Origin of the sequence: Massilia sp. H6, assembly GCF_024802625.1 — a bacterium.
GTDB lineage: Bacteria > Pseudomonadota > Gammaproteobacteria > Burkholderiales > Burkholderiaceae_D > Telluria.
The window spans coordinates 286,985-342,395 of sequence record NZ_CP103371.1; the positions used below are offsets into that span (position 1 = coordinate 286,985).

Below are 55,411 nucleotides of genomic sequence, written 5' to 3' on the forward strand. Positions count from 1 at the left end.
CGCCCTCGAAGGGCTGTCCGACCTGGTCAACACGATCAAGAAGGTGCACGCCAACTTGAATACCGACTTGCGCATCATCGGCCTGCTGCGGGTCATGTTCGATCCGCGCATGACGCTGTCGCAGCAGGTATCGGGCCAGCTCGAGCAGCATTTTGGCGACAAGGTGTTCAAGACCATCATTCCGCGCAACGTGCGGCTGGCCGAAGCGCCGTCCTACGGTATTCCGGGGGTCGTGTTCGATCCCTCGTCCAAAGGCGCGCAAGCGTACATTGCCTTCGGCGCCGAAATGGTCGAACGCATCAAGACCATGTAATTTATCAAGAGAGCTGACATAGAGATGGCAACCAAAAAACTCAAAGGCCTCGGCCGTGGACTCGACGCCTTGCTGGGCGGCGACAGCGAACCGGCCCCGGCCCAGGCGCCTTCGACGCTGCGCATCAACCAGGTCCAGGCCGGTAAATACCAGCCGCGCACCCGCATGGACGAAACCTCGCTGAGCGAACTGGCGGCGTCGATCAAGAACCAGGGCATCATGCAGCCGGTCCTGGTGCGTCCGCTGGGAGAGGGCTCGCCCGTACCGTACGAGATCATCGCCGGCGAACGGCGCTTCCGCGCGGCGCAGATGGCCGGTCTCGAGGAAATCCCGGTGCTGGTGCGCGACGTCGACGACCAGTCCGCCGCGGCCATGGCCCTGATCGAGAACATCCAACGCGAAGACCTGAACCCGCTCGAAGAAGCGCAGGGCATCCAGCGCCTGATCAGCGATTTTCATTTCACCCACGAGCAGGCGGCGAACGCGGTCGGCCGCTCGCGCAGCGCGGTGTCGAACCTGCTGCGCCTGATTAACCTGGCTTCGCCAGTCCAGACCATGCTCATGGCGGGCGACATCGACATGGGACATGCGCGCGCCTTGCTGGCGGTCGACGCCGCCCACCAGATCACGTTGGCCAACCAGGTCATCGCCAAGCGGCTGTCGGTGCGCGAGACAGAAAAACTGGTGGCGCGCGCGATCGAGGAGCAAGCTAGCCCGGCCGCAGCAGCGCGCGCCAAGGACAAGCCGGGCGACATCGTGCGCCTCGAAGAAGAACTATCCGACAAACTGGCCACCCCGGTCATGTTCAAGATGGGGACCAAGGGCAAGGGGCAATTGATCATCGATTTCGCCGATCTCGACATTCTCGATGGCGTGCTGGCCCGCCTGCGCGCCTGACCACCCCGGTTCGATCACGGCAACTAGCAGGGGTGGCAGGCAGTCGCCCACCCCTGCGTCGAACGCTCGTTGGGTCGGTTGGCGTGGGCGTTAAGTATTTGAAAAGATGGCGTTTTCAGCACATTTTAATTGCTTCCAGCGCATCTTTACCTGCCAGTTATAAGTCCGGAAACGTTTGACTCACGTCCGTATAACCACTTATAATCCCGCTGATTCGTGTAATTACCACATCGTAACTCGTCCCAATGCGCTAGCGCGGAACAAGAAAAATATGCTGCGCCTCGTGTCCCTGCAATTGTTGGCAACGGTAGTGGTTGGCCTCGTCGCCGCACTGCTGGGGGGGCTGGCAGCGATGATATCGGCAATTTTGGGCGGCTTGTGTTGTGTCGTGCCCAACGCGATCATGGCGGTACGCCTGTTTGCCGGCACCCAAAGGCCGGGTGGGGCGAATCCTGCGACCTTCTTCATCTGGGAATTTGTAAAGATTGCGTTGACGCTTGCGCTTCTATTCGCGAGCGCCAAGTTGTACCACGAGCTCAACTGGCTGGCATTGCTGGCCGGGTTCATCGTGGCGCTAAAAAGTTACATCATCTTACTATTTAGGCATCGATAATGGCGAATCCAACAGTAGAAGGCGCAGCAGCACACGCGCCCACCGCTTCAGAGTACATCAAGCACCACCTGGGCCACCTGTCGAACCGTTACCAGGACGGTCCGGTCGATTTTTCCGTGATCCACTATGACACGCTGTTCTGGTCGATCGCGATGGGCGTGCTTGGCTGCATGATCATGTGGATGGCCGCGCGCCGCGCCACGTCGGGCGTGCCGGGCCGTTTCCAGGCTGCCGTCGAAATGCTGGTCGAAATGGTGGAAGACCAGTCCAAGTCGATCGTCCATGGCGACCGCAGCTTCATCGCGCCGGCCGCCCTGACCGTGTTCGTCTGGGTCGCCCTGATGAACTCGCTGGACTTCTTGCCAGTCGACATGTTCTCGTATTTGTTCAGCCTGGCCGGTGTGGAAAACATCTTCCCGTACCACCGCGTCGTGCCGACCGCCGACCTGAACGGCACCATCGGTATCTCGCTCGGCGTGCTGATCCTGATGCTGTACTACGGCATCAAGGTCAAGGGCCTGGGTGGCTTCATCCATGAGTTGTTCGCAGCACCGTTTGGTATCTGGATGGCGCCGTTCAACCTGCTCCTGAACATCATCGAATACGCAGCAAAAATGGTGTCGCTCGGTATGCGACTGTTCGGCAACATGTTTGCCGGCGAACTGCTGTTCCTCTTGATCGCTTTGCTTGGTTCGACCGCTACCATCTTTGGTTTTGTCGGCCAGGTCATCGCAGGCTCTATCTGGGCGATCTTCCACATCCTGATCGTGTTCCTGCAGGCATTCATCTTCATGATGCTGACGCTGGTGTACCTCGGTCAGGCCCACGAAGGCCACTGATCGGCGCCGCAAGCATCGAATAGATAGTGGTTGTAAAGAAGTTGTAGTTTTTAATCTAGTTTTTAAATTAACTTTTGGAGTAACTCATGACTGACCTTTCTTTTGTTGCACTGGCTTGCGGTTTGATCATCGGCCTGGGTGCTATCGGTGCTTGCATCGGCATCGCCATCATGGGCGGTAAATACCTCGAAGCTTCTGCACGTCAGCCAGAACTGATGAACACCCTGCAGACCAAGATGTTCCTGCTGGCTGGTCTCATCGACGCGGCATTCCTGATCGGCGTTGGTATCGCCATGCTGTTCGCTTTCGCAAATCCATTTGTTGCTTAAGACCTGGTCTTAACGTCTTGAAGGGCCGAACCAGTCATGGTTCGGCATCCGCGTTTTTGTAATAAGGAAAATACCGTGAACCTTAACGCAACGTTGTTTGCACAGCTCGTGGTCTTCCTCATCCTGGCTGGCTTCACGATGAAATTCGTGTGGCCTCCACTGATGAAAGCGCTCGACGAGCGCGCCGAGAGGATTGCGAATGGCCTGGCCGCTGCTGACCGTGGCAAGGCTGACCTGGCCGCTGCTGAAAAGCGCGTGCAGGCTGAAATGGCGGGCGCCCGCGACGAAGTACAAAAGCGCATCGTCGACGCCGAGAAGCGTGCTGCCCAGATCATGGACGCCGCCAAGCAGTCGGCCCATGACGAAGGCGTTCGTATCATCGCCGCCGCCCAGGCTGACGCCGAGCAGCAAGTCACGCGTGCGCGCGAAGAGCTGCGTGCCCAGGTCGCAGCGCTGGCAGTCCAGGGCGCCGAGCAGATCCTCAAGCGCGAAGTGAACGCAGCGGCCCACGCCGACCTGCTGTCGAAACTGTCGACCGAGCTCTGATCATGGCTGAACTCGCAACCGTCGCCCGTCCCTACGCCGAAGCGCTGTTCCGCGTCGCCCAGACCGGCTCGATGTCCAGCTGGTCGGCCGTCGCGTCGGAACTGGGCCAGATTGGCGCCCATCCCGACGTACTCGCTTTTGCCGGCAACCCGAACGTCACGCATAGCCAGGTGGCAGAAACGATTGCGTATCTGGTCAAGTCGCCGCTGAGCGATGAAGCGAAGAACTTTATCGTGATGCTGGCTGAAAATGGCCGCATCAGCCTGTTGCCCGAGATCGCTGCCCAGTTCGTGGCTCTGAAGAACGCCAGCGAAGGCGCCGCCGACGCGGCCATCTACAGCGCCTTCGAGCTGTCCGATGAGCAGCTGGCGCAACTCGTCGCAACGCTGGAACAGAAATTTGGCCGCAAGCTCAACCCAACGGTGACAGTGGATTCGTCGCTGATCGGTGGTGTGCGCGTGGTCGTCGGCGACGAAGTGCTCGATACCTCGGTACGCGCCAAGCTGCAACAGATGCATGTTGCACTGGCGTCTTGAGAAGACATCTAGCAGCACGCGCCGGCTTCGCGCCCTTGCCCTACGCATCAAACACATTTGGAGTTAGCACTCATGCAACTTAATTCTTCTGAAATCAGCGAACTGATCAAGAGCCGCATCCAGGGCCTTGAAACTTCGGCTGACGTTCGCAATCAGGGCACGGTGATTTCCGTCGCCGACGGTATCTGCCGCATCCACGGTCTGTCGGACGTGATGCAGGGCGAGATGCTCGAATTCCCTGGCAACACCTTCGGCCTGGCGATGAACCTCGAGCGCGACTCGGTCGGTTCGGTCATCCTGGGTGCCTACGAGCACATCTCGGAAGGCGACATCGTCAAGACCACCGGCCGCATCCTGGAAGTGCCAATCGGTCCTGAACTGCGTGGCCGCGTTGTCAATGCACTGGGCCAGCCGATCGACGGCAAGGGTCCTGTCAATGCACAGCTGACCGCGCCGATCGAAAAGATCGCCCCGGGCGTGATCGCCCGTGAGTCCGTGTCGCAGCCTATGCAGACCGGCATCAAGTCGATTGACGCGATGGTGCCGATCGGCCGTGGCCAGCGCGAGCTGATCATTGGCGACCGCCAGACCGGCAAGTCGGCCGTGGCAGTCGATGCGATCATCAACCAGAAGGGCCAGGGCGTCACCTGCGTGTACGTCGCAATCGGCCAGAAGGCATCGACCATCAAGAACATCGTGCGCTCGCTCGAGACGCACGGCGCGATGGAATACACCATCGTCGTCGCCGCTTCCGCATCGGAATCGGCCGCCATGCAATACATCTCGGCCTACTCGGGCTGCGCGATGGGCGAATACTTCCGCGACCGCGGCGAAGACGCCTTGATCGTGTACGACGATCTGTCCAAGCAAGCCGTGGCTTACCGCCAGATCTCGCTGCTGCTGCGTCGCCCACCGGGTCGCGAAGCCTACCCAGGCGACGTGTTCTACCTGCACAGCCGCCTGCTCGAGCGCGCAGCACGCGTGAACGCCGACTACGTCACCAAGTTCACCAACGGCGCCGTCACCGGCAAGACCGGTTCGCTGACCGCACTGCCGATCATCGAAACCCAGGCGGGCGACGTCTCGGCCTTCGTGCCGACCAACGTGATTTCGATTACCGACGGCCAGATCTTCCTGGAGACCTCGCTGTTCAACGCCGGTATCCGTCCTGCGATCAACGCCGGTATCTCGGTGTCGCGCGTCGGTGGTGCAGCGCAGACCAAGGTCATCAAGAACCTGTCGGGCGGTATCCGTACCGACTTGGCCCAGTACCGTGAGCTCGCTGCGTTCGCGCAGTTCGCATCGGACCTGGACGAATCGACCCGCAAGCAGCTCGACCGCGGCGCGCGCGTGACCGAACTGCTCAAGCAGCCGCAGTTCTCGCCGCTGTCGACTTCGCTGATGGCTGCCTCGCTGTTCGCCGTCAACAAGGGCTACCTGGACGACATCGAAGTCAAGAAAGTGCTGCCATTCGAGCACGGTCTGCACAGCTTCCTGAAGTCGGGCCACGCTGCCCTGCTGTCGAAGATCGACGAAACCAAGCAACTGGACAAGGACGGCGAAGCTGCGCTGGCCGCCGCCATTGCTGATTTCAAGAAAACCGGCGCATATTAATCGTCGGGCCGGCGTCGCCCGAGGGCGGCGCCGGTGCGCAGAAGGAGGTAGGACTCATGGCAGCAGGCAAAGAGATTCGTGGCAAGATCAAGAGCGTAGAGAATACGAAGAAGATCACCAAGGCGATGGAAATGGTCGCCGCATCGAAAATGCGCAAGGCGCAGGACCGGATGCGCGCCGCCCGTCCCTATAGTGAGAAGGTTCGCAATATCACCGCCAATCTGGCCGGCGCAAACCCGGAGTACACGCACGCGTTCATGGCGCAAGCCAAGCACGTGCAGGCCAAGGCTGTTGGCTTCATCGTCGTCACGACCGACAAGGGTCTGTGCGGCGGCATGAACACCAACATCCTGCGTCAGGTAACCCAGAAAGCGCGCGAGCAAGAACAAGCAGGCAACAGCGTCGAGGCCGTCGCCATTGGCAACAAGGGCCTCGGTTTCCTGAACCGCCTGGGCATGAAACTGGTGTCGCAAGCCACCCAGCTCGGCGATACGCCGCATCTGGAAAAGCTGATCGGCCCGGTCAAAGTGATGCTGGACGCGTACCAGGAAGGCAAGCTCGATGCGGTCTACCTGTGCTACACCAAGTTCATCAACACGATGAAGCAGGAACCGATGGTCGAACAGCTGCTGCCGCTGCCGGCCGCGCACCTGCAGACCGAAGTCGGTGCGCACAGCTGGGATTACCTCTACGAACCGGAACCGCAGGTCGTCATCGACGAGCTGCTGGTGCGTTACGTGGAAGCACTGGTGTACCAGGCGGTGGCAGAAAACCTGGCGTCCGAGCAATCGGCGCGCATGGTCGCGATGAAGGCCGCGAGCGATAACGCCGGCAGTGTCATCAGTGACCTCAAGCTGATCTATAACAAGACCCGCCAGGCTGCGATTACCAAAGAACTCTCCGAGATCGTGTCGGGAGCTGCGGCAGTTTAAAACCACTTGGGGAAAGAGTTTAGCGAGCGTAAGCGAGCGTACTCGGTCCCCAACTGGCTATAACTGACTAGGCTTCTCACGATTCAAGTAAAAGAATCTAATTATATTTCTGAAGGAACGAACATGGCTGATGGCAAAATCGTTCAGTGTATCGGCGCAGTGGTTGACGTGGAATTTCCACGTAATGCCATGCCGAAAGTGTACGACGCACTGAAAATGGAAGGCTCGGATCTGACCCTGGAAGTCCAGCAACAGCTGGGCGACGGCGTGGTCCGTACCATTGCTCTGGGCAGCTCGGACGGCATGCGCCGCGGGATGATCATCCAGAACACCGGCGCGCCAATCATGGTCCCGGTCGGCACCCCGACCCTGGGTCGCATCATGGACGTGCTGGGCAACCCGATCGACGAATGCGGTCCGGTCAGCCACGAACGCATGGCGTCGATCCACCGCGATGCACCGGCTTACGACGAACTGTCGCCATCGACCGACCTGCTGGAAACCGGCATCAAGGTCATCGACCTGGTCTGCCCGTTCGCCAAAGGCGGTAAAGTCGGCCTGTTCGGCGGCGCCGGCGTCGGCAAGACCGTCAACATGATGGAACTGATCAACAACATCGCCAAGGCACACTCGGGTCTGTCCGTGTTCGCCGGCGTGGGTGAGCGTACCCGTGAAGGTAACGACTTCTACCACGAGATGGCCGATGCCAAGGTCGTTGACCTGGAAAACCCTGCCAACTCGAAAGTGGCAATGGTCTACGGTCAGATGAACGAACCACCAGGCAACCGTCTGCGCGTTGCGCTGACTGGCCTGACCATGGCCGAAGCCTTCCGTGACGAAGGCAAGGACGTGCTGTTCTTCGTCGACAACATCTACCGCTACACCCTGGCCGGTACCGAAGTCTCGGCACTGCTGGGCCGTATGCCGTCGGCGGTGGGCTACCAGCCTACCCTGGCCGAAGAGATGGGCCGCCTGCAAGAGCGCATCACTTCGACCAAGACCGGTTCGATCACCTCGATCCAGGCCGTCTACGTCCCTGCGGATGACTTGACCGACCCGTCGCCTGCTACCACCTTCGCTCACCTCGACTCGACCGTCGTGCTCTCGCGTGACATCGCTTCGCTGGGTATCTACCCTGCGGTCGATCCACTCGACTCGACCTCGCGCCAGCTGGACCCGCTGGTCGTCGGCGAAGAGCACTACGCTACCGCGCGCGCCGTGCAGAACACCCTGCAGCGCTACAAGGAACTGCGTGACATTATCGCGATTCTGGGCATGGACGAACTGGCACCAGAAGACAAGCTGGTGGTCGCTCGCGCCCGCAAGATGCAGCGTTTCCTGTCGCAGCCGTTCCACGTCGCCGAAGTCTTCACCGGCGCGCCTGGCAAGTACGTGTCGCTGAAAGATACGATCAAGGGCTTCAAGATGATCGCATCGGGCGAACTGGATCACCTGCCGGAGCAGGCCTTCTACATGGTCGGCACCATTGAAGAAGCCATCGAGAAAGCCAAGAAACTGGCAGCTGGGTAAGCTGGTTTCTTAACCTAGAGGATAGACATGGCAAACACTATGCAAGTGGACGTGGTCTCGGCGGAAGCGCAGATCTTCTCCGGCCTGGCCGAGTTCGTCGCGCTGCCGGGTGAAGCAGGTGAGCTGGGTATCTACCCGAAGCACACCCCCTTGATCACCCGCATCCGTCCGGGCGCCGTGCGCATCCAGAAGGCTGGCGGCGGCGAGGAGTTCGTCTTCGTTGCCGGCGGCATCCTCGAAGTGCAGCCGAACGGCGTGACCGTGCTGGCCGACACCGCGATCCGCGGTGGCGACCTGGACGAAGCGAAAGCACTGGAAGCCAAGAAGCAGGCCGAAGAGCTGATGCTGAACCAGGAATCGAAGATCGACTACGCGAAAGCCCAGGCCGAAATGGCCGCGGCGATCGCGCAGTTGGCGGCGATCCAGAAGCTGCGTTCGCGCGGCCGCTGATTGCAGCATCCGCTACGGCGGAGTACGAAAGTCAGCCTTAGGGCATATGCCAGTCAGCCAAGCTGACTGGCATTTTTTTTAAGTCGATATTTGCAATTGCGCCACTTGAGTGGCGCGCGCGACCTGTTCGATCCCCATGCGCGGGGCGCATCCAGCGCATGCGCCTGTCCATCCCCGGCAATCGACCGTCCATGCTGTTGTAACGACAGCTGCTCGGCTGGCGATTGCCTCCGGCGCAGCCTGGGTACAAAGTGCTTACAGTTTCCATAACAACTGAAAGGACGTCGACCATGCTGCTCCGTACCGCTATCTGCGCCGCCGTATTACTGCTGTGTCAGCCACACGCCGTGCTCGCCCAGGACACCGCGCGGCACCCTGCCAGGAGTGCGCCGGGCGCCGAAGAGCTGGCCAGCCGCATCGACCGCGCAGTCGCACCCTATTTCCAGGCCGATGCGCCGGGCGCCACCGTCATCGTGGTCAAGGAAGGCAAGACCGTGTTGCGCAAGGCCTACGGCAAGGCGGACGTCCAGAACGGCGTCGCAATGAGCCCGGACATGGTGCTGCGCCTGGGATCGATCACCAAGCAGTTCACGGCGGTGGGCATCCTGATGCTGATGGAAGAGGGCAAGCTTGCGCTGGGCGACAGCATCACCCAGCACTTGCCGGACTACCCGGCCCAGGGCAAGAACATCACGATCGAACACCTGCTGACGCACACCTCGGGCATCCCGAGCTATACCGGCAAGCCGGGCTTCATGAGCCGGATGACGCAGGACCTGAGCGTGACCCAGATGGTGGATTCGTTCAAGAACGACCCGCTCGAGTTCGAGCCGGGCAGCCGCTACCGCTATAACAATTCAGGCTATTTTCTGCTGGGCGCTATCATCGAGAAGATCTCGGGCCAGCCCTATGCCAGATTCATGGAACAGCGCCTGTTCGTGCCGCTCGGGATGCAGCACACGGCCTACGAAGGTGTCGAGCGTAGCAAGGGCGCCCGCGCCGCTGGCCACACCCGCAGCGACAAGGGCTTCGGTCCGTCGCAGCTGCTGAGCATGAGCCAGCCCTATGCCGCCGGAGCGCTGGTGTCGACCGTGGACGACCTGGCGCGCTGGGATGCCGCGCTCGAGGGCGGCAAGCTGCTCAAGCCGGCTACCTTGCAGCGCGCATTCACTTCCTATCGCCTGCTCGATGGCAAGGACACCAACTATGGCTACGGCTGGGAGCTCGGCAAGGTGCAGGGCGTGCCGATGGTCGGGCATGGCGGCGGCATCAATGGCTTCTCGACCTATGCGCTGCGCCTGCCCGAGCACAAGCTCTACGTAGTGGTGCTGGCCAACAGCGACAGCGGGCCCGCCAGCCCTGCGGTGGTGGCGCGCAAGGCGGCCGGCGTGGCCATCGGCAAGCCCTATCGGGAATTCACCGAGGTGGCCTTGCAGCCGGCCGCGCTCGATGGCCTGGCCGGCACCTACGAGGTCGAGCAAGGCGTGCAGCGCGTGTTCCGGCGCGAGGGCAAGGACCTGGTCATGCAGCGCACCGGCCGGGGGCAGGTGGCAGTCAAGCCGATGTCGGCGACCGAATTCTTCATCCCCGGTTCGCTCGAATATTTCGAATTCAAGCGCGACGCCAGGGGCGTCATCACCCATGTGGTGCAGCACACCGACGGCAAGGCGCTGATCCAGCCACGCAGCGGCGACGCCCCGGCGGCGCGCCAGGCGGTGAAGATCGCCAACGCCGCATTCGACACCCGCGCCGGGCGCTACGAGCTGCGTCCAGGCTTCGTGATGGAGCTCACCCGCGACGGCGACCGCTACTTTGCCCAGGCCACCGGCCAGGGCAAGCTCGAGATTTTCCCCGCGAGCGATACGCAATTCTTCGCGCGCGAGGTCGATGCCGAGATCAGCTTCGAGCCGGTCGCGGGACAAGCTGGGCAGACCCTGGTGTTGAAGCAGGGCGGCCGCACGCTGCCGGGCCGCAGGCTGTGATGTCGTAGAACGCCGATCTCACGACGGCCAGCCAAGCTGCGCGCCGCCTGCCTGTGGATGCAGCTCGATATCGAGCACCGCAGCCTCGGGAATTGACCCGCAGTCGCAGCGCGGCGCGCGCGGCGACTGCGCTACAATCGCGGTTTCCCCATCCCGGAATGCCCGCCATGTCCAAGAATACCGTTCTGCTCCTCGCCGCTTTCGCCGCCATCAGCGTCGCGCAACCAGCCGCCGCGCAAGCGCCGGCAGCGCCAGCCGCGACGCGTCCGCTGGTGAGCTGTCCCGCCATCCTCAAGCACAATTTCAAGCGCCTGCAGGACGAAGCGCCCCAGGACCTGTGCCAGTATGCGGGCAAGGTGGTGCTGGTGGTGAACACCGCCAGCTACTGCGGATTTACCAAGCAGTATGAAGGGCTGGAGAAGCTGTACGCGAAATACGGCGGCCGTGGCCTGGTGGTACTGGGCTTCCCGTCGAACGACTTCGGCAAGCAGGAACCGGGCAACGCCAAGGAGATCGCCGACCTCTGCTTCAACACCTATGGCGTGAAGTTCCCGATGTTCGCCAAGAGCGCCGTGACCGGCCTTGAAGCCAACCCGCTGCATGCCACCCTCACCAAGGCGACCGGCCAGGCGCCCAAGTGGAATTTCACCAAGTACCTGATCGGCCGCGACGGCAAGGTGCTGCATCACTTCCCGAGCAAGGTCACGCCAGAAGATCCGGCACTGGTTGGCAAGGTCGAGCAAGCGCTCGCGATGTAATCAAGCGCCCGGCGCGCTGTCCACGATGACGGCGCGCAGCGGCCCGCGCAGCGCATTGCACACCACCAGGTCGTCGGCTTGTTCCAGCATGGCGCGTGTGATCACGCGCTCGCTCGCATGCCATGCGGGCGCAGCCAGCAGCACCGCGCGCATCACTCCCGGCAGCAGCCCGCATGCCAGCGGCGGCGTGTACCACGCGGCGCCGATGCGCACGAATACATTGCTGCGTCCTCCTTCGGTCAGTTCCCCACGCTCGTTGAAGAACAGGGTGTCGAAGGCGCCCTGCGCCTCGGCTGCGCGCCAGGCCGCGTCGTAGCGGCTGCGCCTACTGGTCTTGTGGCGCAAGAAGACGTCGCCGGAGCAGGTGGGTTTGGCGGCCAGCAGCACCGCCACCGGCTCGTTCAGGGGCTGCAGCGGGGCCGCCTGCAGCGCGAGCGCGCCGGAGGGCGCTACCGACAGCCGCAGGCGGTGTAGCTGGCCTGAAGGCAGGCCCAGGCAGGCGTGCGACAGCGCCGCGCGCGCCGCATCCGGGTCGAACGGATGGCCAAAAGCGTGGCACGAAGCGGCCAGCCGCGCCAGGTGCTGCTCCAGGTGGCGGCAGCCGTCGTCGCGGCTCGCGCGGATGGTCTCGAAGATTTCGACCTGGTTTTCCAAGCCGGTCAAAAAGCGCGCCTTGAGCTGGCATTCGGCGTATTCGGCTTGGGCGTCGCTGTCGTGGACGATGCCGGCGCCCACCCCCAGCTCGCCGTGCCGGGTGCCGCCGGCGCCACCCTCGGGCGCGCCCAGCGCCAGCGTGCGGATCGGCACCGACAGGCAGAAGTCGCCCATCGCCGCGCCCGCCTGCGGCGGATCGAACCAGCCGATCGCGCCGGTATAGATGCCGCGCGCGGCCGGCTCCAGCTCGTGGATGATTTCCATGGTGCGGCGCTTGGGCGCGCCCGTGATCGAGCCGCACGGATAGAGCGCCGCGAAGATCTGTTCCAGCGTGACGTCCTGGCGCAGGCGGGCCTGCACGGTGGAAGTCATCTGCAGCACGCTGCCGAAGCGTTGCACCTCGAACAGCGCCGGCACCTGCACGCTGCCGGTGAGCGCGACCCGTCCCAGGTCGTTGCGCAGCAGGTCGACGATCATCAGGTTTTCGGCGCGGTTCTTGCTGTCCAGCGCCAGCGCGCGCCCGCGTTCCTGGTCGAGCGCATCGTCGCCGCTGGCCGGCGCCGTGCCCTTCATGGGGCGCGCCAGCAGCATGCCGGCGTCGTGACGCACGAACAGTTCGGGCGAGAACGACAGCAGCGCGCCGCCGTCGGGCAGGGCGACCAGGGCGCCGTAGGGCACGCGCTGGCGCGCGCGCAGGCGCGCATACAGCGCCACCAGGGGCCCGAAAGCCTGGAAGCGCAGGCGATAGGTGTAATTGACCTGGTAGGTGTCGCCGGCGGCGATGTAGTCGCGGATGCGCCCGATCGCATCGGTGAACGCGGCCTGGTCGACATTTGGGGTGATGCCGGCCACGCCGGCAGCTTCCGGCGTGGCCGTGCGGGTAGCGATCCAGGCCTCGACCTGGGCAGCCTCGAGCAGTTCGCACTGTTCGAACAGCAGCACCTGGGCCAGCGATCCGCCGGGCCGATGCGCCGGTAGCTGCTGCAGCTGGGCGCCGAGTTCGTAGGTGAGCAGGGGCACCGCGTACAGGCCGCGCGCCAACGCGTCTTGCATGGCCTGCAGCAGCCCCGGCCAGCTAGAAGCGTCGGTACACGACAGCGTACCGGCGTGGCGGCTGTACAAACGCGAGCGCGCCACGCCCAGTGCGCCGGCATCGTCCAGCAGTGCGAAGACTTCCGGCGCCTGCATCATGTCATGCGCTGGCGCGCTCACGCTGCCAGCAGCAGCGACAGCTGCAGGGCCGTGCCCTCGGTCGGATCTTGCCGGAAGCCGGTCTTGGCGAACCGGTGCCAGCGTCCGGTCACATAGCTCACCAGCATGCTGGCACGCGCCGCGACGTCGGCCTCGAGGCCGTGCTCCTGGGTGACGGCGATGCGCAGCGCGCCTTTCAGGGCCAGTTCGATCTTGTCGTAGAAAAGGTTCATGCGCGCCTGCAGGCGCTCGTCCTCGCCGACCAGGGCCTCGCCGATCAGCACCCGCGTCATGCCCGGGTTGTTCGCCGCGAACGCCAGCAACATCTGCACGATGGCGTGGGCCTGGGCCACGCCGTCTTCTTCGCGTTCGGCGATCTGGTTGATCAGGCCAAAGACGCTCGATTCGATGAACTCGATCAGGCCCTCGTACATCTGCGCCTTGCTGGCGAAATGGCGGTACAGCGCCGCTTCGGAAACCGCCAGGCGCGCCGCCAGCGCCGCAGTGGTGATCTTTTCTCCCTTGGGCTGCTCGAGCATCGAGGCCAGGGCCTGGAGTATTTGCAGTTTGCGCTGGCCCGGCTTGGTGCTTGCCATGTTGTTCAAGGTCCTTTGGGTTTGGTGTCGTTCAGCGCAGCCGGTGCAGGCGCGCCGGCAGCTGCCGCACGGATTTTACTTTGACATCGACGTAACCGGGGCGTTTCAGGCTCCGCACCAGCGGCGCCTTGCCGATCGGGTTGGCCATGCGCAGGTATTGGGTGACCCACACCGTGCGCAGCCCGAGCCGGCTGGCGCTTTTCAGGTTGACCAGCGTGTCTTCGACCAGGATGCAGCGGCGCGCCGCCACGCCGTGCTTGCGCAGCAGGCGGCGCAACATCAGGCTCGAGGGCTTGGGACGCAGCTGGCGGTGCACATGCATGTGTTCGATGGCGACATGGTGCGAGAAATGGCGGCCCAGGCCGAGGTGGCGCATCACGTCGGTCGAATAGCGCGTCGGTGCGTTGGTGAGCAGGATCTTGCGGCCCGGAAGGCGGCGCAGCAGCGTCGCCAGGCCCTTCTCGTGGCGCACCAGTTTCTCGAGCGCGCCCAGGTCGTGGGTGACGTGCAGGAAGTCGGTCGCGCAGACCTGGTGGTGGCGGATCATGCCGAGCAAGGTGGCGCCGTAGCGCTTCCAGTAGCCCAGGCGCGCGGCGTCCACGACGTCCTGGGCGGCGGGCGTGTCGCCGTCGCCCAGCACCCGTGCGATATAGGTGTTCATGTTGGCGCTGATGGCGGGGAAGATCGCGTGCGAGGCGTCGTGCAGCGTATTGTCCAGGTCGAACAGCCAGACCGGAGAGCCAGGGGTATGATTTGACACGATGCGATACCAGACAGGAGAAGGTGAATGCGACGTTCGATTATAGTGGTCTTCTTGAGCTTGTTCCTGATGGCGATGGGAGCGGCTGCCACCGAGCGCGGCGCGCTGTTCAAGGTCACGGCGCACGGCAACACGCTGCACCTGTACGGCACCATCCACGCAGGCCGCGCCGATTACTATCCGCTCGAGCCGCGCATCCGCGCGGCCGTGGCGGCCGCACCTACGCTGGCGCTCGAGGTCGACGCCACGCGCGACCCGGCCGCGGTGGCGGCGGCGTTTCGCCAGCACGGCATGTACCCGGCGGGCAGCCTTGGGCCCGCCGGCTTGAGCGCCGCGCGCCGGCTGCGCATCGAGGCCGGGCTGAAACAGCAGGGCATGGATCCGGCTGCGGTCGCGCAACTCAAACCCTGGATGGTGGCGACCATGCTGGCGGTGAACGACGCGGGCAAGCTGGGCTACGATCCGGCCCTCGGGGTCGACCATCACCTGGCACAGCTGGCCAGGAGCGGCCAGCCAGGCGGCCAGCCCCGCATCGCCGAACTCGAATCGATCGGCTACCAGCTGGCGCTGCTCGACCGCCTGCCCGACGAAGCGCAATGGCAGCTGCTGGAAGAAACGCTCGACACCATGGCCTCCGGCCGCCAGCTGCGCGAGACGCGCGCGCTGTTCGATGCCTGGGAGCGGGCCGACCGCAAGGCGCTCGACGCCATTGCCCGGCGCATCGAGACCGACGACAGCATCAGCGGCACCTTTACGCGCGATGTGCTGCTGGGCGAGCGCAACGGACCGATGGCGGACAAGGTGGCCGCGCTGCTCGCGCGCGAAAACCATGCGGTGGTGGCGGTAGGTTTGCTGCACCTGGTCGGCAAGCGTGGCGTGCCCGAGCTGCTGCGTCGACGCGGCATGCGGGTGGAGCGGGTGTACTGAATGGGAGGGGTGCTGCTGGAGAAGAATGGTGCCCTTTACGTGGATTGAACACGTGGCCTCTCCCTTACCAAGGGAGTGCTCTACCACTGAGCTAAAAGGGCTGGTAATGACGGCGGGCGAAGCCCACCGCTGCAATTTGTGGCGGAGTGTTCCGCCACAAATGTTTTAGTGCGACCGGATCATAGTGCCAAATGCCTGTTCAGTCAAGACTTCGAGCAATAAACTGTGCTCGATGCGGCCATCGATGATGTGCACGGTATTGACGCCGGACTTCGCGGCATCGAGGGCCGACGAGATTTTCGGCAGCATGCCGCCCGAAATCGTTCCGTCCGCAAACATCTCGTCGATCTCGCGTGCCGACAGGTCGGTCACCAGGTTGCCCGCCTTGTCTTGCACGCCGGCGATATTGGTCATCATGATCAGCTTTTCGGCTTTCAGGATCTCGGCGATCTTGCCGGCGACGACGTCGGCATTGATGTTATAGGCCTGGCCATCCTGGCCGAAGCCGATCGGCGAGATGATCGGGATGAAGGCGTCGTCTTGCAGCGCCTTGACCACGGCCGGGTTGATGGCGTCGATCTCGCCGACGAAACCGATGTCGAGGAACTCGCCCGGCTTGTCGCGGTCTGGCATGGCCATCTTGCGTGCGCGGATCAGGCCGCCATCCTTGCCGGTCAGGCCCACCGCCTGGCCGCCGTAGTGGTTGATCAGCATGACGATATCCTGCTGCACTTCGCCGCCCAGCACCCACTCGACCACTTCCATGGTCTCTTCGTCGGTGATGCGCATGCCTTGCACGAAGGTGCCCTGCTTGCCGATCTTCTTGAGCGCATTGTCGATCTGCGGACCGCCGCCGTGCACCACGACCGGATTCATGCCCACCAGCTTGAGCAGGATGACGTCGCGCGCGAAGCCATGCTTGAGGCGTTCGTCGGTCATGGCGTTGCCGCCGTATTTGATGACGATGGTCTTGCCGTGGAAGTTGCGGATGTAAGGGAGCGCCTCTGCCAGGATCTGTGCCTTGATCTGCGGCGACACCTTGGTCAGGTCGTTCGGTTGGTCGTCGGGATTGAGGTTGCTCAGGGGTGCGTTCATGGGGCGTCCAAAATAAATGTCGCGAAATTTTAAGGCAACAGGCCAGGCTTTGTACTGATTATATGGCCTCTTGTTGTATTTTATGGCCGTCTGCACCACTCTATTGAACCATGTATTCTAAACAACACTGGAAACCCGCATGAGTAACTGCACCCTGTGCGGCGCCGAATTCCATTGCGCCATGCTCGAAGGCAGTCCCGAACCCTGCTGGTGCACGGCCTTGCCGCCAGTTCTGCCGGTGCCGCTGGCGCAGGGAGCGGCCGGCTGCTGGTGCCCGGCCTGCCTGCGCGCGCAGATCGAAGCCGGGTTGGCCAGGCGCGGGCCCTGAAGCGCTTGCTGGTTCAGCGCAGCGTGCGGAAAAAACGCAGCATTTCCCGGCTGGCATCCGGGCCGCGGCCGTCGGTATAGCTGCCACGCGCATTGCCGCCCGACCAGGCATGGCCGGCGCCATGGATCAGCCAGTGTTCGGCATGGACCGCGCCGTCGCCGCGCCGGTGCAGGGTACGCGTATAGGCGTGGCCATCCGGCACGCGTCCCGGCTCGACCGCTGGCTGCGCCTGCAGCGGTTGCGCGCCCTGGGCGATGAGCTGCTTGCCATTGTCCGGGTGGACGGTGCTGTCCTGGTCGCCGTGGAACACGATGACCGGCAGCGCGTGGCCTGGCCTGTGCGCGCGCCGGAAATCGCCCTTCATTGCCGCCAGCGCCGAGGGCAGGTCGTCGGCCGAGGCGAATGGCAGCCCGGAATGCACGCCCACCGCGGCATACAGTTCGGGGTAGAGCGTGCCCATGATGGTCGCCATCGCGCCGCCGGCCGACAATCCCGCCACGTACACTTGCGCCGGATCGACCGGGTGCATTGCCATGACGGCCTGCGTCATGCCGGCGATGATCGACGGTTCGCCCTGGCCGCGCTGCTGGTCGAGCGCGTTGAACCAGTTCCAGCAGCGCGACGGATTGGCCGCACTGCTTTGCGCCGGATACAGCACCAGGCAAGCCATTTCCTCGGCCACTTCGTTCATCTGGGTGCCGGTGGCGAAATCGTCCGGATCCTGGGCGCAGCCGTGCAGCATCACCAGCAGCGGTGCCGGCATGCCAGTGTGGCTGCCCGGCACGTACAGTTTGTAGTCGCGGCTGCCGGCCGGGGTGATATGGCTGCCCGCGATAAACGTTCCTGGCAAGCTGGCGCCCGCTTTCGCCTCGAATGGATCGGTGGCCGTGGCCTGCACTTGTGCCAGTAGTTCGTTGTTCAGCTTCATGGGCGCTCCAGATTAAGGCTGCCTTGGAACCTATCCCAGTAGGTTATGAGTCGTTGCTGGCGCGCCTGACAGGCGGGTGCTGCGTTGCTCGTCGTTGCATGGCTCGCCATGCGGCCTCCTCGCGCCTTGCCCGCGCCTGCCATGCATCGCCATCAACTTCCTCCTCCCTACTGGGATAGGTTCTTAATGTCGGCCTGCATCCTTACGGCAGCCTTGCAACCGTATCCTTTCCACCTCGGCAACCCGGCAACTCGGCCAAGCGCGATGCCGATGCGGTAAGCTGCGCACATGTCTCCCCACCTTCAGCCCGGCCTGCTATTCGAATGGTCTTATACGGTTCCAGAGCGCGCCTGCGTGCCCCAGCTCTACCACGATACCCCGTTTTGCCAGGCCATGCCCGATGTGCTCGCCACCGGTTTCCTGGTCGGCATGATGGAACTGGCTTGCCTGCACGGCATGATGCCGTACGTTGATTGGCCGCGTGAACAAAGTCTGGGCACCATGGTCAGCTTCCAGCACCTGGCGCCGACCCTGCCTGGCATGACGCTCGTCATTCGCGGCGAGGTGCTCGAGGTCGATGGACGCCGGGTGAGGTTCCGGGTCGAGGCCTGGGATGACCTTGAGAAAGTGTGTGAGGGCACACACGAGCGTTGCCTGATCGATCCGGACCGGTTTGCAGACAAAATGGCGCGCAAGACAGCGCAGTGGCGCCCCGCCGTATCCGTACAGTGCGCAATGCCTTGCTCGGGCGAACATTGCTCGGGCGAACATTAAGCGCGTTCGCAAGAACAGGCGATAATGCGGCGATGTTCACCCGCCTCATTACTATTTCCAATGACCCCAGAACCGCAGCCATCCGTTTCCTCGCCCTGCATCAACCTGTGCCAGATCGACCCTGACAGCGGGCTGTGCAAGGGATGCCTGCGCACGATCGACGAGATCGTCGCCTGGGGCAGCGCCGGCGACGATTTCAAGCGCGCGGTATGGACCGAGATCCGGCGCCGCGAAGCCGAGATCGACTGGGGCTGAGGTGGGGCCGGACTTGCGCCTGCCGGCATCGGTGCGCGTCTTCGAGCGCGGCTGGCTCTCGTCCAATAACGTCCTGTTCACCGGGCGCGGCGGCGCGGCGCTGGTCGATAGCGGCTATGTCACCCACGCCGCGCACACGCTGGCGCTGGTACGCCATGCCCTCGGCGACCGCCCGCTCGCGCGCCTGCTCAACACCCACCTGCATTCGGACCACTGTGGCGGCAATGCCGTGTTGCAGGCGGCTTACGGTTGCCATACGGCGATTGCGGCCTGCGATGCGGCCAAGGTCGCCGCCTGGGACGAAGAGGCACTGAGTTTTCGCGCCACCGGCCAGCAGTGCGCACGCTTCGGCTTCGACGCCACCCTGGTCCCCGGCGAAGTGCTCGAACTGGGCGACCTGCGCTGGACAGTACTGGCGGCGCCGGGCCACGATCCGCATGCACTGCTGTTTTTTTGCGAGCAAGAAGGGGTGCTGATTTCTGGCGACGCATTGTGGGAAAACGGTTTCGGCGTGGTGTTTCCCGAACTGGCGGGCGAGCCCGGTTTCGACGACGTCGGCGCGACGCTTGAGCTGATCGCGAAGCTGGAGGCGCGCGTGGTGATCCCGGGTCACGGCGCGGTGTTCGGCGCGGTAGCGCAGGCACTGGCGCGGGCACGCTCGCGCCTTGACTACCTGGCGGCCGACCCGGTACGCAATGCCGAACACGCGGTCAAGGTGCTGCTTAAGTTTCTGCTACTGGAGCGGCGGGTGTTGGCGCTGGATGCACTGCCCGGTCTGCTGGCATCGATTCCGCTGATCGAGCGGGTAGGCACCGGGCTCCTGGCGCGCGATGCGCACGCGCTGGCGGCATGGGCGGCAAGTGCGCTGGTGCGGGTTGGCGCCGCCCGCCTCGAGCACGGCCAATTGCTCGACGCCGGCGTTTAGAGCTCAGAATCTAGCACGATCGTTCTTTTTTCGTTGCATAATGCCCGCAGCGCTGTTTTTTCACTGAAACCTATCGACAACCGAGAGCCTTCCATGACGATGCCACCCGTGTTGCAACACCTGTCCCTTCCCGTCATCGCCTCGCCGATGTTCATCGCCAGCGGACCGGCGCTGGTGGCGGCCCAGTGCAAGGCCGGCATCGTGGGTTCCTTCCCGGCGCTTAATGCGCGCCCGGCCGAGCTGCTCGACACCTGGCTGACCGATTTGCAACGCGAACTGGCCGATTACCAGCAGGCCAACCCGGGCACGACGATCGGGCCGATCGCGGTCAACCAGATCGTGCACGGGTCGAACGACCGCCTGGCGCACGACGTCGAAGTCTGCGTGAAGCACCAGGTGCCGATCATTATCTCGTCGCTGCGCGCGCCGCCAAAGGAAATGCTGGACGCGGTGCATGCCTATGGCGGCATCGTGATGCACGACGTGGTCTCGATCCGCCATGCGGAAAAGGCGCTGGAGGCGGGCGTGGATGGCTTGATCCTGGTGGCGGCGGGCGCCGGCGGCCATGCGGGCGCGCTGTCGCCGTTCGCCCTGGTGGGCGAGGTGCGCAGGTTCTTCAAGGGGCCGATCGCACTGTCCGGCGCGATCGCCAGCGGTGACGCGATCCTGGCGGCGCAGGCAATGGGCGCGGACTTCGCCTACATCGGCTCGCGCTGGCTGGCCACGCGCGAATCGAATGTCAGCGACGACTACCGCGACGCCATCGTCGAATCGAGCGCGGCCGACGTGATCTACACCAACCTGTTCACCGGCGTGCACGGCAACTACCTGAAGAAGTCGATCGTCGCCGCCGGGCTCGACCCCGATAAGCTGCCCGAATCGGACAAGAGCCAGATGAGCTTCGGCTCAGGCAGCGCCAAGGCCTGGCGCGATATCTGGGGTGCTGGCCAGGGCGTGGGCCTGATGCAGGATGTGCCGACCGTGGCCGAGATGGTCGCGCGCCTCAAGGACGAGTACGAGGCGGCGCGGGCAAGGCTGGGCTTGCGTTAATACCCGGGCGGCGCCACCGCCGCCACCCTACAGGCGCTTCGCATCCGGGGTCGGGAAGGGCGGCTCCGGCTCGACCGCGCTCAGGTCGTCCTGACTGATCGACCACAGGCCCGGCAGGTTGCGCCAGTAGTTGTAGACGTCCATGCCGAAGCCGACCACGAATGCATTGGGGATGCTCAAGCCGATCAGGTCGGCCTTGATCGGCTTGGCACGTCCGAGGTCCTTGTCGGCAAACACCACGATGACCACTTCGGCCGCGCCCATGTCGAGCAGGCGCTGCTTGACGTGGGCCAGCGTTTCGCCTTCGTCGAGAATGTCGTCGACGACGACAATGATGCGTCCGGCCACGTTCTGGCGCGGGATAACTTTCCATACCACCTCGCCGCCGCGGTCGTCGTCGCCATAGCGGCTGACGTGGATGTAGTCGAATTCGAGCGGGAAGTCGAGCTGCGGCAGCAGGTTGCCAGTGAAGACAACGGCGCCGCCCATCACGCCCAGTACCAGCGGGAAGGCCTTGTCAGTCGCATTGCCAAAGCGTGCGTTCAGGGCATCGGCAACCTGCGCCACCGCGGCCTGGACTTGCTCGGGCGTGACGATCTGGGTGGCGTTGGCGAGCAGTGCGCGGGCGCGGTCATGATGGAAATCTTGCATGGTCGTTCAATTGTTCAGGTCTAAAGGGTGAGCGCGATTATGCGCTATCTGGCGGCTTGGTTGGGTTCCTGTTGGAATTTTCAATGCGGTTTGCATAACATCCTGCCTGATTTGATGCCGCAACGCAATAATGCGATGCGCCACGTCCTGCCATTGCGGCGTATCATAGATGGCTTGGATAACAACTACTTGCCTAGCCATGTCGACCCCTGAATCCGAGCGTAGTCGCACCGAAAGACTGGTCCAATTGCGCGGCGCGATGGCGCGCGCCGGTATCGATGCCTATGTCTTGCCGTCGAGCGACCCGCACCTGTCCGAATACCTGCCCGGCCACTGGAAGGGACGCGAATGGCTGTCCGGCTTTACCGGCTCGGTCGGCACCTTCATTGCCACCGCCGGTTTCGCCGGCGTCTGGACCGATGGCCGTTACTGGACCCAGGCCGAGACCGAGCTGGCAGGCAGCGATATTGCGCTCATGAAGATTCCCGGCGCTGGCAGTCAGCTGCATGTCGATTGGCTGGCCGCCAATCTGGCGCCCGGCCAGAGCGTGGCGGTGGATGCGCGCGTGCTGGGCCTGGCCGGCGCGCGTTTGCTGGCCGACGCCTTGCAGGCGCGCGGCATCCATCTGCGGACCGACGTCGACCTGCTCGATGAAGTCTGGCAAGACCGTCCGGGGCTGCCGGAGGACGCGGTGTTCGAGCACCTGGCGCCCTATGCCGCTACCAGCCGCGCCGACAAGCTGGCCGCCACCCGCGCCGCGATGGAGCACCTGGGCGCTGGTTTTCACTTCATCTCCACGCTCGACGACATCGCTTACCTGTTCAACCTGCGCGGCGCCGACGTCAGCTACAACCCGGTGTTCCTGGCCCACGCGCTGATCGGGCGCGCCGACGCGACCTTGTTCGTCGGCGAAGGCAAGGTGCCGGCTGACCTGCGTGCGCGCCTCGCATCGGACGGCGTGCACCTGGCGCCCTACGCCAATGCCGCCACCGCACTGGGCGCGCTGCCAGACGGCGCTACGCTGCTGCTCGACCCACGCCGGGTCACGGCCGGCATGCGCGCCGCGGTGGCGCAGGGCGTCAAGGTGCTCGAAGCGATCAACCCGACCACCTTCGCCAAATCACGCAAGTGCGAAAGCGAAGCGGTCAGCGTGCGCGCTACGATGGAGCAAGACGGCGCCGCGCTGTGCGAATTCTTCTCCTGGCTCGAAGCGCAGCTGCTCGACGCGGCGCGCGCGCCGATCGACGAAGTGGCGATCGATACCCACATCACGGCGGCCCGCGCGCGCCGGCCGAACTTCGTCAGCCCGAGCTTTTCGACCATCGCCGGCTTCAACGCCAACGGCGCGATCATGCATTACCGCGCGGCAGCGGGCAGCTGCGCGGTGATCGAGGGTGACGGCCTGCTGCTGGTCGATTCCGGCGGCCAGTACCTGGGCGGCACCACCGACATCACGCGCGTGATCCCGGTTGGCACGCCGTCCGACGCGCAAAAGCGCGATTACACGCTGGTGCTCAAGGGCCTGATCGGCTTGTCGGCGACGCGTTTCCCGCGCGGTACTCGCGCGCCGCTGCTCGATGCGATTGCGCGCGCCCCGATCTGGGCCGCCGGCATCGACTACGGCCACGGCACCGGCCACGGCGTCGGCTTTTTCTTGAACGTGCACGAAGGTCCGCAGTCGATTTCGCCGAGCGTGGCGCCGGACCCGCACACTGCAATGGAACCGGGCATGATCACGTCGATCGAGCCGGGTATCTATCGGCCCGGCCGCTGGGGCATCCGCATCGAGAACCTGGTGCTCAACCAACCGGCCGAGACCACCGAGTTCGGCCAGTTCCTGGCCTTCGAGACCCTCACGCTGTGCCCGATCGACACCCGGCCTTTGGTGCGCGCACTGCTGCGCGACGACGAGATCGCCTGGCTCAATGCCTACCACGCCACCGTGCGCACCCGCCTGGAGCCGCACGTGAGCGGCGCGGCGCGCGACTGGCTGCTGCTGCGTACGGAGGCATTCTGATGGCCAGCGCCCGTTCCACCCGCGCCAGTGCGGCAGTCGATCGCCTCAAGCGCCGTACCGGCACGGCCAGCTACTCGATGGCGCGCACCAGCGACGGCATGTTCTTTCTGTCCGAAGCGCCCGGCGCTCCCGCGCTCAATGCGCCGCTCGAGCTCGACGAATTCGTCACTTTCGTGAACAGCCTCGGTCCGCAGGAAGTGCGGCGCGTAAGCAAGAACGACGAGAAATTCGAGAAGCAGCTGGTGCGCAAGAAGCCCGATACCCCGTGACCACGAACCCGCATGCAGCTACCTGACCTGCTCGACACCTACTGGTCCGCGCCCGAGATCTACACCAACGGGCTGATCCTGCTGCACCTGCTCGGCGCGCTGGCGCTGGGACTGCTGGTGGGCTATGAGCGCGCCTACCATGGGCGGGCGGCCGGCATGCGCACCTACGGCCTGGTGTGCATGGCCTCATCGGCCTTGACCATCCTGGCCGGCTACCCGGACTTCTGGTACGGCGGCGGCCATGCTGGCCTGCTGGCGCCGGTCGACCCGACCCGCATCATCCAGGGCATCGTGACCGGCATCGGTTTCCTTGGGGCCGGCGTCATCATGCGCGATGGCTTCAATATCAGCGGCCTGACCACGGCCGCGTCAATCTGGGCCTCGTCCGCGATCGGCATCCTGGTGGGGGTCGGCTTCTATCTGGCGGCGATGGGGCTGGCCTTCTTCTCGGCCATGATCATGATCTACCTGAACCGCCTGGAAACCCTGCTGCCGGCGCGCCACGCGGTGGCGGTGCGCATGCGCTTCAAGCCAAAGGTGATGCCGCGCGAAGACGTCCTGCGCCGCGCCGCGCTCGAACGCGGCTACGAGATCGCCGGCAGTTCGCTCACGATCAGCAGCGAAGAAGGGCGCCAGGAATGGCGTTTCGTGGCCCTGGCGCTGTCGCGCAAGAGCGGCGCGCCGCTGTCCGAGCTGGCCGACCAGCTGGCCGCGTTCGAGGGCCTGGAAGCATTCCAGCTGTCGCACGCGCGCAATTAACACTGCGGCAACCTACAACAAACGATCCAACACTGGGGTTTTACGATGCAAGCACAAGACGTTCTCGATTTCTGGTTCCTGCCGCCCGGCAGCGAAGGGCATGGCAAGCAGCGGTCCGAATGGTTTCGCAAGGACGCGGCGTTCGATACGGCGCTGCGCGAGCGCTTTGGCGACCTGATCAACCAGGCGGTGGCCGGCGGCTTGCGCGAATGGGACGAGCAGGGGCCGCGCGGCACGCTCGCACGCATCCTCCTGCTCGACCAGTTCACCCGCAACGCTTACCGCGGCAAGCCGGAATCGTTCAGCGGCGACCTGCTGGCGCTGCTGGCGGCGCGCCAGCTGGTCGATGCCGGCAGCGACAAGGCCCTGTCCCCGAGCGAACGGATATTCGTCTACCTGCCGTTCGAGCATGCCGAGGACGCGCGCATGCAAGAGCTGTCGGTGAGCCTGTTTACCGAACTGGCGCAGGCGCACGAGGGTTTCACCGAAGTGCTCGATTATGCGCACCGCCACCGGGGCATGATCGCGCGTTTCGGCCGTTTTCCTCACCGTAACGCCATTCTGGGGCGCGCATCGACCCCGGAGGAACTGGCCTTTCTGGAGCTGCCCGGCTCGAGCTTCTGACGTGGCGCCTACCCTGAACCTGGTCGGCGCCGGCCATGTCGGCCGCGTGCTGGGACGTTTGTTCGCCGGCAGCGGCGCCTTTGCGCTGCAGGACGTCCTGACCCGTTCGCTGTCCAGCGCGCAAGAGGCGGTGGCCTTCATTGGCGCCGGTACGGCGTGCGCCCGGCTCGAGACGATGCGTCCGGCCCAGGTATGGCTGCTGGCACTGGGCGACGACGCGATCGCCCCCGGCTGCGCGGCGCTGGCCGCGGCGCAGCCGCTGGCGGGGTGCGTCGTATTTCATTGCAGCGGCGCGAAAGCCTCAACCGAATTACAGGCTGCGCGCGAGGCCGGGGCGCTGGTCGCCAGCGTGCATCCGGTGCGCAGTTTTGCCGATCCGGACACGGTGGCGGCCTCGTTCGCGGGCACCTTCTGCGGCATCGAGGGCGACCCGGCCGCGCTGGCGCTGCTCGAACCATGCCTGGCCGCGATCGGCGCGCAGCTGGTGCGCATCGACCCGGCCGCAAAAACCGTTTATCACGCGGCGGCCGTATTCGCGTCGAACTATCTGGTAACGGTACTGGACGCGGCGCTGCGCGCCTACCAGGCCGCCGGGGTGCCGGAAGCGGTCGCGCGCGAACTGGCGCGGCCGCTGGCGCTCGAAACCGTCGCCAACGTCATGCGCATCGGCCCGGAAGCGGCGCTCAGCGGCCCGGTCGCGCGCGGCGACCTGGCCACCGTGGACCGCCAGCAGCAGGCGGTGGCGGCCTGGGATGCCCCTACCGGCCGGCTGTACCAGGCGCTGGTGGAGCCGACCAAGGTTCTGGCGCGCCGCAAACGCGGCGAGTAAGGGCCGTTTTCCACAGCTTTTCCCGGTCTTTTCCCATGCCTTGTGCACGCCTTTTACAGCTCTTGTACAGGCCTTTTCCACAGTTTTTCCACAGGAGTTGCCAATGTTCTTTACCGCCTGGGCCACGCTGGCCGCACTCGGGGTGTATTTCTGGACCGGCGTAAACGCCGGCCGCGCCCGTGTCCGCCATGGCATTGCGGCGCCGTCCATGGACGGCCCGCTCGCATTCCAGCGCTGCCAGCGGGTGCAGGCAAACACGCTCGAACAGCTGCCACTGGTACTGGTTCCGTTGTGGATGTGTGCGTTCTTTCTGGGTGACTTGTGGGCCGCTGGCGGCGGTTTGCTGTGGTGTGTGGCCCGCATCGCCTATGCCCTGGGCTATTACCGCGACCCGGCCCGACGCGAACTGGGCTTCATTGGCGGCATGCTGGCCTGTGCGTTGTTAATTGGCGGCACTGTTTGGGGCCTATTGCTGCACTGAAGCGAAAAATTCCAGACAATGATCGACAAAGTTCCTGCGTGGCAATAAGCTAGAGCGTTGTACACATACAACCGATCCGCCGCCACGCCCGCCCCACACAGCGCGCACCTCAGCGCGCGGGCAACAGGAGAAGGAAATACCATGTTGTTCCTGAAGAGCACCAGCGTCACCAAGGCCCCCGGAATCTTTGAAGTCGACGTGGCCGCCAAACCACCAGGCAAGACCTTCGGCGTCTACCTGGCGACCGATCTGGCCAACCCGCCGCAAGCGGTGTTGACTGCCCTGGCCGAGCTGGGTTTCAAACTGACGCATCAGCAAAGCTATGTCCATAAAGACAAGGGCAAGGTGCTGGACCTGCACTTCCAGAAAGATGGAACCGATCTGTTCAACGGCTGGAAAGCCGAGGAATGCACGGCCAACCTGGCTGCCATCGACGCCTTGTTCAATAAAAACGGCATTGCCGTGACCCCGCGGGTGATGAGCCTGGCCGAAGCCTATGCTTGACCAGCCTGGCGTGTAAACGCGTTCGACGGTGGACCTGTTTCCCTCAGCCACGAGCTTGACGCCGCTTCCGATACGCGACGGCGAGCTCGGATGGCTGGCGCAATTACCTCTGCCCTGGCCGAACGCGGACGTGCTGGCGCGCCTGGCCGCGCAGACCGCCTGGCGCGCAGAAACAGTGCTTGTCTATGGCAAGCGTCACCTGCAGCCGCGCCTGAGCGCCTGGCATGGAGACAAGCCGTATCGCTATTCGGGCCTGCAACTGGCGCCTCTGCCGCTGACGCCGCTACTCGAAACGATCCGCCTGGCCGTGCAAGACGCTACTGGCCGACGCTACAACAGCGTACTGCTCAATTGTTATCGCGATGGGCGCGACAGCATGGGCATGCATAGCGACGACGAAACCGAACTCGGTTCGATGCCGGCAATCGCCTCGGTCAGTTTCGGCGCCACGCGGACCTTTATCTTGCGCCACAAGACCAGCAAAGAAACCTTGAGACTGCCGTTGACCGATGGCAGCCTGCTGTTCATGGCAGGCGCCACGCAGGCCAATTGGGTGCACGGGATCAACAAGACCAGCCGTCCGGTCGGGATGCGAATCAACCTAACTTTCCGCAACATCGACTAACTCGCAGACAAGTTTTCCGTATCTGAACGGAAAATAGATAACTCTCGAGTCAGTAACTTACATTTGCTTACAGTTCTTACGGTTTTTGGGGCTTTAAAAAACGATTGCCGGTGCTATCTTGACCACATCGCGATTCATTCGGAATCGCGAACCAGTCGAAAAAAGGATTGCGCATGAAAAAGCTTATCGTTGCATTGATCGCCTCTGTTGCCGCCATGTCTGCTGCCCAAGCTCAACAAGTTGCGCCACGGGGCTATGTGGGTGTCGGGGTGGCCAGCGCCGACCATGACTACAAGTTGTCGGGCGCGACCAACGTCGACACCGATGGCTACAAGGCCTCCGGCAAGCTGTTCGGCGGCTATGACTTCAATCAGACCTGGGGTGTCGAAGCCGGTTATACCGACTTCCGCAAGTCCGGTGTCAGCTACACCGCGAATGGCGTGAACCAGCGCGGCGAGACCAAGGGTGAGTCGATCTACCTGGCTGCCAAGGCAACCATGCCGATCAACGAGCAGTTCTCGGTGTATGGCAAGCTCGGCGCGGCGCGCAACAAGAGCGAGCTGGTCATGATCAACTCCTTGCAAAACCGTGACCACAGCAAGACCGAAGCCTACGGTGCACTCGGTGCGCAGTACGCACTGAACCAGAATGTGGCGCTCATTGCCGAGTACGAGCGTTACGGTAAGAGCAAGGACTTCGGTGCCAAGGCCGACGTCTTCACCATCGGCGCGAAGTACAGCTTCTAAGTTGTTTGCGTAATGGCAAAAAGGACCCTGCGGGGTCCTTTTTGTTTTGGATGCTGCCAGGCCATCACAGCCGCACGATCACAGCCGCACGATCGTCTGCGGCTGGGGCCGATAAACCCATGGCGCAATGATCGGCTGGGATAGCGGCATTGCGTAGCCTGCGTTGACGAAGCGGTGCAGCGACGACCAGGGCCAGTCGGCGGGATTGCTGCAATGGCCATGTTTGACCGGGTCGGTGTGGGTCAGGTCGACCAGCGCGGCGTAGTCGTCGTCGTCGCCGACCCGGTAGTGCTGATACTGGCGTTCCCAGATGGCGCCATCGGCGGCGCCGGGTACCGAGGATTTGCGCAACGCCTTGGAAAAGGCAATCTTGACGGCGCGCCAGCGGCTCGAGCAGTCATGGTCGCCAGGGGGCAGTGTCCAGATGGCGTGGGCATGATCGGGCAGCACCACCCAGGCGTCGACATGGAAGGGTCGGCGCACGCGCGCCAGCCGCATGGCTTCGCCGAAGGCCGAAATATGGTCGGTCAGCAGTGTGCTGCCACGTTGTAGCAGGCGCACCGTGAAAAAGAAGGTTCCGCCCGGAACCCGGTTGTCGCGGTAATCAGTCATGGCTCCGTCCACTGGCGCCGCAGGCAGGCTGCCATGGCCTCAACGGGAAAGATGGTACACATGACTACTCGCCGACAGCGTTCCGATTCCGGAAAGCAAACGCCCGGCAATGCCGGGCGTTGGGCGCCTCACAATAGAGGCGTATAGCTACAACGACACAAAACCTCAGGTCGTCAGCGGCTTGTAGCGAATCCGCTTCGGCTTGGCGCCTTCTTCGCCGAGGCGTTTCTTCTTGTCGGCTTCGTATTCCTGGTAGTTACCGTCGAAGAAGCTGACTTGCGAATTGCCTTCGAATGCCAGGATATGCGTGGCAATGCGGTCCAGGAACCAGCGATCGTGCGAGATCACCATCACGCTGCCGGCGAACTCGAGCAGGGCGTCTTCGAGGGCGCGCAGGGTTTCCACGTCCAGGTCGTTCGACGGTTCATCGAGCAGCAAGACATTGCCGCCTTGCAGCAGCGTCTTGGCCAGGTGCAGGCGGCCGCGTTCGCCACCGGACAGGTTGCCGACGATCTTTTGCTGGTCCGAGCCCTTGAAATTGAAGCGGCCCAGGTAGGCGCGCGACGGCATCTCGAAACGGCCCACGCTGAGCATGTCGGCGCCACCGGTGACGTCCTCGAACACGGTCTTGTTGTTGGCCAGGTCATCGCGGTGCTGGTCGACCAGCGAGATGCGGGCAGTCTTGCCGATCGCGACTTCGCCGCTGTCGGGTTGCTCTTTCCCGGAGATCATCTTGAACAGCGTCGACTTACCGGCGCCGTTCGGGCCGATGATGCCGACGATCGCGCCCGGCGGCACGGTGAACGACACGTTGTCGAGCAGCAGGCGGTCGCCGAAGGCCTTCGAGACGTTCTTGAACTCGATCACTTCGTTACCCAGGCGCTCAGCCACGGGAATAAAGATCTCCTGGGTCTCGTTGCGCTTCTGGTATTCGAATTCGGACAGTTCGTTAAAGCGCGCCAGGCGGGCTTTCGACTTGGCCTGGCGCGCCTTTGGATTCTGGCGCGACCATTCGAGCTCGGTCTTGAGTGCCTTCTGGCGTGCCGATTCGGTCGATTCTTCTTGCTTCAGGCGTGCCTGCTTCTGGTCCAGCCAGGACGAGTAGTTGCCCTTCCAGGGAATGCCCGAACCGCGGTCCAGTTCCAGGATCCATTCGGCGGCATTGTCGAGGAAGTAGCGATCGTGGGTGATGGCGACCACGGTGCCCGGGAAGCGCAGCAGAAATTGCTCCAGCCACTCGACCGACTCGGCGTCCAGGTGGTTGGTCGGCTCGTCCAGCAGCAGCATGTCCGGCTTGCTCAGCAACAGCTTGCACAGCGCCACGCGGCGTTTCTCGCCACCCGAGAGCACGCCGATTTTCGCTTCCCATGGCGGCAGGCGCAGCGCGTCGGCGGCCATTTCCAGTTGCAGGTTCAGGTTACCGCCATCGGAAGACGAAATGATCGCTTCCAGCCGTTCCTGCTCCTTGGCAAGGGCGTCGAAGTCGGCGTCTTCCTCGGCATAGGCGGCGTACACGGCTTCGAGCTTGGCCTGCGCTTCGAACGCTTCGCCCAGGCCGCTTTCCACTTCCTGGCGCACGGTCTTTTCCGGATCGAGCTGCGGCTCTTGCGGCAGGTAGCCGATGTTCAGGCCCGGCATCGGGCGTGCTTCGCCCTGGATGTCGGTGTCGAGACCGGCCATGATCTTGAGCAGGGTCGACTTGCCCGAGCCATTCAGGCCCAGCACGCCGATCTTGGCACCCGGAAAGAAGGACAGCGAGATGTCTTTCAGAATTTGACGTTTTGGCGGGACGATTTTGCCCACGCGGTTCATGGTATAGACGTAATTGGCCATGCTTTACTCTGGTGTTGTTTAAGGTGCACAGGATACGACAGAACCCGCGCCAAGCACGAGGTTTTTGCGTCCCCGGCCCGGGTTTTTACTCAGCTTTTCCGACTGGCGCGGCTGCGCAGCAGTCCTTCGCCCGCATACAGGGCCAGCGCGGCCCAGATCACCACGAAGCCCACCAGGCGCTCGCTGCTGAAGGCTTCGTGGAACAACCATACGCCGAGCGCGAACTGGATGGTCGGCGACAGGTATTGCAGCAAGCCCAAAATCGACAGCGGGATCTTGCGCGCCCCGCTGGCAAACAGCAGCAAGGGGATGGCCGTGATCGGACCGGCCGCGACCAGCAGCAGGCGGGTCGTATCGAGCGGCGCATTTACGAAGGCATTCGCGCCGTGCATCGTCAGCCAGGCAAGGTAGCCGGCAGCAAACGGAAACAGCACCATGGTCTCGAACGACAGGCCCTCTAGCGCGCCCAGCGCCGCGGTCTTGCGCAGCAGGCCGTAGCCACCGAACGAGGCGGCCAGGAACAGCGCAATCCAGGGCACCGTTCCGGACTGCCAGGTCAGCCAGCACACGCCCAGCGCAGCCAGGGCGATGGCCATCCACTGCACGGTGCGCATGCGTTCCTTCAGGATCAGGAACCCGAACATGATGTTTACCAGCGGATTAATAAAGTAACCAAGGCTCGCTTCGATGACATGTCCGTTCTTGACTGCCCAGATATACATCAGCCAATTGGCCGACAGTAGCAAGGCCGATGCGGCGAAGCTCCAGAACACCCGTGGCTGGCGCACGATGGCAAGCCATTGCCATTGGCGGCGCCAGGCCAGCACAATCAGAAGAAAGGCCAGCGACCACAGCACCCGGTGGACCAGGATCTGCGTCGGCGGCACATCGCCGATCGCATGGAAATAAATAGGAAACAGGCCCCAGCACAGAAAGGCCAGGGCAGCTGACAAGATACCGGAACGCATGGAGAGAGAAGGCGATTGCAGGGCTCGCATTATCCTCCCAACCCGGTTTCCCTGCTGGCTAACACGAAAATTGCTCAGGTGTATGATACGCAACGAAATCTTCTTGCAATTATCACGTCGATCTTCTATGGTGCGGTGCACCAACATTCATCCATGGTGCAGTCTTGAGCTCCGAGAACAAGAAAAGCAGCGTTGCCGCCCTCACGCTGGCTGCGGTCGGCATCGTCTATGGCGACATCGGCACCAGTCCGCTGTACACATTGCGGGCGATCTTCGGCAGCGAGCATGGCCTGCCGCTTACCCATCCCAATATCCTGGGCATCATCTCGCTGATTTTCTGGAGCCTGACCATTGTCGTCTCGCTCAAGTACGTCACGCTGATCCTGCGCGCCGACAACCGTGGCGAGGGCGGCATCGTCGCCCTGATGGCGCAGGCCACCAATTCAGTGACGAAACACTCGCGCTGGCACTTCCCGCTGCTTGTCATAGGTGTGCTGGGCGCTACGATGTTCTACGGCGACAGCGTGATCACGCCGGCCATCTCGGTACTTGGCGCCATCGAAGGTCTTGAAGTCGCGGCGCCGGGGATGGCGCATTACGTGGTGCCGCTGGCGGTCGTGGTGCTGGTGCTGTTATACAGCGTGCAAAGTCATGGCACGGCTGGCATCGGCCGTTTCTTCGGCCCCGTGATGCTGGTCTGGTTCATCGTGCTGGCGATCATGGGTGTAATCAACATCATCGAGGCGCCCGTCATTCTGCAGGCGCTCAATCCGTATCACGCGCTGCGATTCATGTTCGATAACAAGTTGTTGGCCTTTGTCGCCCTTGGGGCGGTGGTGCTAGCCATTACCGGTGCCGAGGCGCTGTATGCCGACATGGGCCACTTCGGCCGCAAGCCGATTCGCCTGGCATGGTTTACCGTCGCCTTTCCGGCGCTGGCGCTGAATTATCTTGGCCAGGGCGGACTGCTGATCATGCAGCCAGAGGCGGTCGACAACCCGTTCTACCATCAGCTCGGTTCGTGGAGCGTCATCCCGCTGGTGATCCTGTCGACCATGGCGGCAGTGATTGCATCGCAAGCGACCATTTCCGGCACGTACTCGATGACCAAGCAAGCCATTGCACTCGGCTTGCTGCCGCGCATGCGCATTCGTCATACCTCGGAAAGCGAAATTGGCCAGATTTATATTCCGGCCGTAAATTGGGCGCAATTGGCCATCGTATTGATTGCCGTCGTCGGCTTCGGCTCGTCGGAAAAACTGGCCGGCGCCTATGGCATCGCGGTCACGGCAACCATGCTGGCTACCACGATCCTGACCTTCTTCGTGACACGTTACCGCTGGAAGTTGCCGCTCATCGTATGCATCGGCGCGACCGGTTTTTTCCTGGTCATCGACGTGCTGCTGTTCGCATCGACCTCGCTCAAGCTGTTCCACGGCGGCTGGTTCCCGCTGCTGCTCGCCACTGTGCTGCTGACCCTGATGCTGACCTGGAAGCGCGGCCGCGAACTGGTGTCCGACAACCTGGAAAAGCACGCCATTCCGCTGGAAGCCTTCATGGAATCGCTGTTCGTGGCGCCGCCGGCGCGGGTGCCGGGTACGGCCCTGTTCTTGCGCGGCGAAAGCGATGGCGTGCCGCACGCGCTGCTGCACAACCTGTCGCATAACAAGGTGCTGCACGAGCGTGTCGTGTTTTTGACGGTACACATCATCGAAGAACCGTGGGTGCCCGAAGAAGACCAGGTAGCAATCGTCGAACTGGGTCACAACTGCTTCCAGCTCAATGTGCGCTATGGCTTCAAGGATGAACCGGACATTCCGGACATCCTGCGCCGCTGCAGCAGCCTGGGGCTGGCGTTCGAGATGATGGAAACCTCGTTCTTCATTGCGCGCCAGACCGTGGTGTCGACGCCGGACGGGGGCATGGCCCCGTGGCGCGAGCACCTGTACGTGATGATGTCCCGCAACGCACGCGCGGCAGCGGACTATTACCAGATCCCACCGAACCGGGTAATCGAGCTGGGCACCCAAATCGAAATCTGATTTACAAAAAAATACAGAAGCGGGACACACGCAGGTAAGTGAGTCGGGTAATGTGCGCCATTGCGTCTCATAAACATGGGCGCTCATTCAATGTTGACTTATTTTGCCAAGGACCGTTCCATGAAGCTGAAGTTGCCCCTGATTGCCGCCTTTGTTGCCATGCTCTCGCTGACCGCCTGCGGCGGCGGCGGAAATTCCAGCGACAGTGTCGCCGTCAGCAGCCCAGCCGCGCTGACCAAGACCGACAACACCGTTGGCAGCGGCACTGAAGCCGTGAGCGGCAAGACCGTCACCGTCGACTACACGCTGTGGCTGTACAACGACAAGGCAGCCGACTTCAAGGGTAGCCGCCTGGAATCCGGGCCCTATACTTTCGTGATCGGTTCGGCCAACACAATCCAGGGTTTCCAGCAGGGCGTGCTGGGCATGAAGGTCGGCGGCAAGCGCACTGTCCTGGTTCCGGCCAGCCTGGGCTATGGCGCCGCCGGCAGCGGCCGCGTGCCGCCGAATTCGGGCCTGGTCTTCGAGCTGGTCCTGAACAAGGTCGAGTAAGCGCGCACGCCTGATCAGGCGCATAGGGCGCGCCAGCCGGATGCCTGAAGCTGCAGGTCTTGACTACTGCGACCCTGCCGCCATGCGCTGCCATACCTTGCTGCTTCTGCTGCTTCTGCTGCTTCTGCTGCTCGTGTCGGCTTGCCGTCCGAGCAGCGCCCACCACCATTCCCCGCCGGCGCGCGCCTGCGAGCTCCCCCTGGGTGCGCCCCCGGCCGAAACGGATGCCTGGCTGTTGCTGGCCGCGCTGGCCGTCGGTACGGCTGGCCGGCTTGCCACCAGCCGGCACAGGTAGCTGTCAGCGTAGCATGTCGATATGCTCGATGCCGTCTTCGTCGTAGGGTGCCGAGACGGTGGCAAAGCCAAAGCTCTGATAGAACTTTTCGAGGTAGCGCTGGGCGCCGATGCGGATGCGGTGGCCCGGATACAGCGCTTCGGCGCAGTCGATGCCGCGCGCCAGCAGCGCGCGTCCGGCGCCGCTGCCGCGTGCGGCCTGGGTGGTGAGCACGCGCCCGAGCGACATCTCGTCATACTTTGCGCCCGGTCCCAGCACCCGCAGGTAAGCCACCAGCTGGCGCTCGCCCCCGATCGTGCGCCAGCCCAGCAGATGGTGCGCCGCCGGGTCGAGGCCGTCGATGTCGGGATACAGGCAGGTCTGTTCGAGAATGAAGACCTGCTGGCGCTGGGCCAGCAGCGCGTACAGGTCGGCCGGGCCGAGGTCGTTGAAAGAGGAGAACTGCCAGTCGATCATGATGGTGGGTGGTTATGCCGTGCAGCGTGACTTGCCTATGCGGCGGTTTCGAAGCCTTCGAGGACGTTGACCATGTTGGTGCAAGGTTCCGGCGCCGCGGCGCCGCCCTCGAAGATGAATGTGGTGGGCAGGCCAAGGTGCGCGATGCGCTCGCCGACGCGCAGAAAGTCGCCGCCCTGCAAACCGAAGCAGGCTGCGATATCGGCGTCGAGCGACAGCACCAGTGCGTCGGGGCGAAACATCGCCAGCTTGAGGCAGGCCGTCTCGAGCGCGGCGAACCACTGCGCGCTGCCGCTGCCGGGTGCCAGCGGCAAATTCATGTTGCAGCCCAGTCCTGCGCCGCTGCCCTGTTCGCCGGCATGCCCCAGGTAGAACGGGTAGGCGTCGCGCGGGTCGAGGTGGATCGACGCGAACAGGACCTCGGCCCGTGCATAGAAAATATGCTGGGTGCCGTGTCCATGGTGCCGGCCAAGGTCGAGGACCGCGACCCGTCCCATGCCGTCGTCGAGCAGGTGCTGGGCCGCCAGCGCAGCATTGTTCAGGAAACAGCCGCCGCCGAACCAGTCGGCGCCCGCATGGCTGCCTGGCGGGAAGGTCAACGCCAGCGTGGCGCGCTCGCCCATGCGCAGCGCGTGCGCGGCATTGACCGCGCAATCGGCGCCGGTCTTGGCCGCGGTCCAGGTGCCGGCGCCGAGCGGTGTATGGCTGTCGGAGGCATACAGGCCGGTGCGCGCGAGCAGGTCGTCGAATTCGTCTTCGCGCTCGTTGCGCATGCCCCGTACCGGCCAGGCCGCTGGCAACAGCGCGCGCCCGGCATTGCCAGGCTCGCGCGCGGTCCATGCGCTCCATGCGGTGCGCAAGAAGTGCAGGTAGCGCGGCGTGTGCACGCGCTCGAGCGACACCAGCGGCACCCCATGCGGGGTAACGATGCGCCCCAGGCCACGCCGCTCGAACTCGGCCAGCGTCAGCGCGAGCGCCGCGTGCGGATGTGGTCCGCTGCGCTCCTGCCAGGGCGCGGGACCGGGGCCCTCACGGTGCTGGGCATGGTGTTCGTTGTAAAAGGTGAGCAAATGATTCCCGCGCGAGTGCTGGCCTGGCGCCTGCCGGTCGGTGGCCTACTGGTTGCCTACTGATTGCCGCATAGCGTACTGCTGTTGTAAGCCGCAACGAAGTCGTCGAAGCTGCCGGCATCGGCTGCCTCGATGCTGGCCTGGTCGGCCAGCGAGGCCGCCGCCATCTCGTCGAACAGCGCTTCTTCGGCTGGCATCAGCGGGCTGTCGCGGAAACTGGCGGCATGCAGCTCGCTCTGGCGCAGGCCGAAGGCGGTGGCCGAACCCAGTGCGCGGACCTCTTCGAGCACGCGCGCCGATGGCGTCAAGGCGGGGTTGTCGATCTTGGCCTGTTGCAGGCCAAGCGAACTGGCGTGCACGCCATCCTCGTTATGCCCTTCGTCGAGCAGCTGCGCCACCGGACGAATCCGTTCGATCAGGTCCAGCGCCCACTGCTTGAGCGGGATCTCTACACCGTCGCGGGTGAGCGTCAAGGCCGGGTCACGGCCTTGCTTGACCGTGCGCGCAAAGTTGCGCGCATGGATCTCGCCTTCCTGGGCACTGATCTGGGGGCTTTCTTCGAGTGCGCAGAACAGCAAAAAGGCATCCAGGAAGCGGCCGGTCTCCAGGCTGATGCCGACCGGCTCGAACGGATCGACGTCGAGGCAGCGCACCTCGATGTACTGCACGCCGCGGTTGCACAGGGCCTGCACCGGGCGCTCGCCGGTACGGATCACGCGCTTCGGGCGGATCGTCGAGTAGTACTCGTTCTCGATCTGCAGCACGTTGGTGGACAGCTGGATCCATTGGCCGTCTTTCTTGGTGCCGACCGCCTGGTAAGGCGCATAGGGCGTGTTCACCGCCGACATCAGGCTGGTGACATAGCTTTCCAGGCTGTTCTCGTGCGGACGCAGGCCGCTTTGCGCGTCGTTCTGGTAACCGAGGTCGCTCATGCGCAGGCTGGTCGCATACGGCAGGTAGAGGGTGTCGTCCGAGAGCGTCTCGAGATTGTGCGGGCGATCGCGCAGGAAGCTGGTAGTTAGCGCCGGGGTGGCGCCGAACAGGTACATCAACAGCCAGCTGTAGCGGCGGAAGTTGCGGATGGCCGCGATATAGCTCTCGGACTGGAAATCGCGCAGCGCGTGGCGGCGTTCTTCAGGAATGCCTTCGCTGGCGGCGACCAGCTGCCACAGCTTTTCGGGCAGCGAATAGTTGTAGTGGATGCCCGCGATGCACTGCATCGCTTTGCCGTAGCGCAGCGCCAGGCCGCGCCGGTATACGTGCTTGAGCATGCCCAGGTTGGAGCTGCCGTACCAGGCGATCTCGATGTCTTCTTCCGGCGGCAGTTCGCCTGGCATCGACACGCTCCAGAGCATGTCGCCGTCCATGCGCGCGTGCGCGAAGCGGTGGATCGCGTCAAGCCGGTTGAGCGCCACCGAAATGTCGTGTTCGGCCGGGGTGATGAATTCCAGCAGGGCTTCGGCGTAGTCGGTGGTAATGAGCGGATTGGTCAGTGCCGAACCAAGCTTGACCGGATGCGGGGTGCGCGCCAGATGGCCGTGGCGGTCGACGCGCAGGGTTTCGCGCTCGATCCCGCGCAGGCCCTGGCCGAGCAGCGCGCGGTGGTCGTCGTCGTCGAGCAGGGCCAGGCGGCGTTGTAGTTGGTTCGACACGGATGTTTCCTTTCTTATACTGCCAATGCGGATTGGAGCAGAGATTAACCGAAAAACGGCGAGCGCGCCGGGAGGCCTTTGATTACTGGCGGGACGGCGCCGGGGCAGGCGCGGGTGCCGCCGGCGATGCCTCTGGCGTAGCTGGTGCGGCCCCCTGCGGGGGCGCTTTCATGGCAGGGGCCTGCTGGTTCACGATCCAGCGCTCGACCTGGCGCTGGAGCACATCGAGCGGCACGGCGCCGCTGCCCAGCACCGCATCGTGGAAGCGGCGCAGGTCGAAGCGCTCGCCCAGTGCCGCGCGCGCCCGGTCGCGCAGCGCGGCAATGCGCAGCTGGCCGATCTTGTAGCCCAGCGCCTGGGCCGGCTGGGCGATGTAGCGGTCTACCTCGGCTTCGTTATCGAGGGGTGGGTTGGCGGTGTGCGCGTTCAGGTAATCGATCGCCTGGCGGCGCGACCAGCCCATTGCGTGGATGCCGGTGTCGACCACCAGCCGCGCCGCGCGCAGCATCTCTTCGTTGAGCTGGCCAAAGCGCGAGAACGGGTCGTCGAAGAAGCCCAGCTGCGGTCCCAATCCTTCGGCATAGGTTGCCCAGCCTTCGCCAAAGGCGTGGTACCAGCCGTGGCGCCGAAAGGCCGGCAGGTTGAGCGCCTGGGCGCGCGCTACCTGCAGGTGGTGCCCCGGCACCGCCTCGTGCAGCGCTACGCTGTCGACCTGCCACATCGGGCGCGCGCCCAGCTGGGTGACGTTCACCACCAGCGCCGCGGTACGCGCCGGGCCGCCGGCTTCGTAGTACGCGACCGGCTGGTGGGTGCCGTCCTGCATCATCGGCTTGACCGTGATGCCGGCATCCGGAACCGTGGCGACGACTTTCGGCAGCTTCGCCTGCGCGCGCGCGAGCGCCTTGCGGTAGCGCCCCAGCAGTGCTTCGGGTTCGCTGTAGAACAGGCGCCGGTCGGTGCGCGCGAACACCAAAAATTGCGGCAGGCTGCCACGAAAGCCGGTGCGGCCAACCTGCGCGGCCATCTGGGCGCGGATACGGGCCACCTCGCGCAGGCCGATGGCATGCACCTCGGCCGCGCTCAGGGCGGTGGTGGTGGCGCTGCGCAGCAAGAAGGCGTACCAGGCCGCGCCGCCGGGCAGGCTGGACGCGCCGATGCTCGTGCGCGCGGCCGGCAGGTAGTCGCGCCGCAGAAATTGCTCGAGCCGGTGCAGCGCCACGGCGGCATCGGCCAGCACGGTGATGCTGCGGTTGACCAGTTCCTCGCGCACGTCAAGCTCGATCGAGGCCGGGATGCGTCCGAACGGCGCATTCAGCGGCCCGCCGGCAAGTTCGTCGCGCAGCTGCTGCAGCGCATCCGGTACCGGATCGACGACCACCCTCGGTACGGTCCAGCCGGCAGCCATTGCCGCGCGCATCTGCTCGATCAGCCCATTGACGTGGGCGGGCAAATCTTCCAGGCGCGCCAGGTAGTTGCGGTAGTCTTGCTCGGTCGCGAAGGGCATTTGCGCAACCAGGCGCGGCAGGCGCAGGTGCAGGCCGTCCCAGGCGCTGATCGGCTGTGGGTCGAAGGCGGTAAACGCGGCCGCCGCCAAGGTACGCTCGCGCGCCGCGATGAACATCTCGAGCGAGACCAGGTCTTGTCCTTGCAGCTGCGCGCGGTCCAGGCTGCGCGCCTCTTGCAGCACGGCGCGCGCGTGCTCGAGGGCGGCGCTGCGCGCGGCCAGCGAGGTGTCTGCCAGCTGCGCATTGTGACGGTGCTCGCCGATGCCGGTCGCGTACTCGGGCTGCTGGCGCAGCTGGTACTGCCATTCGCGTTCGAACAGGCGACGCGCCTGCTCGGACGGCGTATCGGCGGCGCCGCAGGCGAGGGGGATCAAGAAGAAGAGCGAAGCGAGAAAGGTGCGCATGCGGTGCCCGCGCAAGGGGACGACGGTCAAGGAATGGTCATTGTAACAAGACCTGCTCCGGCGGCGCGCAGCTTAGGCCAGCCGAGCGCCGCTGACGCGTTCGATGCCGGACAAGTCGCGCCAGCTGTGCACCTCGAGCAGGCCGCGCGCGTCGAGCAGCGCGCGCACCGCCACGGCCTGGTCGTAGCCATGTTCGAGCAGCAGCCAGCCGCCCGCCACCAGGTGGTCGGGCGCGCCGTCGATGATGGCGCGCAGCGCCGACAGGCCGTCGGCGCCGTCGGTCAGGGCGCCGACCGGTTCAAAGCGCAAATCGCCCTGCGCCAGGTGTTCGTCGCCGGCCGCGATATAGGGCGGATTCGAGGCGATCAGCTCGAACCGTTCGCCCGCGACGGCGGCAAACCAGTCGCTGCGCAGGAAACGCACCGCGGCGCCGTTGGCGGCGGCGTTATCGCGCGCGATGGCCAGCGCCGCTTCGCTCAGGTCGAGCGCGGTGACGATGGCGTCCGGGCGACTGTGGGCACAGGCAACCGCTATCGCGCCGCTGCCGGTGCCCATGTCGAGCAGGCGCCCGGCCGCGGGCAGGCGCTCGAGGGCCAGTTCGACGATCAGTTCGGTATCCGGGCGCGGTATCAGCACGCCGGGCGCGACCCGGAACGGCAGGCCGAAGAACTCGCGGCTGCCGACGATATAGGCGATCGGCTCGCCATCGAGGCGGCGCTGCACCAGCGCGCCGAGAGTGGCCGCTTCTTCGAGTGTCAGCACGCGCTCGGATTGCGTGATCAGGCCAACCCGCGCCAGGCCGAGCGCATGGCATAGCAGGATGCGGTTTTCCAGCGGATCGAGCGGCAGCGCCGCCTGCAGCTGCTTGAGCGTTGCCCCGGCGGCTGGCAACGGCGTCATCAGCGCGCCTTGCGCACCAGGACGAAGACCAGCAGCACGCTCAGGATCACGAACCAGAGCGCCGACCACTGCGGAATGGCCAGGCCCAGCACCGAATCGGTGGCGCCAGCGCACAGGCCGTCGGCGCGGAACAGCCAGGGCAGGTATTCGGCGGTCGGGATCTTGTTGAGGAAGGTCTCCATCGGGTCGATGCCGCAGCTGAACCCCGGGTTGGCGATCACATACAGGTGCTTGCCGACCGCGTACAGGCCGCCGAGCGCCGCCATCAGGGCGAGCACCGTGCCTTCGCGGATCTTGCCGCTGATGGCCGACACCAGGCTGGCCACGCCAACGGCCAGGAACATGTAGCGCTGGATCACGCACAGCGGGCAGGGCTGCATCTGCTCGATGTGCTGCAGATAGAGGGCCACGGCGATCAGCGCGAAGCAGATCGACGAGATGGCGAACAGGATCTGGCGGGAGGTGGGCAGCATCATGGTTTTTTTATAAGCGTGGTTCGGGACGTGGGCATTCTCGCATAAGTTCGCGTCAAGTCAGCCCGCATCTGGCCGCAGATCCGGCCCGGTGAATTAATCGCCCAGCGCCGCCAGCTGCTCGGCCTGGTGCTCCGCCGCCAGCGCATTGGTCAGGTCGATCAAATCGCCATCCATGATGAAGTCGAGCTTGTACAGGGTCAGGTTGATGCGGTGGTCGGTCAGGCGCCCCTGCGGGAAGTTATAGGTGCGGATCCGTTCACTGCGGTCGCCCGAGCCGATCAGGCTCTTGCGGGTGGCCGCTTCTTTCGATTGCTGCTCGCGCAATTGCACGTCCTTGATGCGCGCCGCCAGCACCTTCATGGCCTGGGCCTTGTTCTTGTGCTGGCTGCGGTCGTCCTGGCATTCCACCACGATGCCGGTGGGCAGGTGGGTCAGGCGCACCGCCGAATCGGTCTTGTTGATGTGCTGCCCGCCGGCGCCCGAGGCGCGGTAGGTGTCGATGCGCAGGTCGGCCGGGTTGATGTTGACGTCCTCGACTTCGTCGGCTTCCGGCATCACGGCCACGGTGCAGGCCGAGGTGTGGATGCGGCCTTGCGTCTCGGTGGCCGGCACCCGCTGCACGCGGTGGCCACCCGATTCGAACTTGAGTTTCGAATACACGCCGTTGCCAATGATGCGCACGATGACTTCGCGGTAGCCGCCCAGGTCGGAACTCGATTCCGACACCACCTCGACCTGCCAGCGGTTGCGTTCGGCAAAGCGCGTGTACATGCGCAGCAAGTCGCCGGCGAACAGCGCCGACTCGTCGCCGCCGGTACCGGCGCGGATTTCTAGAAAGATATTGCGTTCGTCGTTGACATCTTTCGGCAGCAGCATCTTTTGCAGATCGAGTTCAAGCGCGCCCAGGCGCGCCTTGGCCGCTTCGGTTTCTTCCTGAGCGAACTCCTTCATGTCCGGGTCTTGCGCCATGTCCTGGGCCGCCGCCAGGTCGCCTTGCGCGGCGCCGTACTCGTGGTACAGGCCCACCAGCGGCGCCAGCTCGGCGCGTTCGCGGGTGAGCTTGCGGTAGCTGTCCATGTTCGCGGTGGCGCCTTCGCACATCAAAAGTTCGTCCAGTTCGACGAATCGGTTGGCCAGTTGCTCCAGCTTGGCCAGCATGGATGGTTTCATGAGAATGCTCGGTAGGGTCGATATGAATTCGGGAAGCCGCGCTGCGGCCGGAAACGCGTCTTGCACAAGACGCAGGCAGAACGGAACGAGCCGCTAACGGCGGCCGCGGAACAGCTGCGGCAGCAGGGCTGCCAGGCGGGCGCGTTCGTCGCCCGTGGCATGGTGCAGCGCCTGCTGCGGGCCATGCAGGAACTTGGCGCTCAAGCCCCTGGACAGCGCTTCGAGCACGGCTTCGGGATCGTCGCCGCGCGCCAGCATCTTGCGTGCGCGCTCGAGTTCGGCCAGCCGCAGCGCCTCGCTCGATTCGTGCAGGTCGCGGATCACCGGCACCACCGCGCGATCGCCAACCCAGTGCATGAAGGACTGGACCCGGGTCTCGATAATGGCTTCGGCCTGCGACACCGCGGCCTGGCGGCTTTCCATGCCGGTCTGGACCACCTGTGCGAGGTCGTCCACGGTATACAGGAAGACGTCGTCGAGGCGTGCGACTTCGGGTTCGATATCGCGCGGCACCGCCAGGTCGGCCATGAAGATCGGACGGTGGCGGCGTGCCTTGATCGCGCGCTCGACCATGCCCAGGCCCAGCAGCGGCAACGTCGAGGCGGTGCACGAGATGACGATGTCGAACTGGTGCAGGCGCTCGGGCAGGTCGGCCAGGCACATCGCTTCGCCGTGGTAGCGGGTGGCCAGCGCCTGGCCCCGGGCCAGCGAGCGGTTGGCGATGGTGACCGATTTGGGGTTGTGCGCGGCGAAGTGGGCGGCGCACAGTTCGATCATCTCGCCAGCGCCGATGAACAGCACGTGCTGGTCGGCGATGGCATCGAAAATGCGCTGCGACAGGCGCACCGCGGCCGCGGCCATGGAAACGCTGTGGGCGCCGATCTCGGTGGTGCTGCGCACTTCCTTGGCCACTGCAAAACTGCGCTGGAACAGCTGGTGCAGGTAGGTGCCCAGGCCGCCGGCCTGGTCGGCGGTGCGCACGGCGTCTTTCATCTGCCCCAGGATCTGCGGCTCGCCCAGCACCATCGAGTCGAGTCCGGAAGCGACGCGGAAGGCATGGCGCACGGCGCTGTCGTGCGGCAGCATGTAGAGATGGGGGCGCAGCTCGGCGAAATTGAGTGCGTGGTAGTGGGCCAGGAACTGGGCCGAGGCGTCGAGCGGGTTGGGCAGGTCGCTGGCCGCGTACATCTCGGTGCGGTTGCAGGTCGACAGGATCGCTGCCTCGTTGCTGCCACCCACGCCGCTGCCGTGGCGCGCAAACCAGCCACGCGCCGCCTGCACCGCCGCGCCGAGCTGCTCGGGTCCGAGCGCCAGCTGCTCGCGCAGCGAGACCGGGGCGGTCGTGTGGTTCAGGCCAACGGCAAGCAGTTGCATGGTGGGAGGGGGTGGACGGTATGTGTCCATTATACCCTTGTGCGAGCAGGGGATCAGCGACCGCAGAGGCGGCCGCGAGGCTGCTCAGGCGCCCAGTTTTTCCAGGCGGTAGCCGTAGCTGTACACGGGTACCAGGCGGAATCCATTTTCCGGACGCAGGCTCAGCTTGTTGCGCACGCGCGAGACATGGGTGTCCATCGTGCGCGAGGGAACATCGGTATCGCGCACCCAGACCGATTCGTGGATATAGGCGCGCGACAGTGGACGGCCGATATTGCGGAAGAACAGCAAGGCCAGCGAGAACTCTTTTTGCGTAACGTCGACCACCGAGCCGTCCTTGATCAGCCGTCCCGGACGGGTTTCGAAGATATACGGGCCGAACTGCAGCTGTTCCGCGCTGTTTTGCGACGGATAGGCGCGGCGCAGCAGGGCCGAGATACGCGCCACCAGTTCGCCGCGGCGCAGTGGCTTGACCATATAATCGTCGGCGCCGGCGGTAACGCCGGCAATGATGTCATCCTCGGCGTTGTGGGCAACCAGGAAGATCGTCGGGGCGTTCGACGCCATTTTTTCCTTGGCGCGGCGCAATACTTCGGCGCCATCCATGTCCGGAACGTTCCAGTCCATGACCAGCATGTCTGCGGTTTCCTTGCGCAATTGCGCAAGACAATCCTTGGCATTGTCGAAGGCCTGGCAGCTATGGCCGGCGGTGGTCAGGACTTGGCAGATGAGCTCAGCTTGAGCGCGATCTTGTTCCAGAATTGCAATCTTCATAGGGCATCTGCTTGGTGAATTTTCTTTGTAGGAAGACTCCTACAAAGGTTAAGCGAATATAGCAGACTTTGTCAAAATAGTGCTATGGGAAAACTACGAATTTACAATTGGAACGATTGTTCTGTTGTGTTAAGGGGATAGCACGCGCCGCGTTACACTTGGTAACGCTTAACAAGGAGGCAATATGTTTAAACAAGATACTAAAGAGGCGATGTCGACCGAGCCGGCGCTAGTACCAGTCAGTGGCGAGGGGATCAACCTGGCGCGCGAACGCTGCCGCGTGATGGTACGCAAGCGCGCGCTGGTATCGGCCGGAATCTCGGCCGTGCCGCTGCCGGGGATGGATATCCTGTCGGACCTGACCACTTTCGCGGTCCTGGTCGAAGCCATCAACAATGAGTTCGGGCTGAGCCAGAAGCAGATCGAACGCCTGAACCCGCAGCGGCAGATACTGATCTACAAGGTTGCAGCCTCGGTCGGCGGCATGTTGGTGGGTAAAATGATAACGCGCAAGCTGGTGCTGGCGGTGTTCCAGCGCGCCGGCGTGCGCATGGCCGCCAGGACAGTGGCCAAGGTAGTGCCGCTCGCCGGGCAGGTGGCCTCGGCAGCGATCGGATTCGCGCTGTTTCGCAAGATGGGCAACCAGCACGTGGAGGCGTGCGCCGAAGTCGCGCGCGAGCTCGAAAGCCTGGCGGCAACCGAACCCGGGAGCACAGTCGCGCCGATGTAGGAAGGGGGCGCGAGCGCACTCATCGAATCGCCATAAACAAATGCCCGCATCAGCGGGCATTTGTTTATTCAGAGCAAGGCTATCACGCGTCTGGCAGCACCACGTTCACGTCGAGCACTTCCAGGTTGCCCTGGCGGTCGAGCGAAATCTTGATGTCGTCCGCGTTGACCTTGGTGTACTTCGAAATCACCTCGATCAGCTCACGGTGCAGCGCCGGCAGGAAGTCGGGGCCGGTGCGGTTGGTACGTTCGCGCGCGATGATGATCTGCAGGCGTTCCTTGGCGGCTGTGGCGCTCTTCTTTTTCTCTGGAAACAGGAAATTGAGCAATGGCATATCACTTGGCTCCAAAAATGCGCTGGAACAGGCCCGGCTTTTCGTAGTTGGTGAAACGCAGCGGACGGTCTTCGCCCAGGAAGCGGGCGATCACGTCCTCGTAGGCTTCGGCCACGTCGGTTCCCTTGAAGTGGATTGCCGGGTTGCCCTGGTTGGAGGCGTGCAGCACCGATTCCGATTCCGGAATGATGCCGATCAAGGGGATGCGCAGGATTTCCTGCACGTCTTGATAGGACAGCATTTCGTCGGCTTCGACCCGCTTTGGCGAATAGCGGGTGATCAAGAGGTGTTCCTTGACCGGCTCCGAACCGCTCTGGGCGCGGCGCGACTTGGCCTGGATGATGCCCAGGATGCGGTCCGAATCGCGCACCGACGACACTTCGGGGTTGGTCACGATGATCGCTTCATCGGCGAAGGTCAGCGCCATCAGCGCGCCGTGCTCGATGCCGGCCGGCGAATCGCAGATGATGAACTCGAAGCCCATCTGCACCAGGTCGTTGAGTACGCGTTCCACGCCTTCTTCGCCCAGTGCATCCTTGTCGCGCGTCTGCGACGCCGGCAGGATGAACAGGTTGTCGGTGTGCTTGTCCTTGATCAGCGCCTGGTTCAGGGTCGCTTCGCCATTGATGACGTTGATCAGGTCGTAGACCACGCGGCGTTCGCAGCCCATGATCAGGTCGAGATTACGCAGGCCGACATCGAAGTCGATGACCACGGTCTTGTGCCCGCGCAGGGCCAGGCCGCTGGAGAAGCTTGCGCTCGAGGTGGTTTTGCCCACGCCGCCCTTGCCGGACGTTACAACAATAATTCGTGCCACAAAAAATCCTTTTCAGTATCTAGCAGTATCTAGGCCAAGGCTTACGCGCGCGAGGACGCCGGAGCCAGCGATGATATATCGAGCCGGTCGCCAACCAGCCGGATTTGTGCCGGCTGGCGCGTCAGGTCGGTGGGGAAACCGTCGTCGAAGGTGCGGTACACGCCGGCGATCGACACCAGTTCCGGCTGCATCGACAGGGCGAAGATGCGCGCCTCGGGGTTGCCGGATGCACCCGCAAGTGCCCGGCCGTTCAATGGGGCATACACATGGATGCTGCCGTCGGCAATGATTTCCGCACCATTGTTGACGACCGCAGTAATGATCAGGTCGCTGCCGCGGGCATACACCCGTTGGCCGGCGCGCACCGGGGTGTCGATGATCATGGCCGACACTGGCAGCGACGCAGGCGCAGCTGCCGCCTCTAGCGGCGCAGCTTGTGTTGCAGGCGCAGCGCTTGCCGCCGCCAATGATTCCTGCGTTCGCACGCCGCTCGAGCCGTCGTCGAGCGACAGGCCGTGGGCGCGGATTGCCTCTTCCATGCTTGGTGCGGCGCCGCGCACGGCAACTGCATTGAGCCGGTATCTCTTGAGCAGCGCCACCAGCGCCGGCCAGTCGATGACCGGAGATTCATGCGCGATGGAGGCGACATCGATCACCGCAAACTCATCGTCGAAGAAGTCCGCGACCCCGCCGGTCATCTGGTGCAGCGCGGCATCGATCGCGGCCGGATCGGCCGAACGCAGGATCGTTGAAATGGCGACGACCGTGGAGATCTTGATTTCGATGGGTAGCGAGCTTGGGGTTTTGGTCATAAAGCAGTCTGGTTGGCGTTGCGCTCGTGCATTCTACTGTGAAATTTGACCAAAAGGAGAGTTGCGCGTACATCATTCCGGTAGGAAACGAACCTTGGCGGGTGTTCAAAAACAGCCTGGCAAGATCCCGACGGCGGCGGTAGTGGGCAGTTGTATTCCATGGATTAGCTGATAAGATTGATTTTCCTCAAACGGTGCAAGTCATCGCATTTTAAGATGCATGGCTTCGCAACCTGCAGTCTCAACAATCTCCGGCAAGACCGGAACTAGGGAGAGCAACATGGAAGATGTCGTCATCGTGGCCGCTGGCCGTACTGCGGTCGGTAAATTCGGCGGTTCGCTGGCCAAGATTCCTGCGACCGAACTCGGCGCGCAAGTGATCCGCCAACTGCTGGCCAAGACCGGCATCGATCCGGCTTCGGTCAGCGAGGTCATCATGGGCCAGGTGCTCACCGCCGGCGCCGGCCAGAACCCCGCGCGCCAGGCCGTGATCAAAGGCGGCTTGCCCGACATGGTGCCGGGCTTGACCATCAACGCGGTGTGCGGCAGCGGCCTGAAGGCCACCCACCTGGCGGCCCAGGCCATCATGTGCGGCGACGCCCAGATCGTCATCGCCGGCGGCCAGGAAAACATGAGCGCCTCGCCGCACGTGCTCAACGGCTCGCGCGACGGTTTCCGCATGGGCGACGCCAAGCTGGTCGACACCATGATCGTCGATGGCCTGTGGGACGTCTACAACCAGTACCACATGGGCGTCACTGCCGAAAACGTGGCGCGCAAGTACGACGTCTCGCGCGCCGAGCAGGACGAGTTTGCGCTGCAGTCGCAGCTCAAGGCCGAGGCTGCCCAAAAAGAAGGCAAGTTCAAGGATGAGATCCTGCCGATCGAGCTGCCGTCGAAAAAAGGCGCGACCATCTTCGACACCGACGAATATCCAAAGCACGGCTCCACACTCGAGGCGCTGTCCGGCCTGCGTCCAGCCTTCAATAAAGAAGGCAGCGTCACCGCCGGCAACGCTTCCGGCCTGAACGACGGCGCCGCCGCCGTCATCATGATGAGCGCGTCCAAGGCCAAGGAACTCGGCTTGACCCCACTGGCCCGCATCAAGGCCTACGCCTCGGCCGGCCTGGACCCGTCGATCATGGGCATGGGCCCGGTGTCGGCCACGCGCCTGTGCCTGAAAAAGGCTGGCTGGAGCCACGAAGACATCGACCTGATGGAAATCAACGAGGCCTTCGCTGCCCAGGCCATCGCAGTCAACAAGGAAATGGGCTGGGATACATCGAAAATCAACGTCAACGGCGGCGCGATCGCGCTGGGCCACCCGATCGGTGCGTCTGGCTGCCGCGTGCTGGTCACGTTGCTGCACGAAATGGTGCGCCGCGATGCCAAGCGCGGGCTGGCCAGCCTGTGCATCGGCGGCGGCATGGGTGTGGCGCTGGCGGTAGAGCGCGATTGAGAAATCAGCCGGCAGCCGCACGCGGCTGCCGATCGAGGCAGTAATAACCGACAATAAAACTGGAGAAGACAAATGGCGAGAGTTGCATTAGTGACGGGTGGCATGGGTGGTCTGGGCGAAGCGGTCTGCATCAAGCTCGCTGCCCTGGGATACCGGGTTGTTACCACCTTTTCGCCGGGTAGCAAGAAGGCGGAAACCTGGCTGGCCACGATGCGCGAGCAGGGCTTCGACTTCAAGGCTTATCCCTGCGACGTGTCCGACTACGACTCGGCCCAGCAATGCGTGCGCCAGGTCGAGCAGGACGTTGGGCCAATCGACGTGCTGGTTAACAACGCCGGCATTACCCGTGACATGACCTTCAAGAAGATGGACAAGCCGAACTGGGACCTGGTCATGAAGACCAACCTGGATTCCGTGTTCAACATGACCAAGCCGGTCTGCGACGGCATGGTCGAGCGCGGCTGGGGCCGGATCATCAATATCTCGTCGGTCAACGGCCAGAAGGGCGCCTTCGGCCAGACCAACTACTCGGCGGCCAAGGCCGGCATGCACGGCTTTACCAAGGCGCTGGCGCTGGAAGTGGCGCGCAAGGGTGTTACCGTCAACACCATCTCGCCAGGCTATATCGGTACCAAGATGGTGATGGATATCCCAAGCGAAGTGCTGGAAACCAAGATCATCCCGCAAATTCCGATGGGCCGCCTGGGCAAGCCGGAAGAAGTCGCCGGCCTGGTCGCTTACCTGTCGTCGGACGAAGCGGCCTTTGTCACCGGTGCGAATATCGCGATCAATGGCGGGCAGCATATGTCGTGATGATGGAAGAGGCGCGCGGGCAGGGCGCTTCAAGTAAAACGGCCCGGACGAGCAATCGTCCGGGCCGTTTTTGTTTGCAGGATGGTCCGTGGTTACACGGCGACCTGCACGCCAGGCTCCCGGTTCAGCCCGGAAGACGGACGTGCCGCCCCCTGCAGCCCCGCGAGCGGCAGTACCGTCGCCCGGGTCTCCTCGATGAAGGCCTGGTCGTGCGTGCTGAACAAGACCAGCGTGTCCTCGCTGCAAGCCCGGATGCGTTCTGCGAGCAATTGCTTGGCCGCCGCGTCCAACCCGTTGGTCGGCTCATCCATCAGCAAGACCGCAGGCTTGCCCAGCAAACCGGCGGCCAGGGTGAACTTGCGCTGGGTACCCAGCGACATGTCCTTGAACCGAAGGTGACGCGAGAGGTCGATGTTGAACAATTCCAGCAACTGCTGATCGCCATCGGCCAGCTTGATGCGCTTGAGCGTGTACATCAGCATCATGTATTCGAAGCCGGTCATGAACTCGTAAGCCACCGGTTCGTCCGGAACGAACGACAGCTGCTGTTTCGCCAGCCTGGGCTGGGTTGCCAGGTCATGGCCTGCAATGCGAATGCTGCCTGCATCCGGCGCATGGATGCCGCACAGGAGCGACAGCAGGGTGGATTTCCCGGAGCCGTTCTCGCCGGTCAATGCGACCACGCCGGCGGCAAGCGCCAGGTCCAGGTTGTCGAAGACCAGCTTGTCGCCGAAACGCTTGCGCAGGCCGCTGCATGTCAACAGGGCGGGTGAAGAGGGGTTCATAACAGTGTTCCAGCAATCAGCATGCCAAGAGTAGCGCCGGCGAATTTGACGATCACGCTGCGTTTGTGCAGCTGGATCCAGGGAGTGCCGAGCAAGACCAGCAAGGCAGTATAGAAAACGACTAGTTTCAGCAGGTAGCCGCCGCTGAATAACGTGGTCTTGGCCGCAAACAGCGCTAACCAGGGAAGCAGCAGGAAAGAAGCCAGCACGAGCACCAGCAGATGGTCGGCAAGTGCCAACATGCGCTCGCCATATCCGATACTGCGCGCATAGGCGGTCAACCTGGAGCGGCCATCGAGCAAGGGACGATAGCAACCTGCCAGGATGCCGCTAAAACACCCGAGGGCTGCATGCACGAACAGGGCCGCATCGTGGTGCTTGCCGACCTTGACGATCATCCACCAGCTGAACGCCAGCGGTAATATCGCCCACAATACCCGGGACACGGAATCATGCCATTGGGTAGTTAAAAAGCGCCGGAAATTGTTCAGCAAAAACACCAGTGGTGGGCACCAGGTAAATTTCTCCATCCAGGCCAGGCAAGCATGAGCGGCGGGCGGCGTGTCATGGCGGGCGCTGACCATGCTCGCCCCCAGTGCCGCCGCCAGGACGCATAGCACCAGCTCAGCGCGCAGCACGCTGCTGGACGCGGCGGGAGACAGCAGCACGCATATCGCCAACAGCTGGACCAGGCGTACATGTCGGACACTGCCATACACCACGTCACGGGCTAGCGACAGGCTCAGCATCGCAAGCAGAACCAGGTAAAACCAGAAGCGGCCATCGGCGCCGGCGGCAGGCCCGGCATCGAAGGCGGTCCATGCAGCAAATCCGACCGGCACCGCAAAGATGAACATACCGACCATCAGGATGGCTAGGTCGACCAGCCGCAGTTCCAGTTCTGACAGCGGCATTGTGTGCACGAATTGCGCCAACTGGCCACCCCGGATGAAGTGGCGATGAATGCGGGCCCAGACGACGCTCAGGCCGAGCCAGGCGAGCAGCGGCACCAGGTTACGCCAGGTGTCGAACGGGTGGTCGAAGAATGCCAGTAGCGGATAGGCGACGAGCGAGGGCGCCTGGAACAGTGCCGGAGCGAACAGCAGGGCAAGCAGGAAGCCCACGTCGATATAGCGTTCGTACAAGCCCCTGGTCTGGTTCTTGAAAAATCCCAGGCGCATTCGCAACAGGTGAATCAGCACGCTCGATGCCTGGTCCGTTTCCAGATTTCAAGCGCTTTTGCTATGGCTTCGATCGCGGCAGTCACAGCCGGAACCAACCACAACCAGGAATCCGACAGATGCCACAAGCAGGCGGCAAGCACGGCGGCGGCGGGGAAAGAAACTGCGAACGTTCTGTTCGACGCAGCAAAGTAGGCGGCAAATCGCGAACGGATCGTCATAGAGCGGTTGTTAAGCATCATCAGCGTGTCTAGGCCGCCTGCTTTTCTTCAGGAGCCGGCTTCATCACATCCTGGGCGACTTGCCCGTTCTGCAGAACAACAACCCGCTCCGCCATCTGGATGGTTTCCGGACGATGGGCGACGATAATCCGGGTTAGCGGAATCTGCTGGATCGCCTGGTTGACGGCCTGCTCGTTCCACACATCCAGGTGGCTGGTCGCTTCATCCAGCACCAGGATTTTCGGGTTTTTATACAGCGCCCGTGCCAGCAGGATACGCTGCTTCTGGCCGCCCGACAGGCCGGTGCCGATATCGCCGATCAGCGTGTTGAAGGCCATCGGCATGGCGGCGATCTCGGGCGCGATGGCGGCGAGCTGGGCGCAGCCGTAGACGCGTTGCATGTCGACCATCGGATCGAAGAAGCTGATGTTGTCCGAGATCGATCCGGCAAACAGGGTGTCGTCCTGCATCACGGTACCGAGCATGTGCCGGTAGTTCACCAGGCCAAGCGAGCCCAGGGCCACGCCACCGATGCGGATCTCGCCGCCGGTCGGCGTGAGCAGGCCCAGCATGAGCTTCATCAGGGTGGTCTTGCCGCAGCCCGATGGTCCGGTGATCGCTACGCATTGCCCGGCCGGAATGGTGAGGTTGAGTTCGCGAATGACCTCGGGCTCGCTGTCCGAATAGCGGAAGCTCAGGTTCTTCATCTCGATGGTCGGCATGATATTGCCCGCGTCAACCTCGGCCACATCGTCATCGCGTTCGGCTTCGGCCAGCACGATGTCGGCCACGCGCTCGCCATGCAGGCGCATCATGCGCAGCTCGAACAGCTTGTCGATCAGGCTGGCCATGCGCTGGCTGAACTGGTCCTTGTAGCTGATGAAGGCAAACACCATGCCGATCGAGAATTCGTTGTTGAGCACAGCAAGGGCCGCCAGCCAGATCACGATCACGCGCTCGCCGCTGAACAGCAGGGTGTTGGCGGTCTGGTACGACACGGCCAGCTTGGAAATGCGCAGCTGGGCGTTGAATTCGTCGGTCAGGGTATTCATCCAGCCCGAACGGCGTTCTTCGCTGCGTCCGAACAGGCGGATGCTTTGCATGCCGCGCACCGTTTCCATGAAATGGCTCTGCTGTTTCGCCGAGTGGATGATCTGCTCGGAGTTCGCGTCGCGCAGCGGGCGGAACATGATCCAGCGCAGCAGCGCGTACAGCACCACGGCGACGCAAGCCACCGCCGCCAGCGCGGTGCTGTAGAGCAACATCATGATCAGGGTGCCGATCACCAGCACGCCGTCGATGATGCCTTCCACGAACTGGGTCGTCAGGCTGGTCTGGATCTGCTGGATCGAACCGAAGCGCGACACGATGTCGCCAGTGTGGCGCTTTTCGAAATACGGCAGCGGCAGTTTCAGCAAGTGGGCATAGGCATTGCCCAGCCATTGCAGGTTCAGGCTGGTAGCCAGCACCGTGGTGACCCAGGAGCGCACGGCGCCGATCGCGGTCTGGAGCAACACCAGCAGCAGGAAGCCGCAGCCGAGCACCGTGATCAGGTCGCGGTCCGCCGCCAGCAGCGCCTCGTCGACGATCCACTGCATGTAGAAGGGCGCGATCAGTGCGCACACTTGCAGCGCCAGGCCCAGCGCCAGCACCTGCAACAGGCCGCGGCGTAGGCCGACCACGCGTCCCATCAGGGCGAACAGGGAAATCTGCTGGCGCTCTTCCTGCGCTTCGAACTGCGCGGTCGGCGTCAGCTCGAGCGCGACGCCGGTAAAGTGCTTTGAGAAATCGTCCAGGGCCATGCGTCGTTCGCCGACCGCCGGGTCATGGATAACGACATGCTTGCCCGATACCGATTTGAGCACGACAAAATGGTTAAGGTCCCAGTGCAGGATGCACGGCAGCTTGAGTTCAGGCAGGTGCTGCAGGTCCAGCTTGAGCGGGCGGGTCTGGAGCGACAGGCCGCTGGCCATCGCCATCAGGCCTTTCAGGTTGACCCCTTTCATCGACACCGAGAAGCGGCGGCGCATGCTGGGGATATCGATCTGGTGGCCCCAATAGCTAGCGACCATGGCCATGCAAGCCAAGCCACACTCGGCGCCTTCGGTCTGCAGCAGGACCGGCAGCCGGCGGCTGTTCCAGAAGGCTAACTGGGAAAGAAGTGGAAATTGCATAATTCAGCAGCGATCGCGGATGGGCCGGCCGCGATGACGCCGCGGCCGGCAGATGAGGGAAAGAGTGAGTCCTGCTTACAAGCGGCCCGATATACTAAACAGCGGTTCCAGCACCCACTCATAGAGCTTGCGGCGCTCGAGCAAGACACTGGCATCGACCAGCATGCCCGAGCGCAGCGGCATCGGCGCGCCATATGCCTGCACCGCCTGCTGGTCGAGCTCGAGCCGGATCCGGTACACCGGTTCAGATTGCGCCGCGCCCGGCATGGCTGCCGCCGAGTTAGCCAGTTCCTCGGGACGCACCGAGGTGGTCGCCACTTCGCGCACCCGCGCCGGATGCTGGCCGAATTTCTGGTACGGAAAAGCCTGGTAGCGCAGCAACGCGGTCATGCCCGGCTTGATGAAGCCAACCGCGCGTGAAGGCACGTACATTTCCGCTTCCAGCTTATCGCCTTCTGGCAAGATCGACGCCAGCGACGTGGCCGTGCCGACGGTCTGGCCCAGATTCGCCGCGATCGCCGTGACCGTGCCGCTCTGGCGCGCCCGCACCGGGGTCTCGCGCCGCGCTTCGTTCTCGGTCAGGTCTTGCTCGAGCGTCGAAGCATTGCGTTGCAAGGCACTTTGCTCGCGTACGGCCTGCATTTCGATGTCGCGCACTTCGGCCTGGGTGCTTGCCAGGTCGCGCCGGGTGGCGGAGCTGATGCGGCCGATCTCGAGCAGGCGCTGGCGCTGGTCGAGCAGCTCGGCTTCGCGTTCCTGCAGTTGCGCGGCCGAGATGTAATTGGTCGCCTTCAACTGCGCGAAGCGTGCCACGGTCTGTTCGGACAGGGAGATACGTTGCTTCTGCATCAGCGCCTGGCTGTCCAGGCGCTGGAGTTCGCCCTGCAAATCCTGGGCGCGTTGCTGCAGGGCGGCGCGGCGATACCCGGCCTGCTCCTTGGCCTGCTGCAGTTCGGCCTGGAAGCTGTCGCGGCGCTTGACCAGCAGATCCGAGATCAGGGCTTCGGTGGAACGCGGATCGGCGTTGCTGCGCTCGCTGGAGACGACGAACAGGATCTCGCCTTCGCGCACGAACTGGCCCTCCTTGATGCGAATGTCCTTGATCACGCCAAGCTGGTTCGAGAACACGCGGGTCACGCCGGCGGTCGGCACCAGCATGCCCTGGATCGGGGTCTTGCGGGTGGTCTCGAAAAAGGCGAAAAAGGCAATCAGGAGCAAGGCCAGCGTGACGAACACACAGGTCAGCACCACGTGACTGATAGGACGGGTCAGAATGACGGTGCCGTACTGGCGTACCGTCACATGCTCGATGGCCTGCTGCCGAAAGAGGGTTTTCGGGGCGGTGTCGGGGGCCGGTGCGGGAGCCGGGGCAGTAGCTTGCCCGGGAGGCGTTTCCTGCTCATCTGAGATTGAAGCGGTATCGCGCAAAATATTAGCTCTCTAGAACTGGCTTCTGAACGGATCTGTCGGAATGCTCGTGATCAGAAGGGTCCTGCGTCAAGTATGCAGGAATCTTCGGGAAACGAACGATGCGTCCATACACAACATATGCTGAGTATTGCATCGCCTTTCGCGCAATTGCAAGGTCGAAACAAGCAATGCAAAAATTTTCTTATGATTTTATGCGGCTGGCGTAAAAACAACGTCCTCATCATACGAGCTTGATAGTTGTCTA

The 55,411-nt window shown here is 63.6% G+C and carries 59 protein-coding genes and 1 tRNA gene (1 of these 60 only partly in view); 33 read left to right on the forward strand and 27 right to left on the reverse strand.

What is annotated here, in order from left to right; translation table 11 throughout:
* The 13 genes from NRS07_RS01260 to NRS07_RS01320 all read left to right on the forward strand — a co-directional run.
* Window positions 1–313: the end of a ParA family protein gene (locus NRS07_RS01260; RefSeq protein WP_259210434.1), read on the forward strand. The gene continues 458 nt to the left of window position 1, outside the view; the window shows 313 of its 771 coding nt (coding positions 459–771); its start codon lies beyond the left edge, outside the window; the stop codon is at window positions 311–313.
* Window positions 314–337: 24 nt separating this feature from the next.
* Window positions 338–1,210, forward strand: coding sequence for a ParB/RepB/Spo0J family partition protein (locus tag NRS07_RS01265; RefSeq protein WP_259210436.1), 873 nt, complete (start codon window positions 338–340; stop codon window positions 1,208–1,210).
* Between the two features lie 271 nt (window positions 1,211–1,481).
* Entirely contained in the window at window positions 1,482–1,823 is a 342-nt protein-coding gene (locus NRS07_RS01270; RefSeq protein ID WP_259210438.1) for an ATP synthase subunit I, read from the forward strand.
* The gene (gene atpB / locus NRS07_RS01275; RefSeq protein ID WP_259210440.1) at window positions 1,823–2,662 is read left to right on the forward strand and encodes a F0F1 ATP synthase subunit A; all 840 of its coding nucleotides are present in this window, start codon (window positions 1,823–1,825) and stop codon (window positions 2,660–2,662) included. Before NRS07_RS01270 ends, atpB begins: the two co-directional genes overlap by 1 nt.
* 86 nt (window positions 2,663–2,748) lie before the next feature.
* A complete protein-coding gene (gene atpE, locus NRS07_RS01280; protein ID WP_259210441.1) occupies window positions 2,749–2,991 on the forward strand; it encodes a F0F1 ATP synthase subunit C in 243 nt (80 codons plus the stop codon).
* Window positions 2,992–3,066: 75 nt separating this feature from the next.
* On the forward strand, window positions 3,067–3,537 hold the full coding sequence (locus NRS07_RS01285; protein ID WP_259210443.1) for a F0F1 ATP synthase subunit B: 471 nt from the start codon (window positions 3,067–3,069) through the stop codon (window positions 3,535–3,537).
* Window positions 3,538–3,539: 2 nt separating this feature from the next.
* A complete protein-coding gene (locus NRS07_RS01290; RefSeq protein WP_259210444.1) occupies window positions 3,540–4,073 on the forward strand; it encodes a F0F1 ATP synthase subunit delta in 534 nt (177 codons plus the stop codon).
* Window positions 4,074–4,145: 72 nt separating this feature from the next.
* Window positions 4,146–5,687 carry a F0F1 ATP synthase subunit alpha gene (atpA, locus tag NRS07_RS01295; protein WP_259210445.1) on the forward strand — a complete coding sequence of 514 codons (1,542 nt, stop codon included), beginning with the start codon at window positions 4,146–4,148 and terminating at the stop codon, window positions 5,685–5,687.
* Between the two features lie 56 nt (window positions 5,688–5,743).
* Window positions 5,744–6,619: a F0F1 ATP synthase subunit gamma gene (atpG, locus tag NRS07_RS01300; RefSeq protein WP_259210447.1), complete on the forward strand. Its 876-nt coding sequence runs from the start codon at window positions 5,744–5,746 to the stop codon at window positions 6,617–6,619.
* A 123-nt stretch (window positions 6,620–6,742) separates the two neighbouring features.
* Window positions 6,743–8,149, forward strand: coding sequence for a F0F1 ATP synthase subunit beta (atpD, locus tag NRS07_RS01305; protein WP_259210450.1), 1,407 nt, complete (start codon window positions 6,743–6,745; stop codon window positions 8,147–8,149).
* 27 nt (window positions 8,150–8,176) lie between these two features.
* A complete protein-coding gene (locus tag NRS07_RS01310; protein WP_259210451.1) occupies window positions 8,177–8,599 on the forward strand; it encodes a F0F1 ATP synthase subunit epsilon in 423 nt (140 codons plus the stop codon).
* A gap of 290 nt (window positions 8,600–8,889) precedes the next feature.
* On the forward strand, window positions 8,890–10,581 hold the full coding sequence (locus NRS07_RS01315) for a serine hydrolase (RefSeq protein ID WP_259210452.1): 1,692 nt from the start codon (window positions 8,890–8,892) through the stop codon (window positions 10,579–10,581).
* Between the two features lie 167 nt (window positions 10,582–10,748).
* Window positions 10,749–11,339, forward strand: a complete 591-nt coding sequence (locus NRS07_RS01320; protein WP_259210453.1) for a glutathione peroxidase — start codon at window positions 10,749–10,751, stop codon at window positions 11,337–11,339.
* On the opposite strand, the gene pabB is transcribed toward NRS07_RS01320, so the two are convergent.
* Genes pabB through NRS07_RS01335 form a run of 3 tightly spaced genes read right to left on the reverse strand, consistent with a single transcriptional unit; the run spans window position 11,340 to window position 14,540 of the window.
* Complete coding sequence (gene pabB / locus NRS07_RS01325) at window positions 11,340–13,181, reverse strand: aminodeoxychorismate synthase component I (protein WP_259213426.1); 1,842 nt, start codon at window positions 13,179–13,181, stop codon at window positions 11,340–11,342.
* Window positions 13,182–13,201: 20 nt separating this feature from the next.
* On the reverse strand, window positions 13,202–13,780 hold the full coding sequence (gene slmA, locus NRS07_RS01330; RefSeq protein WP_259210454.1) for a nucleoid occlusion factor SlmA: 579 nt from the start codon (window positions 13,778–13,780) through the stop codon (window positions 13,202–13,204).
* A 31-nt stretch (window positions 13,781–13,811) separates the two neighbouring features.
* Window positions 13,812–14,540 carry an HAD-IA family hydrolase gene (locus NRS07_RS01335; protein ID WP_259210455.1) on the reverse strand — a complete coding sequence of 243 codons (729 nt, stop codon included), beginning with the start codon at window positions 14,538–14,540 and terminating at the stop codon, window positions 13,812–13,814.
* A 27-nt stretch (window positions 14,541–14,567) separates the two neighbouring features.
* Between NRS07_RS01335 and NRS07_RS01340 the strand changes: the two genes are divergently transcribed.
* Window positions 14,568–15,467 (forward strand): TraB/GumN family protein, encoded by a 900-nt coding sequence (locus NRS07_RS01340; RefSeq protein WP_259210456.1) that lies wholly within the window; start codon window positions 14,568–14,570, stop codon window positions 15,465–15,467.
* A 26-nt stretch (window positions 15,468–15,493) separates the two neighbouring features.
* Here NRS07_RS01340 and NRS07_RS01345 read toward each other — a convergent pair.
* A tRNA-Thr gene (locus NRS07_RS01345) sits at window positions 15,494–15,568 on the reverse strand.
* A gap of 64 nt (window positions 15,569–15,632) precedes the next feature.
* The gene (gene argB, locus NRS07_RS01350) at window positions 15,633–16,562 is read right to left on the reverse strand and encodes an acetylglutamate kinase (protein ID WP_259210457.1); all 930 of its coding nucleotides are present in this window, start codon (window positions 16,560–16,562) and stop codon (window positions 15,633–15,635) included.
* A gap of 139 nt (window positions 16,563–16,701) precedes the next feature.
* On the opposite strand from argB, the gene NRS07_RS01355 reads away from it, so the two are divergent.
* Window positions 16,702–16,890 (forward strand): cysteine-rich CWC family protein, encoded by a 189-nt coding sequence (locus NRS07_RS01355; RefSeq protein ID WP_259210458.1) that lies wholly within the window; start codon window positions 16,702–16,704, stop codon window positions 16,888–16,890.
* Window positions 16,891–16,903: 13 nt separating this feature from the next.
* On the opposite strand, the gene NRS07_RS01360 is transcribed toward NRS07_RS01355, so the two are convergent.
* On the reverse strand, window positions 16,904–17,818 hold the full coding sequence (locus tag NRS07_RS01360) for a PHB depolymerase family esterase (protein WP_307729909.1): 915 nt from the start codon (window positions 17,816–17,818) through the stop codon (window positions 16,904–16,906).
* 288 nt (window positions 17,819–18,106) lie between these two features.
* Between NRS07_RS01360 and NRS07_RS01365 the strand changes: the two genes are divergently transcribed.
* The 4 genes from NRS07_RS01365 to NRS07_RS01380 all read left to right on the forward strand — a co-directional run bounded on the left by NRS07_RS01365 (window position 18,107) and on the right by NRS07_RS01380 (window position 20,822).
* Window positions 18,107–18,592 carry a thioesterase family protein gene (locus tag NRS07_RS01365; RefSeq protein WP_259210460.1) on the forward strand — a complete coding sequence of 162 codons (486 nt, stop codon included), beginning with the start codon at window positions 18,107–18,109 and terminating at the stop codon, window positions 18,590–18,592.
* 60 nt (window positions 18,593–18,652) lie between these two features.
* On the forward strand, window positions 18,653–18,847 hold the full coding sequence (locus NRS07_RS01370) for a DUF1289 domain-containing protein (RefSeq protein WP_259210462.1): 195 nt from the start codon (window positions 18,653–18,655) through the stop codon (window positions 18,845–18,847).
* A gap of 13 nt (window positions 18,848–18,860) precedes the next feature.
* Window positions 18,861–19,772: an MBL fold metallo-hydrolase gene (locus tag NRS07_RS01375; RefSeq protein ID WP_259210464.1), complete on the forward strand. Its 912-nt coding sequence runs from the start codon at window positions 18,861–18,863 to the stop codon at window positions 19,770–19,772.
* Window positions 19,773–19,865: 93 nt separating this feature from the next.
* Window positions 19,866–20,822, forward strand: coding sequence for a nitronate monooxygenase family protein (locus NRS07_RS01380; RefSeq protein WP_259210466.1), 957 nt, complete (start codon window positions 19,866–19,868; stop codon window positions 20,820–20,822).
* A gap of 27 nt (window positions 20,823–20,849) precedes the next feature.
* Here the strand turns inward: NRS07_RS01380 and NRS07_RS01385 are convergent, their stop codons facing one another.
* Complete coding sequence (locus tag NRS07_RS01385; protein ID WP_259210468.1) at window positions 20,850–21,473, reverse strand: hypoxanthine-guanine phosphoribosyltransferase; 624 nt, start codon at window positions 21,471–21,473, stop codon at window positions 20,850–20,852.
* A gap of 6 nt (window positions 21,474–21,479) precedes the next feature.
* A complete protein-coding gene (locus tag NRS07_RS01390) occupies window positions 21,480–21,674 on the reverse strand; it encodes a hypothetical protein (protein WP_259210470.1) in 195 nt (64 codons plus the stop codon).
* Between NRS07_RS01390 and NRS07_RS01395 the strand changes: the two genes are divergently transcribed.
* The 9 genes from NRS07_RS01395 (at window position 21,673) to NRS07_RS01435 (ending at window position 28,327) form a co-directional block, all read left to right on the forward strand.
* The gene (locus tag NRS07_RS01395) at window positions 21,673–23,490 is read left to right on the forward strand and encodes an aminopeptidase P family protein (protein ID WP_259210471.1); all 1,818 of its coding nucleotides are present in this window, start codon (window positions 21,673–21,675) and stop codon (window positions 23,488–23,490) included. The two genes, NRS07_RS01390 and NRS07_RS01395, sit on opposite strands and share 2 nt — an antisense overlap.
* A complete protein-coding gene (locus tag NRS07_RS01400) occupies window positions 23,490–23,759 on the forward strand; it encodes a hypothetical protein (protein ID WP_259210472.1) in 270 nt (89 codons plus the stop codon). Before NRS07_RS01395 ends, NRS07_RS01400 begins: the two co-directional genes overlap by 1 nt.
* A gap of 12 nt (window positions 23,760–23,771) precedes the next feature.
* Entirely contained in the window at window positions 23,772–24,518 is a 747-nt protein-coding gene (locus NRS07_RS01405; RefSeq protein WP_259210474.1) for an MgtC/SapB family protein, read from the forward strand.
* A 45-nt stretch (window positions 24,519–24,563) separates the two neighbouring features.
* On the forward strand, window positions 24,564–25,142 hold the full coding sequence (locus NRS07_RS01410; protein WP_259210476.1) for a DUF924 family protein: 579 nt from the start codon (window positions 24,564–24,566) through the stop codon (window positions 25,140–25,142).
* Window position 25,143: 1 nt separating this feature from the next.
* Entirely contained in the window at window positions 25,144–25,971 is an 828-nt protein-coding gene (locus tag NRS07_RS01415; protein WP_259210477.1) for a Rossmann-like and DUF2520 domain-containing protein, read from the forward strand.
* Window positions 25,972–26,074: 103 nt separating this feature from the next.
* Complete coding sequence (locus NRS07_RS01420; RefSeq protein WP_259210479.1) at window positions 26,075–26,452, forward strand: MAPEG family protein; 378 nt, start codon at window positions 26,075–26,077, stop codon at window positions 26,450–26,452.
* Between the two features lie 141 nt (window positions 26,453–26,593).
* Entirely contained in the window at window positions 26,594–26,956 is a 363-nt protein-coding gene (locus tag NRS07_RS01425) for a hypothetical protein (RefSeq protein WP_259210481.1), read from the forward strand.
* A 55-nt stretch (window positions 26,957–27,011) separates the two neighbouring features.
* On the forward strand, window positions 27,012–27,581 hold the full coding sequence (locus tag NRS07_RS01430) for an alpha-ketoglutarate-dependent dioxygenase AlkB (protein WP_307729910.1): 570 nt from the start codon (window positions 27,012–27,014) through the stop codon (window positions 27,579–27,581).
* Window positions 27,582–27,754: 173 nt separating this feature from the next.
* Window positions 27,755–28,327: an outer membrane beta-barrel protein gene (locus tag NRS07_RS01435; protein WP_259210484.1), complete on the forward strand. Its 573-nt coding sequence runs from the start codon at window positions 27,755–27,757 to the stop codon at window positions 28,325–28,327.
* Window positions 28,328–28,405: 78 nt separating this feature from the next.
* On the opposite strand, the gene NRS07_RS01440 is transcribed toward NRS07_RS01435, so the two are convergent.
* From NRS07_RS01440 to rarD, 3 genes are all read right to left on the reverse strand, one after another.
* Window positions 28,406–28,939 carry a transposase gene (locus NRS07_RS01440; RefSeq protein WP_259210486.1) on the reverse strand — a complete coding sequence of 178 codons (534 nt, stop codon included), beginning with the start codon at window positions 28,937–28,939 and terminating at the stop codon, window positions 28,406–28,408.
* A gap of 165 nt (window positions 28,940–29,104) precedes the next feature.
* Window positions 29,105–30,772, reverse strand: coding sequence for an energy-dependent translational throttle protein EttA (gene ettA, locus NRS07_RS01445; RefSeq protein WP_259210489.1), 1,668 nt, complete (start codon window positions 30,770–30,772; stop codon window positions 29,105–29,107).
* An 89-nt stretch (window positions 30,773–30,861) separates the two neighbouring features.
* The gene (gene rarD / locus NRS07_RS01450; RefSeq protein ID WP_259210490.1) at window positions 30,862–31,740 is read right to left on the reverse strand and encodes an EamA family transporter RarD; all 879 of its coding nucleotides are present in this window, start codon (window positions 31,738–31,740) and stop codon (window positions 30,862–30,864) included.
* A gap of 164 nt (window positions 31,741–31,904) precedes the next feature.
* On the opposite strand from rarD, the gene NRS07_RS01455 reads away from it, so the two are divergent.
* Complete coding sequence (locus tag NRS07_RS01455) at window positions 31,905–33,782, forward strand: potassium transporter Kup (protein WP_259210492.1); 1,878 nt, start codon at window positions 31,905–31,907, stop codon at window positions 33,780–33,782.
* Window positions 33,783–33,902: 120 nt separating this feature from the next.
* Window positions 33,903–34,334 carry an FKBP-type peptidyl-prolyl cis-trans isomerase gene (locus tag NRS07_RS01460; protein ID WP_259210494.1) on the forward strand — a complete coding sequence of 144 codons (432 nt, stop codon included), beginning with the start codon at window positions 33,903–33,905 and terminating at the stop codon, window positions 34,332–34,334.
* 298 nt (window positions 34,335–34,632) lie between these two features.
* Here NRS07_RS01460 and NRS07_RS01465 read toward each other — a convergent pair whose 3' ends face one another.
* The 9 genes from NRS07_RS01465 to NRS07_RS01505 form a co-directional block, all read right to left on the reverse strand.
* Window positions 34,633–35,085 carry a GNAT family N-acetyltransferase gene (locus tag NRS07_RS01465; protein WP_259210496.1) on the reverse strand — a complete coding sequence of 151 codons (453 nt, stop codon included), beginning with the start codon at window positions 35,083–35,085 and terminating at the stop codon, window positions 34,633–34,635.
* Window positions 35,086–35,120: 35 nt separating this feature from the next.
* Entirely contained in the window at window positions 35,121–36,155 is a 1,035-nt protein-coding gene (locus NRS07_RS01470; RefSeq protein ID WP_259210497.1) for a histone deacetylase family protein, read from the reverse strand.
* A 56-nt stretch (window positions 36,156–36,211) separates the two neighbouring features.
* Window positions 36,212–37,807 carry a glutamate--cysteine ligase gene (gshA, locus tag NRS07_RS01475; RefSeq protein ID WP_259210498.1) on the reverse strand — a complete coding sequence of 532 codons (1,596 nt, stop codon included), beginning with the start codon at window positions 37,805–37,807 and terminating at the stop codon, window positions 36,212–36,214.
* 82 nt (window positions 37,808–37,889) lie between these two features.
* On the reverse strand, window positions 37,890–39,746 hold the full coding sequence (locus NRS07_RS01480) for a DUF885 family protein (RefSeq protein ID WP_259210499.1): 1,857 nt from the start codon (window positions 39,744–39,746) through the stop codon (window positions 37,890–37,892).
* A 42-nt stretch (window positions 39,747–39,788) separates the two neighbouring features.
* Entirely contained in the window at window positions 39,789–40,616 is an 828-nt protein-coding gene (gene prmC, locus NRS07_RS01485; RefSeq protein ID WP_259210500.1) for a peptide chain release factor N(5)-glutamine methyltransferase, read from the reverse strand.
* Window positions 40,616–41,089, reverse strand: coding sequence for a disulfide bond formation protein B (locus tag NRS07_RS01490; protein WP_259213427.1), 474 nt, complete (start codon window positions 41,087–41,089; stop codon window positions 40,616–40,618). The genes prmC and NRS07_RS01490 overlap by 1 nt, the downstream gene beginning before the upstream one ends.
* A gap of 96 nt (window positions 41,090–41,185) precedes the next feature.
* Complete coding sequence (prfA, locus tag NRS07_RS01495) at window positions 41,186–42,262, reverse strand: peptide chain release factor 1 (RefSeq protein WP_259210503.1); 1,077 nt, start codon at window positions 42,260–42,262, stop codon at window positions 41,186–41,188.
* Window positions 42,263–42,355: 93 nt separating this feature from the next.
* Window positions 42,356–43,636 (reverse strand): glutamyl-tRNA reductase, encoded by a 1,281-nt coding sequence (gene hemA, locus NRS07_RS01500; RefSeq protein ID WP_259213431.1) that lies wholly within the window; start codon window positions 43,634–43,636, stop codon window positions 42,356–42,358.
* Between the two features lie 84 nt (window positions 43,637–43,720).
* Complete coding sequence (locus tag NRS07_RS01505) at window positions 43,721–44,410, reverse strand: response regulator transcription factor (RefSeq protein ID WP_259210504.1); 690 nt, start codon at window positions 44,408–44,410, stop codon at window positions 43,721–43,723.
* 184 nt (window positions 44,411–44,594) lie between these two features.
* On the opposite strand from NRS07_RS01505, the gene NRS07_RS01510 reads away from it, so the two are divergent.
* A complete protein-coding gene (locus NRS07_RS01510) occupies window positions 44,595–45,140 on the forward strand; it encodes a hypothetical protein (protein ID WP_259210506.1) in 546 nt (181 codons plus the stop codon).
* An 82-nt stretch (window positions 45,141–45,222) separates the two neighbouring features.
* On the opposite strand, the gene minE is transcribed toward NRS07_RS01510, so the two are convergent.
* From minE to minC, 3 genes are read right to left on the reverse strand one after another with little or no spacing between them, the layout of a single operon-like run.
* Window positions 45,223–45,474 carry a cell division topological specificity factor MinE gene (gene minE, locus NRS07_RS01515; protein WP_259210507.1) on the reverse strand — a complete coding sequence of 84 codons (252 nt, stop codon included), beginning with the start codon at window positions 45,472–45,474 and terminating at the stop codon, window positions 45,223–45,225.
* 1 nt (window position 45,475) lies between these two features.
* A complete protein-coding gene (minD, locus tag NRS07_RS01520) occupies window positions 45,476–46,291 on the reverse strand; it encodes a septum site-determining protein MinD (protein ID WP_259210509.1) in 816 nt (271 codons plus the stop codon).
* Window positions 46,292–46,332: 41 nt separating this feature from the next.
* On the reverse strand, window positions 46,333–47,103 hold the full coding sequence (gene minC, locus NRS07_RS01525) for a septum site-determining protein MinC (protein ID WP_259210510.1): 771 nt from the start codon (window positions 47,101–47,103) through the stop codon (window positions 46,333–46,335).
* 280 nt (window positions 47,104–47,383) lie between these two features.
* On the opposite strand from minC, the gene NRS07_RS01530 reads away from it, so the two are divergent.
* Both NRS07_RS01530 and phbB read left to right on the forward strand, forming a co-directional pair.
* On the forward strand, window positions 47,384–48,562 hold the full coding sequence (locus tag NRS07_RS01530; RefSeq protein ID WP_259210515.1) for an acetyl-CoA C-acetyltransferase: 1,179 nt from the start codon (window positions 47,384–47,386) through the stop codon (window positions 48,560–48,562).
* Window positions 48,563–48,634: 72 nt separating this feature from the next.
* The gene (phbB, locus tag NRS07_RS01535) at window positions 48,635–49,375 is read left to right on the forward strand and encodes an acetoacetyl-CoA reductase (protein ID WP_259210524.1); all 741 of its coding nucleotides are present in this window, start codon (window positions 48,635–48,637) and stop codon (window positions 49,373–49,375) included.
* A gap of 92 nt (window positions 49,376–49,467) precedes the next feature.
* On the opposite strand, the gene NRS07_RS01540 is transcribed toward phbB, so the two are convergent.
* The 4 genes from NRS07_RS01540 to NRS07_RS01555 form a co-directional block, all read right to left on the reverse strand.
* Complete coding sequence (locus NRS07_RS01540; RefSeq protein ID WP_259210530.1) at window positions 49,468–50,160, reverse strand: ABC transporter ATP-binding protein; 693 nt, start codon at window positions 50,158–50,160, stop codon at window positions 49,468–49,470.
* Window positions 50,157–51,362: a hypothetical protein gene (locus NRS07_RS01545; protein ID WP_259210531.1), complete on the reverse strand. Its 1,206-nt coding sequence runs from the start codon at window positions 51,360–51,362 to the stop codon at window positions 50,157–50,159. Before NRS07_RS01545 ends, NRS07_RS01540 begins: the two co-directional genes overlap by 4 nt.
* A gap of 229 nt (window positions 51,363–51,591) precedes the next feature.
* Window positions 51,592–53,736 carry a peptidase domain-containing ABC transporter gene (locus tag NRS07_RS01550; protein ID WP_259210532.1) on the reverse strand — a complete coding sequence of 715 codons (2,145 nt, stop codon included), beginning with the start codon at window positions 53,734–53,736 and terminating at the stop codon, window positions 51,592–51,594.
* Between the two features lie 75 nt (window positions 53,737–53,811).
* A complete protein-coding gene (locus NRS07_RS01555) occupies window positions 53,812–55,038 on the reverse strand; it encodes an HlyD family secretion protein (RefSeq protein WP_259210533.1) in 1,227 nt (408 codons plus the stop codon).
* Between the last annotated feature and the right edge of the window lie 373 nt (window positions 55,039–55,411).

Excerpts from the sequence above, each read along its gene's own strand:
- NRS07_RS01265 (WP_259210436.1), top strand. The coding sequence starts at position 338 with ATGGCAACCAAAAAACTCAAAGGCCTCGGCCGTGGACTCGACGCCTTG.
- NRS07_RS01270 (WP_259210438.1), top strand. The coding sequence starts at position 1,482 with ATGCTGCGCCTCGTGTCCCTGCAATTGTTGGCAACGGTAGTGGTTGGC.
- atpB (WP_259210440.1), top strand. The coding sequence starts at position 1,823 with ATGGCGAATCCAACAGTAGAAGGCGCAGCAGCACACGCGCCCACCGCT.
- atpE (WP_259210441.1), top strand. The coding sequence starts at position 2,749 with ATGACTGACCTTTCTTTTGTTGCACTGGCTTGCGGTTTGATCATCGGC.
- NRS07_RS01290 (WP_259210444.1), top strand. The coding sequence starts at position 3,540 with ATGGCTGAACTCGCAACCGTCGCCCGTCCCTACGCCGAAGCGCTGTTC.
- atpA (WP_259210445.1), top strand. The coding sequence starts at position 4,146 with ATGCAACTTAATTCTTCTGAAATCAGCGAACTGATCAAGAGCCGCATC.
- atpG (WP_259210447.1), top strand. The coding sequence starts at position 5,744 with ATGGCAGCAGGCAAAGAGATTCGTGGCAAGATCAAGAGCGTAGAGAAT.
- atpD (WP_259210450.1), top strand. The coding sequence starts at position 6,743 with ATGGCTGATGGCAAAATCGTTCAGTGTATCGGCGCAGTGGTTGACGTG.
- NRS07_RS01310 (WP_259210451.1), top strand. The coding sequence starts at position 8,177 with ATGGCAAACACTATGCAAGTGGACGTGGTCTCGGCGGAAGCGCAGATC.
- NRS07_RS01315 (WP_259210452.1), top strand. The coding sequence starts at position 8,890 with ATGCTGCTCCGTACCGCTATCTGCGCCGCCGTATTACTGCTGTGTCAG.
- NRS07_RS01320 (WP_259210453.1), top strand. The coding sequence starts at position 10,749 with ATGTCCAAGAATACCGTTCTGCTCCTCGCCGCTTTCGCCGCCATCAGC.
- pabB (WP_259213426.1), bottom strand. The coding sequence starts at position 13,181 with ATGCAGGCGCCGGAAGTCTTCGCACTGCTGGACGATGCCGGCGCACTG.
- slmA (WP_259210454.1), bottom strand. The coding sequence starts at position 13,780 with ATGGCAAGCACCAAGCCGGGCCAGCGCAAACTGCAAATACTCCAGGCC.
- NRS07_RS01340 (WP_259210456.1), top strand. The coding sequence starts at position 14,568 with ATGCGACGTTCGATTATAGTGGTCTTCTTGAGCTTGTTCCTGATGGCG.
- argB (WP_259210457.1), bottom strand. The coding sequence starts at position 16,562 with ATGAACGCACCCCTGAGCAACCTCAATCCCGACGACCAACCGAACGAC.
- NRS07_RS01355 (WP_259210458.1), top strand. The coding sequence starts at position 16,702 with ATGAGTAACTGCACCCTGTGCGGCGCCGAATTCCATTGCGCCATGCTC.
- NRS07_RS01360 (WP_307729909.1), bottom strand. The coding sequence starts at position 17,818 with ATGAAGCTGAACAACGAACTACTGGCACAAGTGCAGGCCACGGCCACC.
- NRS07_RS01365 (WP_259210460.1), top strand. The coding sequence starts at position 18,107 with ATGTCTCCCCACCTTCAGCCCGGCCTGCTATTCGAATGGTCTTATACG.
- NRS07_RS01370 (WP_259210462.1), top strand. The coding sequence starts at position 18,653 with ATGACCCCAGAACCGCAGCCATCCGTTTCCTCGCCCTGCATCAACCTG.
- NRS07_RS01380 (WP_259210466.1), top strand. The coding sequence starts at position 19,866 with ATGACGATGCCACCCGTGTTGCAACACCTGTCCCTTCCCGTCATCGCC.
- NRS07_RS01385 (WP_259210468.1), bottom strand. The coding sequence starts at position 21,473 with ATGCAAGATTTCCATCATGACCGCGCCCGCGCACTGCTCGCCAACGCC.
- NRS07_RS01395 (WP_259210471.1), top strand. The coding sequence starts at position 21,673 with ATGTCGACCCCTGAATCCGAGCGTAGTCGCACCGAAAGACTGGTCCAA.
- NRS07_RS01390 (WP_259210470.1), bottom strand. The coding sequence starts at position 21,674 with ATGGCTAGGCAAGTAGTTGTTATCCAAGCCATCTATGATACGCCGCAA.
- NRS07_RS01400 (WP_259210472.1), top strand. The coding sequence starts at position 23,490 with ATGGCCAGCGCCCGTTCCACCCGCGCCAGTGCGGCAGTCGATCGCCTC.
- NRS07_RS01405 (WP_259210474.1), top strand. The coding sequence starts at position 23,772 with ATGCAGCTACCTGACCTGCTCGACACCTACTGGTCCGCGCCCGAGATC.
- NRS07_RS01410 (WP_259210476.1), top strand. The coding sequence starts at position 24,564 with ATGCAAGCACAAGACGTTCTCGATTTCTGGTTCCTGCCGCCCGGCAGC.
- NRS07_RS01420 (WP_259210479.1), top strand. The coding sequence starts at position 26,075 with ATGTTCTTTACCGCCTGGGCCACGCTGGCCGCACTCGGGGTGTATTTC.
- NRS07_RS01425 (WP_259210481.1), top strand. The coding sequence starts at position 26,594 with ATGTTGTTCCTGAAGAGCACCAGCGTCACCAAGGCCCCCGGAATCTTT.
- NRS07_RS01435 (WP_259210484.1), top strand. The coding sequence starts at position 27,755 with ATGAAAAAGCTTATCGTTGCATTGATCGCCTCTGTTGCCGCCATGTCT.
- NRS07_RS01440 (WP_259210486.1), bottom strand. The coding sequence starts at position 28,939 with ATGACTGATTACCGCGACAACCGGGTTCCGGGCGGAACCTTCTTTTTC.
- ettA (WP_259210489.1), bottom strand. The coding sequence starts at position 30,772 with ATGGCCAATTACGTCTATACCATGAACCGCGTGGGCAAAATCGTCCCG.
- rarD (WP_259210490.1), bottom strand. The coding sequence starts at position 31,740 with ATGCGTTCCGGTATCTTGTCAGCTGCCCTGGCCTTTCTGTGCTGGGGC.
- NRS07_RS01460 (WP_259210494.1), top strand. The coding sequence starts at position 33,903 with ATGAAGCTGAAGTTGCCCCTGATTGCCGCCTTTGTTGCCATGCTCTCG.
- NRS07_RS01465 (WP_259210496.1), bottom strand. The coding sequence starts at position 35,085 with ATGATCGACTGGCAGTTCTCCTCTTTCAACGACCTCGGCCCGGCCGAC.
- prmC (WP_259210500.1), bottom strand. The coding sequence starts at position 40,616 with ATGACGCCGTTGCCAGCCGCCGGGGCAACGCTCAAGCAGCTGCAGGCG.
- NRS07_RS01490 (WP_259213427.1), bottom strand. The coding sequence starts at position 41,089 with ATGCTGCCCACCTCCCGCCAGATCCTGTTCGCCATCTCGTCGATCTGC.
- prfA (WP_259210503.1), bottom strand. The coding sequence starts at position 42,262 with ATGAAACCATCCATGCTGGCCAAGCTGGAGCAACTGGCCAACCGATTC.
- hemA (WP_259213431.1), bottom strand. The coding sequence starts at position 43,636 with ATGCAACTGCTTGCCGTTGGCCTGAACCACACGACCGCCCCGGTCTCG.
- NRS07_RS01505 (WP_259210504.1), bottom strand. The coding sequence starts at position 44,410 with ATGAAGATTGCAATTCTGGAACAAGATCGCGCTCAAGCTGAGCTCATC.
- NRS07_RS01510 (WP_259210506.1), top strand. The coding sequence starts at position 44,595 with ATGTTTAAACAAGATACTAAAGAGGCGATGTCGACCGAGCCGGCGCTA.
- minE (WP_259210507.1), bottom strand. The coding sequence starts at position 45,474 with ATGCCATTGCTCAATTTCCTGTTTCCAGAGAAAAAGAAGAGCGCCACA.
- minC (WP_259210510.1), bottom strand. The coding sequence starts at position 47,103 with ATGACCAAAACCCCAAGCTCGCTACCCATCGAAATCAAGATCTCCACG.
- NRS07_RS01530 (WP_259210515.1), top strand. The coding sequence starts at position 47,384 with ATGGAAGATGTCGTCATCGTGGCCGCTGGCCGTACTGCGGTCGGTAAA.
- phbB (WP_259210524.1), top strand. The coding sequence starts at position 48,635 with ATGGCGAGAGTTGCATTAGTGACGGGTGGCATGGGTGGTCTGGGCGAA.
- NRS07_RS01540 (WP_259210530.1), bottom strand. The coding sequence starts at position 50,160 with ATGAACCCCTCTTCACCCGCCCTGTTGACATGCAGCGGCCTGCGCAAG.
- NRS07_RS01550 (WP_259210532.1), bottom strand. The coding sequence starts at position 53,736 with ATGCAATTTCCACTTCTTTCCCAGTTAGCCTTCTGGAACAGCCGCCGG.